This window comes from Polaribacter sp. 20A6, from assembly GCF_011378915.1.
Classification (GTDB): Bacteria; Bacteroidota; Bacteroidia; order Flavobacteriales; family Flavobacteriaceae; genus Polaribacter; species Polaribacter sejongensis.
In genome coordinates this window covers 288,356-346,026 of sequence record NZ_WTPZ01000003.1, presented here as the reverse complement: position 1 = coordinate 346,026, position 57,671 = coordinate 288,356, and the positions used below count along the sequence as shown (strand labels likewise).

Here is a 57,671-nt window from a genome sequence, read left to right as displayed (position 1 = left end):
GACCTTCTTCTTTTGCAGAACCCATAATTGCAGTTCCACTATTAGAAAGTACAGTTTTAGCATCATGTAAATCTATATTTTGTTTATAGTGATGCGTAATTACCTCTGCAATTCCACGAGAAGCTGTAGATAAAACCTCATCCGCTTTAGAGAAACCAGCTTTAAAACCAAGGTTTCCGTAAACTTCACGAAGTTTATTATTGTTTATCACAATTAGAGAATCAACATTTTGGCGCAATTGATCAATTCCTAACTGAGCTTGTTTAGCACGTCTTCTACCTTCAAAGGCAAAAGGCATTGTAACAATACCAACAGTAAGCACATCCATATCTTTTGCAATTTTTGCAATAATAGGAGCTGCTCCTGTACCAGTACCACCACCCATACCAGCAGTAATAAATACCATTTTGGTTTGGGTATTCAGCATTTGCTGAATTTCTTGCATACTTTCTTTAGCTGCTTGTGCTCCTACCTCTGGATTTGCACCTGCACCTAAACCAGAAGTTAAACTTACTCCTAATTGAATTTTATTAGGAACAGGACTGTTTTCTAAAGCCTGTGCATCTGTATTACAGATTACAAAGTCTACTCCTTTAATTTGTTGTGTAAACATGTGGTTTACTGCGTTGCTACCGCCTCCACCAACTCCAATTACCTTAATTGTGTTAGATTGTGTCTTAGGCATGTCAAATGAAATGTTATCGAATTCTGCGCTCATAATAACCGATATATTGTTTATTATTATTTTTTTGATTTTTGTTCTCTTTTCTTAATCTCAATCTTTATTCTGCGTTGTCCAAAAAATCTTTTAAACTTTCTGTAAACTTTTCAAAAAACGACTTCTTTTTAGGTTTTCGTTCTTTTTCTACTTCAACTACAGGTGGTCTTTCTTCTATAGGTTGTTCTTTATGTTCATCAACAACTGGTTCTATAACCTCCTCCTCAATTACTTCTTGCTCTTCTTCTACAACAGGTTTTTGTTTTTCTAAACCTTCCATCAATAGACCAACGGTTGTAGCAAAAGCCGGACTAGATAAAAGTTCATCAGATTCTCCTGCCAAATGTTCATTAGGATATCCAATTCTTGCATCCATACCTGTTATATACTCTACCAACTGGCGTAAGTGCTTTAATTGTGCACCACCACCAGTTAACACAATACCTCCAATTAGTTTCCCTTTTGCAGTTTCATGTCCGTAATTTTTTATCTCTAAATACACATGCTCAATAATTTCCTGAACTCTTGCATGTATAATTCTTGATAAATTCTTTAAAGTAATTTCTTTAGGTTCTCTACCTCTTAAACCAGGTATAGAAACTATTTCTGTTTCTTTATTTTCTCCAGGCCATGCAGAACCAAACTTTATTTTTAATAATTCTGCTTGCTTTTCTATAATAGAACAGCCTTCTTTAATATCTTCTGTAATTACATTTCCTCCAAAAGGAATTACTGCTGTATGTCTAATAATTCCATCTTTAAAAATAGCTAAATCCGTTGTTCCACCACCAATATCAATCAATGCAACTCCTGCTTCTTTTTCTTCTTGACTTAATACTGCATTTGCAGAAGCTAGAGGTTCTAAGGTAATTTCACTTAAACCTAAACCTGCACTTTTAACACAACGCCCAATATTTCTAATAGAAGAAACTTGTCCAACAACTACATGGAAATTCGCTTCTAAACGTCCTCCATACATACCAATTGGTTCTTTTATATCTGCTTGAGAATCTACTTTATATTCTTGTGGCAATACATGAATAATTTCTTCTCCTGGTAACATTACTAATTTATGAACCTGGTTTATTAAATCTTCAATATCGTTATCATCTATTACCTCATCAGCATTATTTCTTGTGATATAATCACTATGGTGTAAACTACGAATATGTTGCCCAGCAATTCCCACAACAACTTCGTGAATCTTTAAACCAGAAACACTTTCTGCCTCTTCTACTGCTTGCTGAATAGACTGAATGGTTTGCGTAATATTACTTACAACACCACGTTTTACGCCTAAACTTTTGGCTTTACCAATTCCTATAACTTCAATCTTGCCATATTCATTCTTGCGACCAATCATTGCTGCGATTTTGGTTGTACCAATATCTAAACCAATTGCTATTTTATTGTTCTCCATTTTGATTTATTTTGCGCACACAACTTGGTTGTGATATTTTAAATTAATCGTTTTATACTCTTCAATCGTTTTATCTTCAAATGTCTTGTTATAAAACGCTTTTAACTTCTTAAATTTCACATCAATTTCGGATAATTTTCCAAAATCAATTTTATAATTTCCACTTCTCACAGAAAATTGATACTCACCATCGGCAAATTTCTCTATTCCCACCACTTCTTTATGCAAAAAATCATCCTCTAAAATAAAGGATATTAATGGTAATAATTCTTTAACTTCTTCATCTTCTTTAACGCCAGAAACGAGCATTACTCTTGCTGTAAAATTATGAGACAAAGGTATTTTTACACCTTGTTTATCAACATAATAAGAATCTTTTTTATTTATAATTCTAGCAACAGGCGAACGTTGTTTTATGATCGTTTTTAGGGTCCCCGATATGGTTAAAAATACTGCTGCATTTTCAACATAAGGGTTTTCTGAAACCGTTTTTTCCAAACTGTATAAATTTATCACAGATTTCGCTTGGTTTTTCACAGTTGTATCATTTTGTATTAACAATTTATCAACCATAGAATGTGTCAAAAATTGATTGTCTCCAGCCTCAAATTCTATGACAACTTCCGATACTTTTTTATTCGAATTTCTTTTTTCAGAAAAACTAGACAAAAAGGCCAAACCTCCTATTAACAAAAGGAATGCTATGTATTTAAAAAACTTCTTAAACTTCATTTCCTATTGCTTTTAAAAGTTCATTACTTACCTCATCAACCATCATACCAATATCACCCGCACCTAACATTACAACTACTTTTGCTGATGAATTTTTAATATCTTTTTCTAAATTATTTTTTTTAGTTAATTTTTTATTCTTACAGACAACTTTATTTAATAACCATTCAGAATCTACTCCGGCAATTGGTTCTTCTCTTGCAGGATAAATATCTAGCAATAAAACTTCATCAAATTTTGATAATGCAACAGCAAAATCTTCAATAAAATCTTTAGTTCTAGAAAATAAATGTGGCTGAAAAACAACCAACACTTTATCATTAGGATACATTTCTCTAACAGAACTCTCTACTGCATTTATTGCTGTTGGATGATGTGCATAATCATCGATCAAAACAAAATCGTTTGTTTTAATTTTATACGAAAACCTTCGTTTTACTCCTTTAAAATTTGATAAACGTTCTTTTATTACTTCTAACGAAACTCCAAAAACATCTGCCATAGCTATTGCCGCCAATGCATTCATAACATTATGCTGACCTGGTAAATGGAATTCTATATTTTTTATTTCTGATGAAGGTGTTTTCACATCAAAAATATATTTACCGCTTTCTATTTTTAAGTTAAATGCAGCATAATCTGCTTCTTCATTAACTGCATACGTTACCCCCTCTAAAGGCAAACCTTTTGCTACAATTAAAGTGTTTTCTACTTTATTCGTAAACTCAATAAACGATTCGTTTAAAGCTTCAGAATCTCCATAAATATCTAAATGATCTGCATCCATAGAGGTTACACACGCAATATTAGGACTCAACTTTAAGAAAGATCTATCAAACTCATCTGCTTCTACAACACTAACTTTATCATCACCTAAAATTAGGTTAGAATTATAGTTTTCTGCAATACCACCTAAAAAAGAAGTTGCATTTACTGTATTCATAATATGACCTAAAATAGCAGAAGTCGTAGTTTTACCATGTGTCCCCGCAACCGCTAAACAGAAAGTTGTTTCCGTTATTTTTCCTAAAATTTCAGCTCTCTTTAAAACCGTAAAACCATTCTCTAAGAAATAACTTAGTTCAGCATGATTTTTAGAAATTGCTGGTGTGTAGACCACCAACGTTTTTTCAGTATCTAAAAATGAAATAGGGATATTTTTCACAGCATCTTCAAAGTGAATTTCAACACCCAAACCTTCTAAACCTAAAGTAATTTGAGTTGCAATTTTATCATAACCAGCCACAATTTTCCCATTAGACGCAAAGTAACGAGCAACTGCACTCATTCCTATGCCTCCAATTCCGACAAAATAGACGTTATGTATAGTATTTAAATTCACTTTTTTAATAATTTTTCTACTTCATTAACAATATCTGTAGTTGCTCCTGGAAGCGCTAATTCTTTTATATTTTCGGACAAATTACTTTGTTTTTCTTTATCTTTTAATAACGTTTCAAAAACAATTGGAAACGACTCTAATTCACTTTCTTTTAACAAAATTGCGCCATGCTTATCTGCAATTGACTTTGCGTTTTTTGTTTGATGATCTTCCGACACATTTGGTGAAGGAATAAACAATACTGGCTTACCCACAATACACAATTCTGAAACTGAACTTGCGCCTGCTCTAGAAATAATGATATCTGATGCAGCGTAGGCAAAATCCATTCTATTTACAAACTGATGTACTTGAATACCTTCTATTTCGTTGTATTTTTTATACTCTTCGAAATATAATTTACCACATTGCCAAATAACCTGAACCCCTTGTTTTTTAAAGAATTCTAGATTAGCTTCCACCAATTGATTTATTTTTCTTGCTCCTAAACTACCTCCTAAAACTAAAATAGTTTTTTGCTCTTTTTCTAATTTAAAGAATGCTTTTCCTTCATCTGTTTTAGAATGAATAGATAATAAATCTTGGCGAACAGGATTTCCTGTTTTAACAATTTTATCCGCAGGAAAAAAACGTTCTAAATGATCATATGCAACACATATTTTGTGCGCTTTTTTACTTAATAATTTATTTGTAATTCCTGGAAACGAATTCTGTTCTTGTATTAACGTAGGAATCCCCTTTCTATTTGCCATTATTAAAGTTGGCCCACTTGCAAAACCACCTGTACCAATTGCTACATCTGGTTTAAATTTTCTAATAATTTTAGAAGCATTCCATAAACTACTGATCAACTTAAAAGGAAAAGACAAATTGTCTACAGTTAACCTTCTTTGTATTCCAGAAATCCACAGTCCTTTTATTTCATATCCCGCTTGCGGAACTTTTTCCATTTCCATTTTATCCTTTGCACCTACAAACAAAAATTTGGCATTCGGATACCGCAACTTTAATTCGTTTGCAATAGCAATTGCAGGATAGATATGCCCTCCTGTACCTCCTCCAGAGATCAATATATTAATCGAGTGTTTCATGAAGTATGTTTAAAGGGTTATCATCTAAAATATCTTCTTCTGTTTCATCTGTCGATGCACTTACACTTAAAATCATTCCTAAAGCAAAACAAGTCATCCAAATAGAAGTACCACCACTACTAATTAGCGGTAAAGTTTGCCCTGTTACTGGAAATAAATTGGTTGCAACCGCCATATTTATGGACGCTTGAAAAATAATAGGAAGTCCAACTCCCACCACCAACAAAGTCCCAAAAATTGTGGTTGTTTTTCTAATGACTACAAAAATTCTAAACAAAAGAATAAAATAGATAGACACTATTAAAAAACCACCAACTAATCCATATTCTTCTACAATTATGGCAAAAATAAAATCTGATGTAGATTGAGGTAAAAAGTTTTTTTGCACACTTTTACCAGGACCAACACCAAAAGTTTCACCCATTGCAATTGCAATTTTCGCTTTCTCTACTTGATACTGTTCTTTCCCTTCATCATCAGAAAAACTAGCGATTCTGTTTTCCCAAGTTTGTACTCTATTTGGCATTAAATCTGGAAACGCTTTGGCTGCTAAAATAAAAATTAACAACAAACCAATTCCTGCTCCTATTATAAATCCTAAGTACTTAACTGGATATCCACCAATAAAAGTTACAATTAAAATCATCGTGAAAATAATTGCCGTTGTAGAAAAGTTTGCCGGTAAAATTAAGATTAAAACAACTGCAACTGGCAACCATAATTGCCACAAGCTATCTTTAAAACCAATTGTGTTATCTTTATTCCTAGACAAATACCTTGCTACATAAACCATTAACACTAAACCTGCCAAAGTAGAAGTCTGAAAACCAATTCCTCCAATACTAATCCATCTACTTGCATTTGCTCCTCCAATGGTTGTACCCTGAGACAGCGTATAAATCAATAAAAAGACAATTACAGGAAGCATTATAACGGAGCCACCAGAGAAAAATCGATAAGGCACTTTATGAACCCCATAAATAATGGCAAATCCCATTATTAACAGCACAATATGCTTTATCAAGTACCCAAAAGAAGAACCAGAACCAACAACATACTCCAAGTTTGTGCTTGCGCTATAAACTGGCATAAATGAGAATATTGCCAAAATAGCAACAATTGCCCAAATGGTTTTATCTCCTTTTATATATTGAAAAATGGTTTTCATTAAATAGTACTTAGATTTTTTAAATATTAAACTTTACTTTATAATACAACGTATAAACAGTTACACGATTACACAATTTTTATAAACTTCTTACTGCTTTCTTAAATTGACGACCTCTATCTTCATAGTTTTCAAACAAATCGAAACTTGCACATGCTGGCGACAATAAAACAGCTTCTCCACTTTCTGCTAATTTGTGAGATACTTTTACAGCTTCTTCTGCTCCTGCAGTTTCTACTATAATATCTACCACGTTTCCAAAAGTGTTTTTAATTTTATCATTATCAACACCTAAACAAACAATTGCTTTTACTTTTTCTCTTACCAAAGGCAACAAATCATTATAATCGTTCCCTTTATCTACACCACCAACAATCCAGATAGTAGTTTTGTCCATACATTCTAACGCATAATACGTTGCGTTTACATTAGTTGCCTTAGAATCATTTATATACTCTACACCTCTAACTTTTGCTACATTTTCTAAGCGATGCTCTGCTCCTTCAAAATCTTCTAAACTCTCAATAATAACTTGCTTTCTAGCTTTTAATAATTGAGCCGCCATAGTAGCTGCCATAGCATTTTTGGTATTGTGTTTTCCTTTTACTGATAAAGTTGATAACGGCATGTTAATTTTGTCTTTATTTATATTGATAATAATATTATTGTCTTTGATATACGCTCCATACTCTAATTCTTTTTCAAGCGAAAACGGAACTAATTTTGCGCTTGTTTTATGTTCTTTTAACCAATTATTGATGGCTTTATCATCTGCATCATAAATTAAATAATCGGTTGCTGTCTGATTCTTTGTGATCCTAAATTTTGAATCTATATATTTATTAAAATCGTATTCGTACCTATCTAAATGATCTGGTGTAATATTTGTTAAAATTGCAATATGACTATTAAAATTCTCTATTCCGTCTAACTGAAAACTACTTAACTCTAACACATAGTTTTCATAAGATTCTTCCGCAACTTGTTGCGCAAAACTGTCACCAATATTACCTGCAACACCTACATTTAATCCTGCTTTTTTTAAAATATGATGCAGTAATAATGTTGTGGTTGTTTTTCCATTAGAACCTGTAATCCCTACAATAGTCGCGGCTGTAAACTGTGCTGCAAATTCAATTTCTGAAACAACAGGAATTGAATTTTCTCTTAGTTGCTGAATTAAAGCAACCGTGTCTGGAATTCCAGGACTTTTCATCACTACATCAGCATTTAAAATTTTGCTTTCTGTATGTTGATTTTCCTCAAAATCGATCTCGTTATTTAAAAGAACTTCTTTATACTCTTTTGATATTTTATTTTTATCTGAAACAAAGACTTCGTATCCTTTTTGTTTTCCTAAAAGCGCTGTACCAACACCACTTTCTCCTCCACCAAGAATTACAAGCCTTTTCATTTATCTTAATTTTAAAGTAACAATTGTAAATACTGCTAACAAGATTCCAATAATCCAAAAACGGACTACAATTTTACTTTCGTGATAGTTTGATTTTTGATAATGGTGATGTAAAGGCGCCATTTTAAAAATTCTTCTTCCTTCTCCAAATTTCTTTTTGGTATACTTAAACCAAGAAACCTGCATAATTACCGAAAGGTTTTCTATCACAAATATTCCTGCTAAAATTGGCAACAATAACTCTTTACGAATAGCAATTGCAATAACCGCTATAATTCCACCAATAGTTAAACTCCCCGTATCTCCCATAAAAACCTGAGCAGGAAACGTATTGTACCACAGAAAACCAATTAATGCTCCTGCAAACGCCAATATAAAAACAGTCATTTCACCAGAATCTGGTATATACATTACATCTAAGTAATCTGCAAAAATGATATTCCCAGAAACCCAAGCAAACACCGCTAAGGTTAGCACTATTATGGCAGATGAACCGGTAGCTAAACCATCAATTCCATCTGTTAAATTTGCACCATTTGAAATTCCTGTTACAATAAAAACAGTTACAAAAATGAAAACAATCCACCCATATTTCTCGTATCCATCACCTAAAAAACTGAAGGCTTTTGAATATTCTAATTCGTTATCTTTAAAAAATGGCACTGTAGTTTTAGTAGATTTATGCGCTTCTCCAAAAACAATTTTTCGCCCATCCTTATTTACTATTTGCTGCTCTTTTGGTAATTGCTCTTTTATGGTAACTCCATCATTAAAATATAACATAGAACCTACAATAACACCTAAACCAACCTGACCTAAAACTTTAAACTTACCGCTTAAACCGCCTTTATCTTTTTTGAAAACTTTTATATAATCGTCTAAAAAGCCAATTAATCCCATCCAAACGGTAGTAATAATCAATAAGATTACATAGATATTATCTAATTTAGCTAATAACAAAACAGGAATTAAAGTTGCTAAAATGATAATAACACCTCCCATTGTTGGCGTACCCGTTTTTTGTTTCTGTCCGTCTAAACCTAAATCTCTTACCGTTTCACCTACTTGCTGGTTTCTTAAAAAATCTATAATTCTTCTACCATAAATGGTTGAAATTAATAATGATAAAATAAAAGCTCCCGCAGCTCTAAATGTGATAAACTGAAACAATCCAGCACCAGGGAAATCCATTATATTTTCTAAATATTCAAATAAATAATATAGCATTCTTAATTATTTTTTAATTGATTGAAACAGTTCTTTACTTCTTCTAAATCATCAAAATGAGCTCTCACTCCATTAATTTCTTGATAATTTTCATGTCCTTTACCTGCTATTAAAATAATATCTCCTGTTTCAGAGAATTTACAAGCAGTTTTAATTGCTTGTCTTCTGTCTAAAATTGACAATGTTTTTTTATAGTTCTCAGCTGCAACACCAAGTTCCATTTCATCTAAAATAGTCTGCGCGTTTTCTGTTCTAGGATTGTCTGACGTAAAAATCGACTGACTACTTAACTGAGAAGCAATATGTGCCATTTTTGGTCTTTTCGTAACATCTCTATCACCACCACAACCAACTACTGTTATCAGTTTTTCATTACCGTTTCTAATATCGTTAATGGTTTCTAACACGTTTTTTAAAGCATCTGGCGTATGTGCATAATCTACAATTGCCGTAACCCCATCACTTGAAATAACATACTCGAAACGACCACTTACATTCTCTAACTGACTAATTATGGTTAAAATTTCTAACTTCTCTAACCCTAACAATTCTGCTGTTGCAAAAATTGCTAATAAGTTAGAAGCGTTAAACTGACCGATTAACTTGGTCCAAACTTCTGTTTCATTTATTTTTAAAAGCGTACCAGAAAATTGCTTTTCTAAAATCTTAGCTCTATAATCTGCTAATGTTTTTAAAGCATAAGTTACTTTCTTAGCTTTCGTATTTTGCAACATAAAGTCGCCATTTTTATCATCGATATTAGTAAGTGCAAATGCTGACTTAGGTAATGAGTCAAAAAACACTTTCTTTACATCTCTGTATTCTGCAAACGTTTTATGATAATCTAAATGATCATGAGATAGGTTGGTAAAAATTCCACCAGCAAACGTTAATCCCTCTGTTCTTTTTTGATGAATTCCATGAGAACTCACTTCCATAAAACAATAATCTACACCTGCATCAATCATTTTATCTAAATAACTGTTGATGGTTACAGAATCTGGAGTTGTATGCGTTGCCTTAAACTCAACATCATCAACTAAAATTTTAACTGTTGAAAGTAAACCTACTTTATAACCTGCTTTTTTAAATAATTGATACAAAAGTGATGCTATCGTAGTTTTACCATTTGTACCTGTAACACCTACTAACGGCATCTTATTCGACGGGTTTTCATAAAAATTAGACGCCATTATCGCCAAAGCAACATTAGCATCTGCAACCTGAATATATGTAATTCCCGTTTTTTTATCCACAGGAAAATCTTCACAAATAATTGCAACTGCACCTAAACTAATTGCTTTCTCAATATATAAATGACCATCTACTGAAACTCCTTTTTGAGCAACAAAAACGTCATTCTTTTCAATTTTTCTAGAATCGAAAACAACAGCATTTACTTCAATATCTGTAATCCCAAATACTTGATCAATAGCAACCTGATATAATATGTCTTTTAAATTCTTCAGTTTATGAAAGTTTTAAAATAATAGTTCGTCCTTTTATTAATTTTTCTCCTTTTCTTAGTGATTGAGACTTCACTTTACCAACACCAGTAAACTGTACTTTTAATCCGATATTTTCTAACAAAGCCAAAGCATCCATACCAGACATTCCTCTAACATCCGGAATTTCTTGATACTCTACATTTGATTTTTTATCAAAATCTAAATACTGCTTATCAATAGCTGCAAATTCTATTTTATCATCTACAGATTGATTGTCTATAGGAGTTGTTGTATAAATCTTCTGTGCAATCTCCTTAAAAACAGGTCCAGCAACTGTTGCACCATAATATCCTTTCTTTTTCTTCGGATCATGAATAACTACAATACAAGAGTATTTTGGATTATCAGCAGGAAAAAAACCAGCAAAAGAAGCCACATAACGTTTACTTGAATAAAAACCGCCTTCCCATTCTCCTTTACTATTTTTAGTTCTAGGAATGTATTTTTTAGCAGTACCTGTTTTACCCGCCATAGAAAAATTAGGAGAATAAATACCTCTACCTGTACCTTTTTCTACTACGTTTTCCAACACTTTTTTCAACTTACTTAAAGTTTCATCAGAAGCTATTTTCGGATTTAAAACCTCAGTTTCAAAAACTTTTTCAACCTTATCTTCCTTTCTTAATTCTTTTACAAATCTTGGTTTCACCATTACACCATTGTTTGCAATAGCATTATAAAACATTAATGTTTGCATTGGCGTTATAGAAATACCATAGCCCCAAGACATCCATTCTAATGAAATTTTACTCCATTCTTTATCTTTTGGATTTGGTATGTAAGGTTTCCCTTCTCCTTTTATCTGAAAACCAATTGGCTCTGTAAAACCATATTCAGCTATTTTATCATAAAACCTTTGAGGGTTTTTATCATAATATTTCTGAATCACTTTTACCACACCAACATTAGAAGAAACCTCTAAAATTCGACCAACAGAAATCTTACCATAACCTCCGTGATGAGAATCTTCTACTTTTCTTCGATTTACAAAAATCCTACCTTTTTCTGTATCTATAACCGTAGATGTATCTACAACCTTATCATCTAAAGCAATCATCATACTTGCTAACTTAAAAGTAGAACCAGGTTCATGACTCTCCCAAACAGCATAATTCCTTTTCTCGTAATAAGTACCCCTAGAAGTTCTACCTAAATTAGAAATTGCTTTTATCTCACCTGTAGCAGTCTCCATAACCACTGCACAACCATGTTCCGCCTCAAAATACTCTAACTTATCTAACAAAGCATGATGCGTAATATCCTGAATATTAACATCTATTGTTGTTATAATATCATGCCCATCAACAGGCTCCTTTTCATTTACATCATTTATAGGCTTCCATTGATTTTTAGCGATTTTCTGTTTCCATCTTAATCCATTCTGTCCCTGCATATAATCTGCAAAAGCTCCTTCTATCCCTGCTTCACCTCTAAAATCATCATACCCAATTGTACGTTCTGCAATTTTACCAATAGGATGCGCTCTTACCGTTTTATGTTCCGCTATAAAACCTCCAGAATACACACCTTTGTTAAAAATTGGAAATTCTTTAACCTTCAAATAATCTGTATACCCTACATTTCTAGCGATTAACAAATACCTGTTTCTTCTCTTTTTTGCAGTTCTTAATTTATTTTGATAATAGTAAGGTGTTTTACCAAACATACCAGAAAGAGCCTTAGACAATGCTACAAAGTTTTTTTCAAAAACCTCACTATCCACAGCCACCACATCCATCCTAATTGTAAATTTAGACATAGAAGTAGCCAACAAATTACCATCTGCCGCATAGACATTTCCTTTATTCGCGTAAATAGTATCTTGTCTAATCGTTAATTCTGTAGACAATTTTCTATACTTATCTCCCTCCGTATGTTGAATGGAAAAAATACGAAACACAATAGCCAACAAAAACAGCGTCATAAAAGCAGCTACTATGTAGAATTTGGTAAGTATGCTTTTTTTGTGAGTTGCCAATTTTATTAATCTTTAATGGTTACTTTTATTTTTTTGGGAGGGGATTTTAAAGGCTCTAAACCTCTTGCTTTTGCTTTTTCTCTGATACTCGACTCCATTTTCATTCTCATTAAAATAGTACCAGTATCTACATACACTGCTCTTAACTCTCTTTTCTCTTTATTCAACTTTGATATCTGAATAACTTTTCGCTCCGCTTTGTGCGCACTCGTTATCATAATCAATAACAACACAACCACAAAAATGATGATTCGCCAATTTTTAAAAGCCGCTTCATCTGTAAGAAAACTTCCTCTCAGAAAATCGTAGACTCCTTTTTTAACTTTAGACATCCTATTTTCTTAAAGTTGCTATTCTTAGCTTAGCACTACGAGCCCTATTATTAAGCTTCACTTCTTCTACCGTTGGTACAATTAACTTACCAACTTTTTGCATTGGCTCATTACTTCTACCAAACACATCTTTCTCCAACTCACCTTTAAATAAACCAGTTCTTATAAACCTTTTTACCAATCTATCTTCTAAAGAATGATATGAAATTACACTTAAACGACCATCTTCTTTTAATAAATTAGGCATCTGTTCTAAAAACTCTTTTAAAACATCTAATTCCTCATTTACTTCTATTCGAATTGCCTGAAAAATCTGTGCAATTATTTTATGCTCTTTTGCTTTCGGCAAATACTTTTGCAACACTTGCCTTAACTGAAAACTTGTATCAATTTTCTCTTCTTGTCTTTTCTCTACAATTGTTTTTGCTATATTTCTAGAATTTCTCAACTCACCATATAAAAACAATATTTCCGCTAATTTCTCTTCAGAATACGTGTTCACAATTTCTTTAGCCGATGTTTTAGATTTTTGATTCATTCTCATATCTAAATCACCATCAAAACGAGTAGAAAAACCTCTTTCCGCTTCATCAAATTGATGAGAAGAAACGCCTAAATCTGCCAAAACGCCATCTACTTTTCGAACACCATTAAACCTTAAAAATCTTGAGATATATCTAAAATTCTCAGGTATTAAAGTAAAACGCTCATCATCAATCACATTCCCTAAAGCATCTGGATCTTGATCAAAACCAAACAATTTTCCATTAGCACCCAATCTTTTCAAAATTTCTCTTGAATGCCCTCCGCCACCAAACGTAACATCTACATAAACACCATCTTCTTTAATAGCTAACGCGTCTACACTCTCTTGCAATAAAACTGGATTATGATAATTCATCTAATTCTGTATTTCCCATTACCTCTTCAGCCAAATCAGCAAAATCATCTGCTGCATCATCAATGGCTTTTTCATACTTCTCTTTATCCCAAATTTCAATGATATTCACTGAAGAAGACATTACTACTTGCTTTTTAATACCCGCAAACTCAAACAAGTCTTTCGGAATTAAAATTCTACCAGTAGCATCTAATTCTACCATCTTTACTCCTGCTGTAAATCTTCTAATAAAATCATTATTCTTTTTATTAAACCTGTTAAGTTTGTTGATTTTTTCCATCATCAAGTTCCACTCTTTCATTGGATACAACTCTAAACACGGTTGAAAAACAGCTCTTTTCACCACAAAACCATCTTGTAACACAGAATCCAGTTGCTTTTTAAAGGCTGATGAAAACATCAATCTCCCCTTAGCATCTGATTTACACTCATATGTACCGATTAGGTTTATCACTCTTAAAACATATTAATTGAAGTCAAAAATATGTAAATTTTACCACTTTTTACCACATTTTACCACTTTATTAATAAATAACGCTTTTATTAACAATTCATTGCAGCTAGAATCTATTTTATTTTAAAAATAGTCGTTTCCGAAAACGATATTTATTTCGCAAAAAAGAATTACATTTGCTTCTAAGCCAATTAAAAATTAATGACTGATAAGTTAACAGAGGAAGGGAAATTTACATATGCAGAAGCTGGAGAAGGACCTGCGATCATTATTTTACACGGATTAATGGGAGCTTTAAGTAATTTCGACTCCACATTTGATCATTTTTCCAATAACGGATACAAGGTTTTAATACCTGAATTACCTTTATACTCATTACCCCTTATAAAAACGAATGTTAAAAACTTAGCGAAGTTTTTAAAAGAATTTTTAGAACATAAAAATATAGATCACGCCATTCTTTTAGGAAATTCTCTAGGAGGACACATAGCGTTGTATTTTACAAAACACTATCCAGAAAAGGTAAGTGCGCTTGTACTTACAGGAAGTTCTGGAATGTATGAAAAAGCGATGGGAGATAGTTTTCCTAAAAGAGGAAACTACGAATATATAGAACAAAAAGCTAGAGAGGTTTTTTACGACCCTGCAATTGCAACTAAAGAATTGGTAGATGATGTTTACAGTACTGTTAATGACAGAATGAAAGCATTAAAAACGTTATCTATTGCCAAAAGTGCCATAAGACATAATATGGCGAATGATTTACCCGACATGAAACATCCAACATGTTTAATTTGGGGAAAACAAGACGGTGTTACACCACCTGAAGCAGCCGAAGACTTTCATAAACTTTTATCGAACTCAGACTTATTCTGGATTGATAAATGTGGACATGCAGCAATGATGGAAAAACCAGAAGAATTTAATACAATTCTTCACACTTGGCTTACTTCTAGAAACATATAATTCTCGCAGAGAAATATTATAAAAATTAAAGAACCTTATACTATATAATGAAAATTAGATCTGCAGATTTTGTAATGAGCAACAGTAATGTTACGAAGGCTCCACAGGAAAGAATGCCAGAATATGCATTTATTGGACGTTCTAATGTTGGTAAATCTTCATTAATTAACATGTTGATGGAGCGTAAAGATTTAGCAAAAATCTCAGGAAAACCTGGTAAAACACAACTTATTAATCATTTTAAAATAAATGATGAGTGGTTTTTAGTAGATTTACCTGGTTACGGTTATGCTAAAGTATCTAAAAAGAAAAGAACCATTTTTCAGTTTTTTATAGAGAACTACTTCAAAGAAAGAGAGCAATTAGTATGTACTTTTGTTTTAATTGATTCTAGACACGATCCTCAAAAAATTGATTTAGAATTCATGCAGTTTTTAGGTGAAAACCAAATTCCGTTTTGTATCGCTTTTACCAAAGCAGACAAATTAGGAAGTTCTAAACTGAACAAACAAATTACTTCTTATAAAAAGAAATTATTAAACACTTGGGAAACGCTTCCTAAATCTTTTATTACATCTTCTTCAACCGGACTTGGTAGAGAAGAGTTTTTAGATTTTATTGATGGAGTGAATGAAGATGTTGCTAAAGATTTTAAATAATCCAAAATGCATTCTACTAAAGAAAATCTACAAATTTTATTTGAAGACAACCACATTATCATTGTAAATAAACGCGCAGGCGATATTACTCAAGGTGATAAAACAGGTGACAAACCTTTAAGTGATGTTGTAAAAGAATACATTAAAGACAAGTATAGCAAACCCGGAAACGTGTATTTAGGTGTTGTACACAGATTAGACAGACCCACTTCTGGTATTATTATTTTTGCAAAAACGTCTAAATCTCTAGAGCGTCTTAATAAGATGTTGCGAGAAAAAACGATTCATAAAACGTATTGGGCAGTAGTAAAAAATAGTCCGAAGAAAGAAAAGGACACTTTAATTAATTTCTTAAAAAAGAATCCTAAGAATAATAAGTCTACAGCATACGCTAAAGAAATTGACGGAAGTAAAAAAGCAATTCTTCATTATGCCGTTATTAAAAAACTAGATAATTACTCCTTAATAGAAGTGGATTTAGAAACCGGGAGACACCACCAAATTAGATCGCAATTATCTAATATTGGTTGCCCTATAAAAGGAGATTTAAAATACGGATTTGACAGAAGTAATAAAGATGGAAGTATTCATTTACACGCACGCAGAATTCAATTCATACATCCTGTAACAAAAGAACAAGTTACCGTTACAGCACCAACTCCAAAAGAAGTTATTTGGAACGCTTGCTTGTAATTTTACATTCTTAAAACACCTCCGAATATTATTTTCAACTCCAATTGTCATTTCAACGAAAGGAGAAATCACATAGCAGTGATAACACTTACCTACCTAATTTTATAGAATTTTCCACTAAGGATAGAAATGACAAACTGATTGCAAAACCGCATAACAATTGTCTTTTCGACGATAGGAGAAATCTCATAACAGTGATAACAAACACCTACCTAATTTTATATAATTTTCCACTAAGGATAGAAATGACAAACTGATTGCAAAACCGCATAACAATTGTCTTTTCGACGATAGGAGAAATCTCATAACAGTGATAACAAACACCTACCTAATTTTATATAATTTTCCACTAAGGATAGAAATGACAAACTGATTGCAAAACCGCATAACAATTGTCTTTTCGACGATAGGAGAAATCTCATAACAGTGATAACAAGGACCTACCTAACTTTATGGGATTTCTCCCAAAAGGTCGAAATTGTAGAAGTCAACTAATTCGAGGACAAAATTAATAATATTTAATTTTGTTTTTATGAGAGATAACAATCATGATTTAACATTAACACGTAATTACATTCAGAAGTATCAATTTTTGATATCTGAATATGAATTAGTTAAGAAAAAAGTTCATCCAAAATATAAATTAGTACAAGACTTTCATGTTGCAAATGGTACTGATAGAAGAAGTTTTCTCAAGTATTATAATAGATTCAAACAAAGCGGGAAACCTCAAGATCTACTACCTCAAAAACGTGGTCCAAAATGGAAAAGTAGACGTCCATTACCTTTTATTGAGCAGAAGGTAATTGACCTTAGAGAAAAAGGGAACAATAAATATGAAATAAGTTGTATTTTAAAACCAAAATTGAAGAAATTCACTCCATCTCCTTCAGGTGTTTACAATATCACTAAACGATATGGAATGAATAGATTAACACCTAAAATGCAGAAAAATAAAAGGCAAATAATCAAGAAAAAAGCAGGAGAATTAGCTCATTTAGACAACCATTATCTTCCAAAAGGTATTATCAGTAGTGAACCTAAAAAAAGATATTATCTATATGGTATAATAGATTCTTGTACTAGAGTCGTCTGGGTAGAGTTAATTGATGATATAACTGCTTTAACAACGATGTTTGCTGCACTTAAGAGTTTTAATATTCTTGCTTCTCACTATAATATTAAGTTCCAAGAAGCTTTAACCGATAATGGACCTGAATTTGGAAAGAAAATAAGCAAATCAAAAGACAAACACCCTTTTGAAAGAATGCTCTCAGAATTAGAAATAAAGCATAGGTATATTAGACCATATAGACCGCAAACTAATGGTAAAATAGAACGTTTTTGGAGAACCATAGAAGAAGATTTAATAAGGGAAACTTATTTTGAATCTAAAGAACACTTAAAAGAAGAAATTTTACAATATTTGTACTATTACAATGAGGAAAGACCACATCAAAGTTTAAATGGTCAACCTCCGAATAAGTTTAATCAAAACTGTCCTCGAATTAGCTAACCTTTACAGAAATGACAAAACTAAGTGTTTTATTTTTTCAGATGACCAAGAACAAAAAACTACTCCATCGGCTTAAAAATTACAACATTTTTACTTTGTTCAATTTCAGCTTGATTCAATTTCATTTTCACAAATTTCCCTTGTAAATACTTTTTAGTTTGATTTTTATAATACTTACTAAACACATTCCCAGATTGACCAGTTGGAATAATTGCTAAGCTATTTTCTATATCAGAAAAATCGATAACCCTTCTTGTAGATGGTCCTGCAGTTACCTTATAATACCCTGTACTATCTAATTTAAAAATCTGATTATTTATCACTTCATTTCCTCCAATAGTTTCATAAGGCCCTAAATTAAATAGTTTACGCAACAATCCACCGGCTTTACCTATTGCATGCTCATATTCTACAGAAAAAACTCTGTTCCAAGTCCAATTATCTACATTTTCACCTAACTGATTTTGCAAAAATAAAAAAGACTTTTTAAAAGACCTCAACCCAATATCGCTTCTTGTTTCAACTTTATCTTTCGTAGAAATATTATCCCACCAAACAGAATGCTCTCTATTTATTTGATTTGGCAATACTTCATCCTGCAATTGCGAATTGATAAACAACTCGAAACTATCACCCAATTCATCTTTATAAGTCGCACTTAAAAACTCATATAAAAATCGATTGTAAATTGTTGGTCCGACAGCTGTTTTTAAATAGTTTCCATCCCAATTTTCAAGTACAGAAAATGCTTTTCTTTCCGATGCAGACAAATCAGACTTATCTACACTTTTTAACAAATCACGAATAATATTAGGCACGGTAGACGACTTCACATCATAAGTCATATTCGCAACATCTTCTTTTGTAAAATCATTCTTATTATCTAATAATTCTACAATTCTTTTAGCTCTATCCTGCGGCTGATAATAACCAGGATACAATTTCCCTCTTACAGAATCTACTTGATTATTGGCCGAATACACATAGTTCCAACTTGGGTTTATAGCTTGCGGATTTTCTTCAAAAGGTAAAAACTCTAAAATCTCATCATTACCAGAAGCTCCATTTAAATAAGTCTTATAAGACAAACTATCTCTTAACTGATACAATCTTGCTGAAGAAAACCAAGCAATATTATCTTTTGCATCACCATACATTACATTCAATCCCGGTGCGTGAATTCTAGCAACTCCACTTTTAAAATCTGACATAGAGTTTGCATGAGACATTTTATAAGAAACATCTAACATTTCATTAGGTAATTGCGTGTACACCCAATTCATAGCAATAGGCCTATCATCTATAATATGTGTTATTAAATTATTCATTATAGGTCCATGTTTACTTACTTTAACCTGAAAAGTAGTATCCGCTTCATTCTTTATACGAATAGTTTTATCTCGAATCTCATATTTTTTATAACCATCTTTGGTTTTGTATTCTGCTGCATCCGCAGGATTATTTTCTTCTACATAAAAATTTAAATCATCATTTGCCAACATCGTTAAACCATAGGCATACTCTCTATTATGTCCCAATAAAGGAAATGGCATTAAAGCAATATTGAATCCATAAATTTCAAAATCTGGTGTTTTTATATGGTTTTGATACCAAACTGAAGGTTGCGAAAACCCAATGTGTGGATCGTTTTCAAAAATCACTTTTCCGTTCTTCGTTTTTTCTGGACCTAGAATCCAAGCATTACTACCAATAAAAGGAGAAACAGGTAAATCGTCCATAATTGCAGCTACTGATTTAGAAAATGTTGCTTCAACTTTAGTTGGAATACTTGTTCTGTTAATTGTTAAATACTCATTATTAATATTCAATAATTCATTCAAATAAGAATCTCCAAGTTTTTCTTTAATTTCAGTTAATAAAGGATCTGTTTTATGAGCAACGGCAAAACTAAAAGACATATAACCAAAAACATTATAAATATCTTTCATCGTATATTTTTCTTTCTCCACTCCTACCAACGTAAATTCTAAAGGTGTTTTTCCTTCTTCTATATATTGATTAATTCCATCTAAATAAGACTGCGTTAAAATATAAGATTGAGTCGTTTTATCTAAACCAGCAATTGTTACCTCTGCAGCTTCTTCAATTCCTAATCCTCCAAAAAACTGATCTACGCTCACCAAATCCTTTCCAAAAATCTCAGACAATCTTCCTGATGCAATTCTTCGCATTAATTCCATTTGCCACAATCTTTCTTGCGCATGCACATATCCTAAGGCAACATAAGCATCTTCTTGATTTTGAGCATTGATATGAGGCACTCCAATATCATCAAAATAAACGGTTACTTCTTCAGAAATATTTTTCAATTCTAACTCCCCAGAATATTTTGGATGATATGTTGTAGAGTACAACCAAACAGAAACCACTAGCAAGACTACAAGAATTAACAGAATTTTAAAAAAACGTCCTAAAAACTTCATAAAATTGATTTTTTTCAAAGATAACAGAATTATTATTTACGGATAACTACAAAGAAAATGAAAGTAAGTTCGTATTTTTGATGAGCAAAATTTTTTATATGAAAAAAATTCAAATGGTTGACCTACAAGGTCAATATCAACAAATAAAAGAAGCTGTAAATTCTTCTATAGAACAAGTTTTAGATACTTCAGCATACATCAATGGACCTTTAGTTCATGAATTTCAGGCAGATTTAGAGAAATACCTAGGTGTAAAGCACGTAATTCCTTGTGCCAACGGAACAGATGCATTGCAAATAGCAATGATGGGACTAGGTTTAGAACAAGGTGATGAAGTGATAACTGCCGATTTTACTTTTGCAGCAACTGTAGAAGTAATTGCATTGTTAAAACTAACTCCTGTTTTAGTAGATGTAGATGCAGAAACCTACAACATAGATATTGAAGCTTTAAAAAGAGCGATTACTCCAAAAACAAAGGCCATTGTACCTGTTCATTTATTCGGACAAGTAGCAAATATGGATGCTGTTATGGAAATTGCAAAAGAACACAATCTTTTTATAATTGAAGACAATGCACAAGCAATTGGAGCAGATTACACCTTTAAAGACGGAACAAAAAAGAAAGCAGGTACTATTGGAAACGTAGGAACAACTTCTTTTTTCCCATCTAAAAACTTAGGTTGTTATGGTGATGGTGGTGCAATTTTCACAAATGATGACGCATTAGCACATACAATTAGAGGAATTGTAAATCACGGAATGTACACGCGCTATTACCATGATGTAGTAGGTGTAAATTCTCGTTTAGATTCTATACAAGCCGGAGTTTTAAAAGCAAAATTACCACTTTTAGATACTTATTGTGAAGCAAGAAGAAATGCTGCTCGTTTTTACAACAAAGCATTATCCGTTTCAGAACACATTATTACACCTGTAACAAATTCGAACGCAACACAAAGTTGTGGAGAAATTTGCGATACTTGCGATTGCCATGTTTTTCATCAATATACATTGCAAATTACAAACGGAAAAAGAGATGCATTGCACAAACATTTGTTAGAAAGCGGAATTCCGAATGCGATATACTATCCTGTAGCTTTACATTCTCAAAAAGCGTATGCAGATACTCGTTACAACGAAAGTGATTTCCCAGTTACTAATGAGTTGATAAAAACAGTAATTTCTTTACCAATGCACACAGAGCTAGACAAAGAACAGTTAGAGTTTATTACAAAGACTATTTTAGATTTTGTAAACTAAAAAGGACAGCATTGTTATTTAGAGGAAAAACAACATTGCTATCTTATAATAACCAAACATATTACTGCATTACAATTCCTCTTAATGATGCATAAATAAAACAGAATGAAAAGAATATTAGTAACAGGAGGATTAGGATTTATTGGTTCTCACACCGTTGTAGAATTACAAAACGAAGGTTTTGAAGTAGTAATTATCGATGATTTATCGAACACATCTATCGGTGTACTAGATAACATTACATCTATAACAGGTATTAAGCCAGATTTTCATCAAATCGATTTAAGAATTAAAAGTGATGTAAAAAGCTTTTTCGAAAACAACAAAGTAGACGGTATTATTCACTTTGCTGCTTTTAAAGCTGTTGGAGAAAGCATGCACAAACCTTTAGATTACTACGAAAACAACTTAGGTTCTTTAGTATATTTATTACAAGAAATGAGAGACAGAAAGTTAGATAACTTTATTTTCTCTTCTTCTTGTACAGTTTACGGACAAGCAGATGAATTGCCTATTACAGAAAATGCACCTGTAAAAGCAGCAGAATCTACTTACGGAAACACCAAACAAATTGGCGAAGAAATTTTAAGTGATGCGAGTAGAGCACATGGTTTAAATATTATCGCATTAAGATATTTTAATCCAATTGGAGCACATCCATCTATTAAGATTGGAGAATTACCTTTAGGAGTTCCTCAAAACTTAATACCTTATATTACACAAACCGCTGCAGGTATGCGTGATGAATTGTCTGTTTTTGGTGATGATTATGATACCGTAGACGGAACAGCTGTTCGTGATTATATTCACGTAGTAGATTTAGCAAAAGCACACATTGCTGCATTACAACGTTTGATTAAAAAGAACAATAAAAAAGCTTTTGAGTACTTTAACGTGGGTACAGGAACCGGTAGTTCTGTTTTAGAAGTAATTAAAGCTTTTGAAAAAGCTTCTGGAAAATCTTTAAATTATAAAATTGTTCCTAGAAGAGAAGGTGATATTACTGCTGCTTTTGCAGACACAACTATTGCAAATAAAGAGTTGAACTGGAAAACAGAAAAAACGCTAGAAGAAGCATTAGCGTCTTCTTGGAAATGGCAATTAGCTCAAAAATAAAATTCTTAAAAACTCCAATCTTTACCGATTGGAGTTTTTTTTTCTTTAGAATGTTTCAGTTCTTTTTTAACAACGAGTTGAAAAACCTAAACCTATATAGGTTTTACCTAATGTAATTAACTTTAGAAATGTCAGTTCTAGTGATTCCGATTTTGGGAGAAATTTTATAGAGAACTCATATAAAAGCTAAATATTCAATAAATTAATGCTATAATTTATCAAACCTATTTTTCATGAAGATTTCAGGGAAGCGTTATTTAGATTACGCTTCGTTTATCAAATTAACCTTTGGAGAAAGGGTTCAAAAAATATCTTTAGACATTGGCTTTTCTTGTCCTAATAGAGATGGTTCTAAAGGTTACGGAGGTTGCACCTATTGCAACAACGATACCTTTAACCCAGATTATTGCGAACCCAACAAAAGTGTAAAACAACAATTAGAAGAAGGTATTTCTCGGTTTTCTACCAAATATAAAACGCAACAATATTTAGCCTATTTTCAAGCTTATACAAATACCTACTCAGATTTTGAAACCTTAAAGAAAATGTACGAGGAAGCGTTAAGTATTCCTAATGTTATTGGTTTGGTTATTGGAACAAGACCCGATTGTATTTCTGATGAAGTGATCGATTACTTATCCTTTTTATCAAAAACATATTTTATCTCTCTAGAATTCGGAGTGGAAAGCACCTCAAACAAAACGTTAGAAAAAGTAAACAGGTGTCATTCTTATGATGATAGTATTGCTACTTTTAATAAATGTAAAAACAGGGATTTTCATTTAGGCGCACATTTAATTATCGGTTTACCAGGAGAAACCAAAGAAGATTTGCTTAATCATGCCATTGAAATTTCGAAGCTACCTATAGACACTTTAAAACTGCACCATTTACAGATTGTAAAGCAATCTATCATGGCGTCTCAATACAAACGAAACCCAGAAGATTTTAATCTGTTTACACAAGAAAGCTATATTGCCTTTATAACCAAATTTGTTACTTTATTAAGACCAGATATTGTTATAGAGCGCTTTATTAGTCAAGCACCTATAGATTTGCTAATTGCTCCAAAATGGAACGGACTTAAAAACTTTGAAATGGTTGCTAAAATTGATAAACAACTTGAATTAGAAAATATTTGGCAAGGGAAGAATTATACATCTTATTTGAAAAATTAAGTATAAAAAACACTCTAATTTTCAACTTAAAAACAACCACAAAAGAGTTAATTTAGTTTGATTCTAAAATTAAAAAAAGCTAACTTAGTTAACTTCTGATATAAAACATTGAAACGATTTAATATTATTAGAGTTGTAGCACATAAAAAAAATTCTAAATGAAATCAAAGTACATATTAGTATTAAGTGTTTTATACTTACTGTATTCCTGTAAAGAAGAAAATAATAGCTTTGAGATTAGTTTAAATTCAAAGATTAAATTGGACACAATATATGTTTCCGAATTAATCACTAAAAAACCAATTACCAAAATTTATAAGGAGAACGAAATAAGAACTGTTCAAATAAATAGTCCTACTGTAGCCAACCTACACGATAAAAGATATAACAACCAATATCTGACTATATTAGCTCGAAATAAAGACTTGAATATATCGATTCTTTCAGATTCTACGATAATTACTAATAACAAGAGCGATTCTTTGGTCAACTATCTCTGGAAAAGTACTGTGCCATTTATATCTAAAAATAGTTCATTTATATTTAAAACTAAAAATACAGATTCTATTCTAATCTTATTTGAAAAATTTAGAACTAAAAGAGAAAATAAAATAAAGAAATTCAAAGAACAATTCAGTTCTGAAATAGCAGATATTTTATATTTCCAAAATGATGCAAGAATTTATTCATTTTTGTTTTTTTTAGGCAGAATATCTAAAGGGTTAAACCCAAATGATAGTTACTTTGATTTTATTAAAAATATTCCGGAAGTAAACGAAACATTAAAATCGCTTCCTGATATTTATCTCTATAAATATGAAATTGAGTATTTGAGAAAAAATAAATCGATAGAAAGTATTACTGATTTTTTAATGTTTATTGAAAAAAAGACAAATAATAAAGATTTAGCCGATTATTTAAAAGCAAACTACATTAAAGCATTGATTGAGAATCCATCATATTGGCAAAAACATGAAAAACTATTCAATACAGAAGTGTTATCTAAAGCTTTAAGTTCTGAAAAAAATAATACTTATCATTACATAATTGAACAACCTTCTTCTTCTTTTTATGCCTCTCAAAATGGAGAAATGGCATATTTATTTGATGCTCAAGATAAATTTGGAGAAAACTTTAATTTACAAAGCTTAAAAGGGAAGGTCCTTTTTATTGATGTTTGGGCTACATGGTGTGGACCTTGTATAAATCACAGACCAAGAGTAAAAGAATTTGCTGAAAAATTCAAAAACAATAATGATGTAGAAGTTTTATTTGTTTCAGTAGATTCATCAAAAGATAAATGGTTGTCTTTTATTGAAAAAGAAAATAATGAATTTGGGAAAAATCTATTTATAAGAAAAGGTATGCATACCGAATTTGGAAAAAATTATAATATTAAATCAATACCAAGATATATACTTATAGGTAAAGATGGAAAAATAATAAATTCAAATATTAATGAACCCTCAATTGCAGCTGAGAAAGAGATTGAAAAAGCATTAAAAGATAAATAACGTGCTAAACACCGTGTATAAAAAATTGCTTATTTTTAGCTTAGCCTAAGGCTGTTGCATTTTTACTCACTTCAATTTTCCTTCGGAAAATAGCCGTTCATAAAAATCGCAACTTTCCATAACACAACAACGTTAACGAAACCGAAAATCAATCACAAAAATAAAAACGAACTCTTGCTTGTTCGTTTTTACATTTTAAAGACTCATTAAACATTTCAATAACTCCCCATATCCAACTTCTATAAATTCGATTGTAACATTTTTAAATCTTACTATTTGCCCAAAATACAATGGATTTAAAAACTTTGAAATGGTTGCCCAAATTGACAAACAACTGGAGTCAGAAAATATTTGGTAAGGGAAGAATTATACATCTTATTTGAAAAATTAAGTATAAAAAACACTCTAATTTTCAGCTTAAAAACAACCACAAAAGAGTTAATTTAGTTTGATTCTAAAATTAAAAAAAGCTAACTTCGTTAGCTTCTGATATAAAACATTGCAATGATTTAATATCATAAGAGTTGCAAGTAATTGGCGAAATCACTCAACACAAAATAAAAAAGTATGAAAAATAAGATATTTGTAATTATACAAAGTTTAGGATTATTATTTTTTGGTTTAAATATTTTTTTTGAGTTTATAAAATTTGAAAACTCAAAAGTAAATCCAATTGGTATTGTAATAATTTGTGTTATTTCACTATTATTTACCTTAAAAAAGAAGAAAAGTACAGCATAAAAATTATGAACACTCTCTCGCTCGTCAACAAAATTAAATTTATGAATTGTGGGAATTGCAAAACGTGTGAATTTACTCAAACTCTGAAAATTAAATTGGCGGAATTATCACTCAAAATCGGAATTTAGAAAGTTTGCGGAATTGAAAAATATTATAAATTAGAAAAAATAACATTATGAATAAATCACAAATTAAGGGAATTGCAGTTTTGATTTTCGCAATTATAGCATATTTATTACTTGATAATAGTTTTATGAAGACAGCTTCAGGATTTTTATGTGCTGTAGGTTTAGGATTAATTTTAAAATGGATTCCATTCAAAAAACAAAACTCAACTGAATAATTAAAAATCGGAATAAAAACAACGAAATGCCAACAATGTATAAAAAGCATAGGGCTTTTGTCTTAATTCCAAAGTTCTGTGTTTATTTACAAAGTCCGCTAAATATAAAATTTGGCATTTAAATCCGAAAATATAAAATCAAAATATTTATATTTAGCTAAGTGTTAAACCCGAAACGATAGTGCTTATCTACTGCCCTACGTTTCTTATACCAATCCGTTAACGAAACCGAAAATCAATCACAAAAATAAAAACGAACTCTTTCTTGTTCGTTTTTTCATTTTAAAGACTCATTAAACATTTCAATAACTCCCCATATCCAACTTCTATAAATTCGATTGTAACATTTTTAAATCTTACTATTTGTCCAAAATACAACGGACTTAAAAACTTTGAAATGGTTGCCCAAATTGACAAACAACTGGAGTTAGAAAATATTTGGCAAGGGAAGGATTATACGGAGATTGAGAATATTAAACAAGTTGTAAATGTTAGTTTAAAAAAATAGCAGAAACATACTTGGTATGATTAATCGTTAAAATAAAAATCTAAAATAATTCTAGATCTATTTAGTTCGTTGTAATTTTGCGATTCCTAAATTTAACAACAATAAATCATGAATAAAATCTTAAATCAGACTTATCCTTTCCTTATACTCTCTTTAATTTTATTCAGTTGCAAAACTAGTCAAAAGAATAAATTTGAACTGCAACAAGGAGACTTACTATTTCAAAACACAGGAACAGGTGAAATAGACAATGCTATTAAAAACGTAACGGCAACTTCAGTTTCTAAAAACTATTCGCATGTTGGTATGGCAATGCAAAAAAATAAAGAATGGTTTGTAGTAGAAGCGATACCAAAAGAAGGTATTCGTCAGACTCCATTGCAAAAGTTTCTGAATAGAAATAAAAATAAACTCAATAAATCTCAAACCACAGTGGCTAGACTAGATAGTTATTACCAGCCTTATATTTCTAAAGCAATAGCCTATGGTATTGAAAGAATAAAAACACCTTATGATGAGATTTTTTTATGGGATGACAATTCTTATTATTGTTCCGAATTAGTTTATAAAATGTTTTCTTCTCAAGACTTACCTAAAGACTCTATTCCTTTTCTTACGCACCCAATGACATTTAACGACAGCACAGGAAACCCTATGCCTAGTTGGAAAAAATACTATGAAACACGCAACCAACCAATTCCTGAAGGAATTGAAGGAACGAACCCGAACTTAATGGCTAGCAGTCCTTTCATCACATTTGTACATGATTATGAAAATGAATAACGCGTAACTTCTTTTCTATAAACAATTGACGCCGTCAGCAATAATTAAAACTCGTTTTGCTGCTTAATTTATAAGTTTAGAATATTTAATAGGTACATCAATCTCCTATTTTATGAAGTATGATCATGAAAGCAAATAAAGGTAGAAAAAAATCTCTATCTAAATCCGATTGATTATTTGACAAATAATTTATAGCTAAGTTTTAGCACACTTACAGAAATAACTCAGAATTCATCCAAACAAGAAACAAAAAACATTAATTACAAGTAATTCTCAAGCTATTCAATCAGTTTTCTGCTTTTTAATGTTCTTATATGATAATTATATCACCCTTAGAATATCATATCCATAAAACCTTCTTGTAATGTTTTACATATTCATGTTTCTTCACCCTTTTATCGGATTTTAACAGTTATAAATAGACAGCCCTTTCAAATCACAATAAATTTGCAGCCGATTTATTAATGATACTAGAAAACATGAAACTGATTAAAATTAAAAGAAAAACACGCCTAGAAAAACGATTTACGCCCAAAATGGGAAAACTACACACCAATGTAACCTACATTCAAAAAAGATTATTTAATATCATACCTATAGAAACGGTACACAAATATAGAGAAACATATTACGGAGAAATTAAAGCTTGTGAAGACTGCGTTTTATCTAAATAATATTCAAAATCCTAAACTAAAGTTTAGGATTTTTTTTGCATTATATTTAACAATACAAAAAATATGACCATCAATAAATAATAGTATTTTTAAAAGCTTAAAAATCAACCTAAATGAAAAAAATATTACTTGTATTCTTAGCAACAACTTGCTTATTAAGTTGTAAAAAATCATCCGAAGAAAAAACACCAGAACTGAGTATCAATTATAAAAAAATTGAATTAGAAAATGGCTTAGACGTTGTTTTTCATGTAGATAAATCAGATCCTGTTGTAGCAGTAGAATTAATGGTTCATGTTGGTTCTGCAAGAGAAGTGGAAGGTAGAACTGGTTTTGCTCATTTATTTGAACATTTATTATTCTTAGAATCAGAAAATTTAGGAAAAGGTGGATTGGATAAAATGAGTGCAAGAATTGGTGGTTCTGGTGCTAATGGATCTACTTCTAGAGACAGAACAAACTACTTACAAACGGTACCAAAAGATGGTCTAGAAAAAATGATTTGGGCAGAAGCCGACAAATTAGGCTATTTTATAAACACCGTTACAGACCCCGTTTTAGCAAAAGAAAAACAAGTTGTTAAAAACGAAAAAAGACAAAGTATAGACAACAGGCCGTACGGACATAACCAATATGTAATTGGTAAAAACTTATACCCAAAAGACCATCCATATAACTGGCAAGTTATTGGCTCTTTAGAAGACTTACAAAATGCAACATTACAAGACGTAAAAGATTTTTATAAGAAATGGTATGTACCAAACAATGCTACTTTGGTATTATCTGGAGATATAGATATTGCACAAGCTACAGAATGGGTTCACAAATATTTTGATGAAATACCTAAAGGTGATGACATTCCTGCGCTAGAAAAAAGACCAGGAAAAGTAGATACAATTAAGTCTTTATATTATGAAGATAACTTTGCTAGAGTTCCGCAATTAACAATGGTTTGGCCAACAGTAGAACAATACAACCCAGACTCTTATGCGCTAGATGTATTGTCTCAATATTTAACAGATGGTAAATCTGCACCTCTTAATCAAGTTTTAGTTGATGATTTAAAATTGACATCTAGAACTGGTATGTACAGCAGAAATTCTGAATTGGCAGGAGAAATTCAGATTTCGATAAGAGCTTTTAATAATGTAAAATTAGACGATGTAAAAGCTGGAGTTGAAAAAGGATTGTCAAAGTTTGAAACTGAAGGAATTTCAGAAAAAGATTTAAACAGAATAAAAGCAGGTCAGGAAACTAATTTTTACGCAGGCCTTTCTAGCGTTTTAGGTAAAGGAACAAATTTAGCTTCTTACAATACCTATTTAGGCAACCCTGGCTTTGTTACAGAAGATATTAAGAGAACATTATCTGTTACCACAGCAGATGTAATGCGTGTTTATAATACATACATCAAAAATAAAAATTACATAGCAACAAGTTTTGTTCCTAAAAGTAATGCCGAATTAGCGCTGACAAATTCTGAATTAGCAGATGTTGTTGAAGAGAAAATTGTAACAGGTGCAGAAGAAAATTTTGATCCTAAAATTGCAGCAACGTACGAGAAAACACCTTCTACTTTTGATAGAAGCGTAGAACCAAATTATGGCGAAACTCCATCTTTAGCAGTTCCTAAAGTATATGAAAGTAGTTTAGAGAATGGTTTAAGAATCTTTGGAATTGAAAATGACGAAGTGCCTTTAGTACAGTTCAATATTACTATTGATGGTGGGCAATTATTAGAATCTATGGACAAATTAGGTGTTGCTAACTTAACTGCAGATTTATTAAATAAAGGAACCAAAAACAAAAGCGTAAAAGAATTAGAAGAAGCTATTCAAGAATTAGGCGCTTCTATTTATGTGTATTCAGATGTTGAAAACATAACTTTAAGCGGAACAACCTTAGCTAAAAACTATGATAAAACATTAGCTTTAGCCCAAGAAATTTTATTAGAACCAAGGTTCGATGAAAACGAATTCGATTTACTAAAAAAAGCAACCATTGCTAATTTACGTCAGCAAGAAGCGAGCCCTAATTCTGTAGCAAGAAATGCTTATAACGAGTTAATTTACGGAAAAGAAAACATCCGTTCTAAAAATATTTTAGGAACAACAACATCCGTAGAAACAATTTCTATAGAAGATTTAAAAACGTATTACAACAAGTACATTTCTCCTTCTGTAGCTAAAATGTTGGTTGTAGGTGATATTTCTAAAGAAAAAGTAATTGCTTCTTTAACAACACTAAACACTAATTGGAAAGCTAAAGAAGTTACCATTCCAACTTATAAGACACCAGATACACCAACAAAACCAGCTGTTTATTTTTATGACATTCCGAATGCAAAACAATCTGTTTTACAATTTGGTGCTCCAGCTTTGGCGGCAACGGATAAAGATTTTTACGCAGCTTCTGTGATGAATTATATTTTAGGTGGCGGTGGTTTTGCTTCTCGTTTAACACAAGAATTACGTGAAGGAAAAGGATATACGTACGGAGTTCGTTCTGGGTTTTCTGGAACAAAAGCAAAAGGTGCTTTTACCGTTTCTAGTAGTGTACGTTCTAATGTTACTTTAGAATCTGCTCAATTAGTAAAGCAAATTTTAGAAGAATACCCAACTACTTTTTCTGATAAAGATTTAGAAACCACAAAAAGTTTCTTAATTAAAAGTAACGCACGAGCTTTTGAAACTTCTAGAGCAAAACTAAATATGTTGTCTAATATTAGTAATTATGGTTGGAGTGCTGATTATGTAAAAGACCAAGAAAATACGGTTAACAACATGACCAAAGAACAAATTACAGCATTAGCTAACAAATATGTGAATCCTAATAAAATGATTTGGTTAGTTGTGGGTGATGCAGAAACTCAACTAGAAAGAATGAAAGAACTGGGTTATGGAGAACCAATTTTATTGAACAAAAGAGCTGAGAAAATCAAGAATTAGCTTTAAAAATATTTTTATAAAATCCCCAATTTCAAAATTGAAATTGGGGATTTTTTTGTTTTATAAATTACTCCACCAAAAAACTAAATTAACAATAAAGCACATAAAACAGTCTCAATCATTTTTACAAAAAATCGAAATTAAAAATAACCACAAAAGAACTAATTTAGTTTGTTTCTAAGTTTTTTTAAAGCTAACTTCGTTAACTTCTGATATAAAACATTGAAACGATTTCATATCATTAGAGTTGTGTGTAATTTGAGAAATGACAGAAACCATATCAAATAATGAGAAATCTTTTAACATTTTGAATAAATTAATTCTGAATGGATTTTATGATGGAAATATAAGTCCCAACAGAATTGAATTGAATAGGAAATACGGATTATTTAATTCTGGTGGAAACCATAGAATAATCGGAATTTTGAATAATGAAAATAAATTTGAATTAAATTTTGACTTTAAGTTCCCTATGAATATAGCTGTGAAAATTGCAATCGGAATTGGAATAGTTTTCTCAATTATTTCTTTAGCTTATGGAAATTGGTTTTTACCTATTCCATTTTTTATCACACCATTTCTGATTACGTTTTTTGACTTTAGATTAAAAAAGAAAAAGGAAATTAATCTTCTTACTTCAAAGTTTATGGAAATATATAAATCGGAATATGAAACGAAATAAAAACTACACACAACACCGTGTAAAAAAATTGCTAAATTAGTGCACTAAAAGCAGTTGCATTTTTGCAAACAACAATTTTCCTACGGAAAATAGCCGTTCACAAAAATCGCAACTTTCATTACACAACAACGTTAACGAAACCGAAAATTCGGCCACAAAAAAAACGAACTCTCACGAGTTCGTTTTTTTAATATATAAATATTTTGCTAAAATCTATTCCGCTAATGTAGCTCCAGAAGCAGCAACGGATCTATCAATCTTACGCATTAAACCTTGTAAAACTTTACCAGGCCCAACCTCAATAAATTCCGTTCCACCATCAGCAATCATAGCTTGCACACATTGCGTCCATTTTACAGGCGCCGTTAACTGAGCAATTAAGTTTTCTTTAATTTCATCCGGACTCGTAACTGCTTTGGCAACTACGTTTTGGTATACAGCACAAGTAGGCTTGCTAAATACAGTCTCTTCAATTGCAGCTGCTAATTCAGCTCTTGCAGGCTCCATCATTGGCGAGTGAAATGCACCACCAACAGGTAATAATATAGCTCTCTTTGCTCCTTTTTCAGTTAAAACAGCACACGCTTTTTCAACCGCAGCAATTTCACCAGAAATAACCAATTGCCCTGGACAATTGTAGTTTGCAGCCACCACTACTCCATCAATTTCTGCACACGTTTCTTCAACTACATTGTCTTCCAATCCTAAAACTGCCGCCATGGTACTTGGTGCCGCTTCACATGCTTTTTGCATTGCCAAAGCACGTTTAGAAACTAATTTTAAACCGTCTTCAAAAGTTAAAACGCCGTTAGCAACTAAGGCAGATAATTCTCCTAAAGAGTGTCCTGCAACCATTTCTGGCTGAAAAGAATCGCCTAAAACTTTCGCTAAAATTACCGAATGTAAAAAGATTGCCGGCTGCGTAACTTTCGTTTCTTTCAACTGTTCCGCCGTTCCTTCAAACATAATATCTGTTATCGAGAAGCCTAAAATCTTGTTTGCTTTTTCAAAGTATTCTTGCGCCAATGCAGACTTTTCGTATAAATCCAATCCCATTCCTGTAAATTGCGCTCCTTGACCCGGAAAAATATATGCTTTCATAAATTGTAATTTTGTGTCGTTGTTTGTTTGATTAATTGTCTGCAAAAATAATCATTTTTATTGGAAGCTAATCCCACTAGGAGTTTATCTTGAACCTCCTCGAAAGGCAATCGCTTTTTTTATTACGAAACAGCATAAAAAAGAGCTCAAACATTAGTTTATACAGAGCGTAGTCGAAGTACTGCAATCTGGGCTAAACTTGTTTGCCAACTATTTGTAATCATAAAACAGTAAATAGATTTATCTTTAATAAAATTTTAATGGTGATCATATTCAAGAACTTCATTCAATGAGCAGGTATCAAAAATTTAACCATTCTATATTGCAAAACCTCAAAGTTTTTTAAAACCTTTGAGGTTTATGAATTAGGTAGCTTTGTAGTTATCAACCTATACATATTTATATTTTTAATGTACTAAAAGAACTACTTTTAAAAATAATATCAAATAACTAAATTATCAACTATTATTTGTAATCAACTTAAAAAATTTTCGTCTATATAATTAGAAAACAAAAATCAATGAAAAAAATACTTTTAGTAATCGTCACTCTTTTTGCATTATCAAATGCAAATGCGCAAACAGCAATATTTCATAATTTGTTACAAAATAACGTAACCAAAGACGGAGTTGTAGATTACAAATCACTGAAACAAGATCCAACAGAATTAAATAGTTATATTTCTTATTTAGAAAAAACGACTCCAGATAATTCATGGTCAAAAAACAAACAAAAAGCCTTTTGGATAAACGCCTACAATGCCTATACTCTTAAACTTATTTTAGACAATTACCCTTTAAAAAGCATTACAGACATCAAAGAAAACGGACTTATTGCTTGGAAAATACCGTTTGCTAAAGTTGGTGGAAAAACCTACACTTTAGATCATATAGAACATACCATTTTAAGAAAACAATTCTCAGATCCAAAAATACATGTTGGTGTAAATTGTGCTTCTGGTTCTTGTCCTAAATTAGGAAACAAAGCATTTACAGAAAAAAATGTAGAAGCAGAATTAACGCATTTAATGAAAGTTTTTGTAAACGATACTTCAAGAAATAAAATTACAGAAAACAACATTCAAATATCTTCTATTTTCGATTGGTTTAAAGAAGATTTTATCAAAAATGGTACAATTATCGATTTTTTAAACAAATATTCGGAAACTAAAATTAGCCCAGAAGCAAAAATTAGTTATCTAAAATATGATTGGTCTTTAAACGGAAAATAGTATTTTTATTTTTCAAATAAATATCAAAAACGATTATGATGTTGCACATTAAATAGAATTTGTAAGAAGCATAAAACACAACAAAGAACTTGGAAACAGGTTCTTTGTCTATTCTAAAAAGGGTTTAACAATTGTATAAAACAAAAAAAACTATAACTTTATAAATTAGTACAGGCCAACTTCGCTTTTAAGAATACTCTAAAAAAAATCGTTGTAGAAGTTAGGTTCAAATAACATCTACCAAAGGAGCAAATAAATATATAATGAAGAAAATTTTAATTCTCTTTCTACTGATAACATCAACACTATCTGCACAAAAGAAGTTAGATAAATTGTTGAACAAATTCAACAAGAACAATGTTCCTTATATTTATGTAGATACATTAGCAACTACAAAAACTTTTCTTTTAGACGCTAGGGAGCAAAAAGAATACAATGTCAGTCATTTAGAAAATGCGATACTTGTTGGTTTTGATCATTTTAACATCAACGAAACAATAGATAAATTACCTAAAAATAGAGATGCAAAAATTGTAGTGTATTGCTCTGTTGGTGTTCGTTCAGAAATTATTGCACATCAAATTATAGAAAAAGGCTATACAAATGTTTATAATCTTTTCGGAGGAATTTTTGAATGGAAAAATAACGGTTTTCAAGTAATAGATACCTTGGGTACCCCAACAGAGAAAGTCCACACTTATAATAAAGAATGGAGCAAATGGCTTACAAAAGGAGAGAAAGTTTATTAAATAAGTTTGCAGTAGACAGTTGCTGTTTTCAGTGATTAATCTTGTACTTAAAATAAAAATATATTAAAAAATTCTTACCACATTAAAACATAGCCTATGTTCCTTATGCTTCTATGTGGTAAAAACTTGATACATTAATGGAAAATAAAATAAATAGTGAAAATTTATTATTAATCTTCACCAGAAATCCAGAGTTAGGCAAAGCAAAAACACGTTTAGCAAAAACGGTTGGTGATGAAAAAGCTTTAGAAATCTATAAATTTTTATTAGAAAAAACACGTAATATTTCCTCTGAAGTAACATCTGATAAAGCGGTTTATTATTCTGTAAAAATTAGAGAAAACGATATTTGGGATGCCAGTAGCTATCAAAAACACCAACAAGTTGGAGAAGATTTAGGCTTTAGAATGTTAAATGCTTTTAAAAATAGTTTTGATGTGGGATATGAAAAAGTAATGATTATTGGTAGCGATTTATATGATTTAACATCAGAAAACATAGAAAATGCATTCCAACAATTAGACTCAAATGATGTGGTTTTAGGACCTGCAGAAGACGGTGGTTATTATCTTTTAGGAATGAATGCTTTACAAGAAAACATCTTTAAAAATAAAGACTGGGGAACGGCTTCAGTTAGAAAAGATACCTTAGCAGATTTACAAGATAAAGCAGTATTTTTGTTAGAGGAATTAAATGATGTGGATGTTTTTGAAGATATCGAGCATCATCCTGCATTTGCACAATTTTTACAATAACAAAAGTACCCTCGACTGCGCTCGACCATACAACAGATACTGAACTAAATTCAGCATACATGAAAAAACAACAATTACAAGAAACCATCGATTTTTTAAAATCAAACGGAATTACAAACCCAGAAATCGGAATTGTTTTAGGAACAGGATTAGGAAAGATAGTTGACGAAATTTCAATAGAAAAAGAAATTTCGTATTCAGATATTCCAAATTTTCCAGTAGCAACGGTAGAGTTCCATTCTGGTAAATTAATTTACGGAGAATTGTCTGGAAAAAAGGTACTTGTAATGGCAGGACGTTTTCACTTATACGAAGGTTATAATCCATGGGAGGTAACATACGGAATTAGAACTATGCACGGTTTAGGCATTAAAAACCTACTAATCTCTAATGCTTCAGGAGCCATTAACTTATCATACAAAAAAGGAGATTTAATGCTCATTGAAGATCACATTAATTTACAAGGAAGTTCTCCTTTAGCTTTTCAAGGAGCCAATACTTTTGGAAATATCTTTGCAGATATGCTAGCACCATATTCCGAAGAAATAAACACCAAAATTATAGCGGTTGCCAAAGAGCAAGGTATATTATTACACAAAGGTGTTTACACAAGTGTTTTAGGTCCGCAATTAGAAACTAGAGCAGAATATAGAATGTTGCAAATTTTAGAAACTGATGCCGTTGGTATGAGTACCGTTCCGGAAGTTATCGTTGCAAAACAACTCAACTTGCCTTGTGCGGCCATTTCTGTATTAACGGATGAATGTGATCCTAAAAATTTACAACCTGTAGATATTACAGAAATTATTGCTATTGCCGGTGAAGCAGAACCTAAAATGATTACGCTGTTTAAAGAGGTGATAAAAGTAATATAGTTTGGTTTAAACAAAATTAAAGTACGTCACAGCCCTTTCTAACCAACATATAAATAGCTAAAGACACTAAATAAAAGATACACAAAGAGATAAAATTTAATTCAGAAATTTCTAACACATATATAACTGTTAATTATTTCTTCATGTGATTTAAGTAAGATCTAAAAAGGTTATAAATAGATTTCTTAAATTACAATCTAATTAAGACCCTTCAGGTTTTAAAAACCTGAAGGGTCTGTTTTAAGAAAACAATCATGTTACGTGAAAAAATTGAACCTGGAAATTACTACCATATTTACAATAGAGGTAATAATGGTCAGGATATCTTTTTTGAAAAAATGAACTACACCTATTTTTTAGATTTAATTAAAAAATATCTTTTACCGGTTTCTAAAATCTATTCATTTTGTCTTCTAAAAAACCATTTTCATCTATTGTTGAGAATCAATGATAATTGTGAAACATCTTCGAAACATTTTTCAAATTTATTTAACGCTTACACCAAGTCTATAAATAAGAAATACGGTAGAACAGGAAGTTTATTTGAAAAACCTTTTAAAAGAATTAAAATTGAGAATGAAATTTACTTAAAACACTTGATTTTATACATTCACCTTAACCCAGAACATCATCAAATCTCTAAAGATTTTAGTAAATTCAAGTACTCTTCTTATCAATCTATTCTATCTAACAAAGAAACAAATATTGAAAGAAATGATGTTGTAAATTATTTTGATGGAAACGAAAATTTTAAAGAAACTCATTTAGAAAGGAAAATTATAATTACAGAAAAAAACAAAAATATCTTTTTAGAATAACAATAATTTTAAGATTCTTCAGGTTTCAAAAAACTGAAGGATCTATATTACCGACACAATGAATAAATACATCGACATCATAAAAAGTTCCTATTCTGATTATTGGAATTACGTAAAACAATCTGTTTTAATGGATCTTAATTGGGAGAACTATTTCTACGGATTAATTATTATTTCTCTAGTTGTTTGGGGATTGGAAGCTATTTTTCCTTGGCGAAAAAACCAATCATTATTTAGAAAAGACTTTTGGTTAGATACATTTTATATGTTCTTCAATTTCTTTATACTGAATTTAATTGTCCTCATCGCTTTATCTAATTCGGCTGCAGAATTGTTTAATGATATTTTAGGAATTGTAGGTTTGTCAATTGCAAATTTTCAATTGCTAGAAATTAACAAACTACCATTTTTTGCACGTATTTTTATCTTTTTCATTGTCGTAGATTTTGTACAGTGGTGGACGCACAGACTATTACACACGTTCGAGTTTCTTTGGAATTTTCACAAAGTACATCACTCAGTAAAAGAAATGGGCTTTGCTGCACACTTGAGATATCATTGGATGGAACCCGTAGTTTACAGTTCTTTAAAATACATTCCATTAGCAATTATTGGTGGATTTTCTGCACAAGATGTTGCTATAGTTCACTTTTTTAACATTTTTATTGGGCATTTAAACCACGCAAACATTAATTGGGATTACGGTTGGTTAAAATACATTTTAAACAATCCGAAAATGCACATTTGGCATCACGTTAAAGTATTACCAGAAGACAGAAAAAATGGTGTAAACTTCGGAATTACATTAAGTATTTGGGATTATATTTTTAAAACAAACTACATTCCGTATTCTGGTAGAGATATCGAATTAGGTTTTGAAGGTGATGAAGAATTCCCTAAAAACTTCATCGAACAAGAACTATATCCTATAGTAAAAAAGTAACTCTTTTTGTATCTTTATCACTTTTTAAAAACAACTATATGAAATATATTAAAATTCTATTTTTATTCCTTTTTGTACAAGTTTCTGCACAACAAGGTGGTATGTGGATTCCGTCTCTTTTAGAAGGAATGAATGAACAAGAAATGACTTCTTTAGGAAGTAAATTAACTGCAAAAGACATTTACGACGTCAACAATTCTAGCTTAAAAGATGCTATTGGGCATTTTAATGGAGGCTGTACTAGTGAAATTATTTCTCCAAAAGGTTTAATTTTAACCAATCATCATTGTGGATTTGGTCAAATTCAATCTCATTCTACCTTAGAAAATGATTATTTAAAAGATGGTTTTTGGGCGATGAATTTAGAACAAGAATTACCAAATCCTGGTTTATATATCGAGTTTATTGTACGTATAGAAGATGTTACAGACAGCGTTCTTGCAGGTGTAAATGACACTTTATCTGAAAGAGAGAAACAATCTATCATTACAAAAAATGGGAATGCTTTACAAAAAACAATTACCAAAGAAGCTTGGCAACAAACTAAAATAAAATCCTTTTTTCAAGGAAATCAATTCTTTTTATTTGTGACAGAGCGTTTTGATGATATTCGTTTAGTAGGTGCGCCTCCAACAAGTATTGGTAAATTTGGTAGCGACACAGACAACTGGGTTTTCCCGAGACATACTGGAGATTTTTCTATGTTCAGAATTTATGCAGATGCAAATAATCGCCCTGCAAAATACAGTAAAGACAACGTACCTTATACACCAAAACACTTTTTACCAATTTCTTTAGACGGTGTAGAAGAAGGAGATTTTACCTTAGTTTTTGGTTTTCCAGGAACTACAAATGAATACTTACCTGCTACTGCAATTAAGCATATTACTGAAGAGTACAACCCAACAAATATTGCCATTAGAGAAGCTGCATTAGAGGTTATTGATGCAAAAATGAAAGAGAGTGATGAGGTTCGTATTAAATATGCTTCTAAACAAGCTGGAATTGCAAATTCTTGGAAGAAATGGATTGGAGAAAATTTAGGAATTCAGAAAAGTAACGCTGTAGAAAAAAGACAAGCTTTTGAAGCTACATTTACAAAAGCCTTGGCAGAAAAAAACTTAACGGAAAAATATGGAAATATCCTTCCTGAATTTGATCGTTTATATAAAGAGTTTGCTCCTATCAACATTAAAAGAAGAAACTTTATTGAAGTCTTTTTGGTAACTAATGAGCTTATGAGCATGACTTTTAGAGCATATCAGTTTGAGCAAGCTATTAATAAAGATCCAAAGTCTTTTGACAAAGCAAAAGCTGCTATAGAAAGCACTTTAAAAGGTATTCACAAAAATTATGATGTAGATGTAGATAAAGGAGTATTCGAAAATGTAATGCCTTTTTATAACGAGAACGTTGATGCTAGTATTTATGAAAAAACAGCTTTCACAAATTTAGATACCGCTTTACAATTGTTTGATGGAAAAGCTAAAAAAGTGCTTAAAAACTTGAATAATGATGCTGCATATCAATATGCAAAACCAATGATTGAAGCTTTTTACAAGGATCTGAATAGAGAGTATCAACTAAAAAATGAACCGATTGTAGCTTTACAAAAAACCTACATGAAAGCATTGATGGAAGCATTGCCAAATGCGCGTTATTTTCCGGATGCAAACAGTACTTTACGTGTAACTTACGGACAAGTTAGAGGCTATGCTCCAAGAGATGCCGTCTACTATAATCCTGTTAGTTATTTAGATGGAGTTATTGAAAAGTATGTTCCTGGAGATTATGAATTTGATGTTCCAGAAAAGTTGAGAGAACTTCACAAAACTAAAAATTACGGACAATATGCAGATAAAAATGGTAAAGTTCCTGTGTGCTTTTTAGGTACAAATCACACAACAGGTGGTAATTCTGGAAGTCCTGCAATAGATGCTGAAGGAAACTTAGTCGGTCTAAATTTTGATAGAGTTTGGGAAGGAACCATGAGTGATATGAACTACGATCCTGAAATTTGTAGAAATATTATGGTAGATATTAGATATGTATTATTTATTGTTGATAAATATGCCGGAGCGACTCATTTAATTGATGAAATGACCATCGTATATCCGAAGAAAGATAAATAATTAAACTATATATTAAGTATTAAAAAAGGTTTAAGAAACATGAAAATAAATGTTTCTTAAACCTTTTTTTTTGTTGAAAATTCAGTGTATTTCTGTCACTAAATAGTAATACCACATAGTAGGTTTCGAAGTTGTTCCTCTTTGAGATGACTTAATACATTAACACATTCTAAAAAAAAAGAACTGGAACTATGAGATTCCTCTTCGTTCCTCATTCGGAATGACAATTATAACTATTTAATTACTTATTTCTACCTGTTTCATTCGGGTACAAACTTGGTAAACTATCACTTTGTACAAACTCTTTGGTATCAATATTTAAACCAGTTACTTTCCCTCTAAAAGCTGCACCTGTATCTACATTCCAAACATTTGCAATGTTTATTGGGTTTGGTTCATTGTAGTTTGTTGTTGGCGTATGTCCAATATAAATTTCTTTATAGTGTTGTATTCTTTTTGGATAAAATAAAGAGTCTTTTTCGATTCTAGAATCTAAAGCTAAAAGCATCTCCCACAAAGATCTATCTAAATAAAAGAGCTCTTTAAATTGCTCTTTTTCTACACCATGTAAAGAAGTAAAACCAGCATGTAAAAACAATCTATTTTCTGTATCTATATGATATAATGGTAAGTTCTCGAAAAAAGTGAGGTGCTGTTTTTTTTCTTCAACAGAGAAACCTTCATAACTTTCCATGGTCTCTTTACCTCCGTGTAAAAACCAAATAGGATTTACATCATTTGCATCTTTTAACCAATTCTGACACCAAACATCATGATTTCCTTTGATAAAAACACAGTCGAATTTTTGAGACAACTCTAGTAAAAGTTCTACAACTTGTGCAGATTCACTCCAACCATCTACATAGTCTCCCATGAAAATAATTCTATCTCCATCTTTTAATTCTAGCTTATTTAAAACCTGAATTAATGCTTTTAATCCTCCATGAATATCTCCAATTGCAAAAGTTCTCATCTAAATTTATTTTTGACAAAACTAAGTATTTTTATAAGAGAACAAGAATTGTAAGATTAAATTTAGATTACCAAACATTATTAACGGATAAAAGACATAAGACCACTTCGTTTTTAGAATCAAGAACCAAGACTTAGTTTCTACTACTTTACAAACACCCCGAACTTAAGCTAAAATTAGTTTGCCTTTTCTCAATAAAATTATTTCAAAAAACCAGGGTGTCATTTATAAAATACGTAAAACCACTTATTAAAAAAAGGATTAATCGGAAACTAATGAATACCGAACAAAAGTATTAATGTTTATAAACATTTTCTAGAGAATCTACTCTGCAGTAAAAGTTTCTTGAATCATCAGGTTTACCCAAAAATCATCACTTAAACCCATTACAGTTATTTTATAATCTTCATTTAAAATTAAGGCTTCTGGTGTCTCTAAATTTATTTTTGAAGTAACGTTCGAAGTATCATAATATTGAAACATTTTATCCTCTGTAAAAGTACCTGATAAAAAATCACTATCAGCATCCGTAATTATCTGTAAATATTCAACATTCTCTACATAAGAACCATCCGTCCAAGTAAATATCGGCATTAATGATTCCGAAGCATCTATGGTAAGATCCGTAAACCATTCTGTAGGCCTTGTTTGATTTTTAATTTTTACTGGATTAGAAATATGCAATGTTTCATCAATAATGTAGGTAACAATACACCAACTTTCTGCATCATCTGTTCTATTGTACCTTCTAAGTTCACCTCCATAAACAGCTTCATCTGTCAGCATTTTTCTTCTATAATTAGAAAAATCATTTTCATCAACCAACGTATTGTCTGTTTCATAATATCTCATGGCAGAAGAACCTGTTAAGAAATCATAATAAATATAAGAAAGACTCTGAGAACCACTGCTACTTGCTGCAAAAGCTAGCGCACTTTCAATAGTTTTTGTTGAATTTAAAGCCACATACTCTTCCAAGTTTCTTGGAACAAATGATTCTAGAATTACAGTATTTACCCAATAATCATCACTAATTGCCATCATTGTAAAAAGATACTCTGTGTCTTCTACCAAATCATCTGGCGTTACAGAACCGTTTAAAGAACTCTCTACATTAGACGTGTCATAATATTGAAATGTTTTATCTAAAGTATATGTTCCGGAAACAAAAGTTTCATCGTCTACTTCAGAAATAGCTTCAAAATAAATTACATTATCACTCACTCCAAAATCTGACCAAGTGAATTTTGGGGTTAATGTTGTTGGATATTCTATAGTAACTTCATCCGTCCAACTTGTTGGGTTTGTTGCATTTTTTAAACGAATTGGGTTCGATTTATGTAATTCGCCATCTAACATATATGTAACAATGCACCAATTTTCTTCGGAACCAGACCTAGAAAAACGCTTCAATTCTCCTTCATAAACATTTGTTGCAGTTAGATTCTGTCTTCTGTAATTAGAAAAATCTAATTGATCTACACTTAAGCTATCTGCTTCGTAATATCTAATATCTGTAGCTCCTTCTTCTGGTGCTGTATATATGTACGTTGTACTAGTGTCTCCACTTGCACTTGCTGCATATGCAAAAACGTCTCCTAAATCTGTGTTTGATGAAGTATCTATATATTCCTGTAAATTTCTTGGAACAGTAATATCGTTATCTTCGGTACAAGAAAATAAAAAAAAGCAAACAAAAACTGTTCTCAAAAAATTTTTAATAGTCATATCTTTTTAAATTTTAATCGTAATAATTGGCAAGGTAGAATGATTTGCAATATCCTCGGCAATACTTCCTGCAAAAATATGAGATAATCCTTTTCTACCATGCGTAATTACAGAAATTAAATCTGCTCCTAATGCATTCGAAAAATTTAGGATCCCTTTTTCTATAGTTCTATCGCAAACATAGTTTACATTAATCATTCTATGAACATCTCCTTCTGCTTTCAATAAAAAATTATTTGCCATTTTTTCCATTTCAGAAGTTGTTTTAAATTCTTCATTTGGTAAATTCACATATAAAATATGTTTTTGAGCATTTAAAAAGTCTAATGTTTTTAACATTCTTTGAAATCCAGGTATACTTTCTTCAGAAAAATCTGTGGCTACCACAATGTCTGAAAAATCGGCATTTACCATTTCATTTTTTATAACTAAAACCGGCAAGTTTGCAAATCGTACTACTTTTTCTGTATTAGAACCTACAAAAAATTCTTTTAGACCACTTGCTCCTTCAGATCCCATAATTATTAAATCTGCATTTAATTCTTTTGCAATATCATTTATCTCACTAAAAACTTTGAATTGTTTTATAACAGGAATAAGTTTTACACCTTCTAAAAAATCTTTTACCAGAAAATCTTTAAACTTTTTTTCTGCTAATTTTAAGAAAAAAATTGCTTTTTCATGCTGATTATCTTCGCTCTCCGTTAAAGAAATTTCTTGTAAATCTAACATGTGCAACGCGTAAACAGTTGCTTTGTATTTTTTGGCTAACAAAGCTGCCGTTTTTAAGGCATGCTCAGAATGTACAGAAAAGTCTATGGGTACAATTATTTTTTTCATGGTAGTAGTAGTTTTTAGTTAATATGCTAATTTAAGCGCTAATGACCTAAATACATAGGACATTCGTCATATTTTAGAATGCTAATTTTCTTGATATAATTTTCTAATTGTTGCTTCTGCTGGTTTATTTTGTGGTGTAAATCTATTATCGTTGCTTCCACCAACTTTATCGTGTTTATGAAACCACTTCCAGATAAAACCACCTGCAAACCATTCTTCTTTCCAAAACTGATTATGGATTGCCTGTAAACCATTTACCTGAGCTTGCAAATTTACACTACCTTCTACCCTATTTGCATCCCAAGGTTCTTTCCCGGTATAATCTACACTTCGGTAACCGAACTCTGTAAATAAAATTGGTTTCTTAAATTTCTCTTGAACTTGTAAAATTTCTTTTTTGTGAGGCTGCCAACTTAATTCTAACTCTTCTACAGAAGGTGTTTTTTTATCACTTAAAGGAAAGTAAGCATCTACACCAATAAAATCTAATTCATTCCAAAACATAACACGTTTATATTCATCCCAATTTGCAGCGTAAGTTAATTTTCCTTTGTAAACTTTTTTGATTTCTTTAATTAATTGATGCCAATATTCTGGTCTGTTCATTACAAACTTTTCTAATTCTGTACCAACACAAAATATGTCTGCATTAATTTCTTGTGCTGCTTTTGCATAAGTTAAGATAAAATCTGAATAAGAAACTTCTAATGCTTTCCAGTTTTCTTCAGAATCCATTTTTATATCACCTGTAAAAAAACCATGACCAACCCAAATTTGAGGTTTCACCATAATTTTTACATTCTTTTTCTGAAATTCTTCTGCATACTGCAATAAACCTCCTCTAGTTTCTCCAAACCATTGTCTGCTAGAATTAAAACCAACTTCAGGAAAAGAAAGGTCTCTAATAAATCCAAATGGCATTAATGCAACATAATTACTTTTCGCTTCTAAGACCGAATTTATATGTGTTTTATTTATTGTATCTCTTGAAGCAACAAAGCTTAATCCGTTTATTTTTTTCTGTTGACTATTGCATGATAACTGAATGAATATCAACAATAAAAAAAGGAGTTTATAGGTTTTCATATCGCCCGAAAATAGCTTTTTAATAAAACAATGCTCTTAAACCAATGTTAAAACTTTGTACCAATAGCATAAATATTCCGCATACTGATTTACTTTCTAATTTTTGTTTAATAATTGGCATATGTGGAGGATCTTAAATATTTCTTTAGAAAACAATCAAAATCATTAATTCATATTATTTTACCAACTACAAAACTTCTTCTTTTTTAAGTTCAGAAAGTATAAGATACGTACACGGACTACCATATTTAATAAGCTCGTCTATAAACTCTTGCAAATGTAATTGATCTCGAAGCGCTACACGCATATGAATATTATAAGGCCCCGTTATTCTAAAAACCTCTTGTACTTCTGGGTACGTAGTAATTTCTGATAAAATATAATTAAGCTTACCATCAAATATTTTTAACATTACAAATACCTCTAAGCCACTACCTAACATAGCGTGGTTTAATTTTATATTATATGCTTTTATAACTCCTAAATCTTCTAATTTCTGAACCCTTTCTCTTACAGAGGATGGTGAAAGTGCAATTTTTCTTCCTATTTCTGCAAATGAAGCCCTCGCATTCTTTTTTAATATTTCGATTATTTCCTTATCTATCTCACTAACCATTGATTCAAGTTTAATTCACTCAAAAATACATTTTTAAACTACATATATGGCGTTTAAACAAATTAATCCATTTTAGTTTTGAACCTCAATTAAATAATTTTACAGTAAATAAATAACTATTTCCTGATGAATATAACCGTCCTATTAATCTTAACAATTGGAATTTTTGTAGGATTTTACGTACAAACAGTAATTGGTTTTGCTGGATCTTTAATGGCATTACCTATTTTATTATTTGCGATAAAATTGCCAGATGCCATTGCGTATATCTCCATCTTCTATCTATTTTCTAGCATATTTTTAATTAGAAAAGAATATAAAAATATTGATAAAAAAATAATTTTAAAACTTGCAACCGCATCAATCATAGGAATTCTAACAGGTATTTTAGTACTCACTTTCTCCAACCCAATTGTACTAAAAAAAGCACTTGGAATTTTCATCTTATTTTATGTAGGATATGTATTATTTAGTAAAAAAAAGGTCATTTTAAACAACGGCGGCATTATTAGCTTTGGTGTTATGGCTGGATTTTTTTCCGGTGTTTTTTCTTCTGGAGGTCCGTTGCATGCTATTTGCATCGAAAATTCCGCAAAAAACATGAAAGTATTTAGAGCAACCATGATAGGAATTTCTGGTATTGTTTCTTTAACACGTGTTCCTGCTTTGGCAGTAAGTGGAATTTTAAATTTCAGCCATTTAAAGATGGCAGTATTAGTATTTCCTTTTTTTCTTTTTGCACAATTTTTAGGTAAACGAACTTTTACAAAAATTAATGAAAACGTGTTTAAAAAATCATTATTAGTTCTTTTATCCATTTCAGGAATTATGCTAATCTTTTAGTTAAGTATCTAAAAACAAGTAATACTAACCACAATTAATAAATACTTTCATCCATAAGATAACTATTTAAAAACTAAAATATTCTCCTTAATAACTTTCATATTGCATTCAACAAATACCGATTCCTTTATTTAAATCCATTCTAAATTAATCTATACAATTAAGTTCTTAACTTTAGCTTCGACTTAACCCTCAAGAATCAATCGCCCTATGAAACATATTGTAATAATCGGTAACGGAATTTCTGGAGTTACCACTGCGAGACATATCAGAAAAAATTCTGATCATAAAATAACAATCGTTTCCGCAGAAACTAAATATTTCTTTTCTAGAACCGCCCTTATGTATGTTTACATGGGACACATGAAGTTTGAACACACCCAACCTTATGAAAATTGGTTTTGGAAAAAAAATAGAATCGAGTTAAAAGAAGGATTAGTAAGTAAAGTACATACAGACAAAAAAGAATTGGAGTTTAGCGATGCTTCTACTCTTTCTTTTGACCAACTGATTATTGCAACAGGATCTAAACCCAATAAATTTGGATGGCCGGGTCAAGATCTAGAAGGTACATTGGGTATGTATCATAAACAAGATCTAGAAAAATTAGAAAAATATGCTCCCGATAATAAAGCTTGTAACAGAGCAGTAATTGTTGGTGGTGGATTGATTGGTATTGAATTAGCAGAAATGCTAAGAAGTAGAAAAATTCCAGTTACTTTTTTAGTAAGAGAAGATAGTTTCTGGAACGGAGTTTTACCTGCTCAAGAATCTGAAATGATCAACAATCATATAAAAGATCATCATATAGACTTACGTTTAAGTACCAACTTAAAAGAAATTAAATCTGATGAAAACGGACGTGTAAAATCAATTATTATTCAAGAAACAGGAGAAGAAATTCCTTGTAATGTAGTTGGTTTAACAGCTGGTGTTACACCAAATATAGATTTCTTAAAAGAATCTGGAATAGAGTTAGGTAGAGGTGTAAAAGTAAACCGATTTTTAGAAACCAACATAAAAGATATTTTTGCAATTGGTGATTGTGCAGAACAACACGAAGCAATTGGCCAACGTAGAAATATTGAAGCTGTTTGGTACACAGGTAGAATGATGGGAGAAGCTTTGGCGCAAACCATTTGCGGTAACAAAACAGCTTATAAACCTGGTCATTGGTTTAATTCTGCTAAATTTTTAGACATTGAATACCAAACGTATGGTTGGGTTTTTAGTGAAAGAAGTAGACAAGAAAATGAAACTTATTTTCAATGGCAACATCCAACAGACCATAAATGTATTACCATTTCTTTTGATAAAAACACCAATACCTTTTTAGGGATAAATACTTTTGGAATAAGAATGCGCCATGAAATTTTTGACAAATGGTTAACCGAAAACCAATCTATAGAACATGTATTAGAATATTTAGCCGATGCTAATTTTGATCCAGAATTCTTTAAATTACATGAAGCTGAAATTTTAGCAAAATTCAATACAGAAAACAACACCAATATTCAACCAAAAAAGAAAAGTTGGAAACGTATTTTTTCTCTTAATTAAAGAAAGACGTTTAAAGAAATCCAATTTTAACTCATAATACCCCATAATTATTTTGAAACTCATAAAACAATCAGGTTTAATAATTTTCTTAGCAGGATTAACCTTCTTTATAGCTACAGTTTTCACAGGTTCTTTTAACTTAAAACAAGCCGAATTAGATACTTTTATAAAAGAAAAAGGCTATAAAAGTGAAATTATAAAAGAAGAATTATCAAAGGCAATTGTAACACAAGAAAACTTAAATATTTTTCAATTCTCTAGCCGTGTAATTAATGCTTACGAAACCTCTAATAATCATTACGATGCATTAATTGCTAAATATGATTCAGAGAAAAATTGGGACGCAAAAGGAAAACAATTTCAATATAAAATCTCAGGAAAACCACATAGTGTCAGTTTTGAACTGGCAAAAAAATCTGGTAAAGGTTTTGCTGCAGACAATACAGGATGGGCATGGTTTTTAACCTTTGGTTTAGGTATTATTGGTGCACTTATGTTTATAATACCAGATGTAATTCTACTAGGTAAACCAGGAATTAAAAACGATGGAATTTTCTTAAGCGCAGTAACCAACCGTGGTTGGATTGGTTGGTTTACTTTTGTATTTTTAGTAACTTTTTATATTCTGCTTTATTTTTATCCAGATTTTATTGTAAACTGGGTGTATTTAGTCGATCCAATTAGTAAATCTCTTAGCGGTAACCCTGCTGGACAATGGTTTTTGTATGGATATTTATACTGTGTTGTTATGACAGTTATGGCAGTGAGAATGTATATAAAATACCGTCATAATAAATATCAAATATTAAGAACTACTTCTGTTTTATTCTTTCAAATTGTATTTGCATTTTTAATTCCAGAAATTTTAGTTCGTTTCGAAAAACCTTGGTACGATTTTAAAAACGCGTTCCCTTTAGATTACGACTTTTTCTTTAGATGGAATCTAGAAGAACTACTTGCTAGCGGTGGTTTTGGTTTATTCATATTAGTTTGGGGAGTTGTTTTAACTATTGTAGTTGTACCTGTAATGGTTTATTTCTTCGGAAAAAGATGGTACTGTTCTTGGGTTTGTGGTTGCGGTGGTTTAGCTGAAACTTTAGGAGATCCTTACAGACAAAACTCTAGTAAAACCTTACTTTCTTGGAGAGTAGAACGTATTGTAATTCATACTGTATTAATTTTTGTTTTAGTAATGACCGGTTTTGCTTTGTACACTTTCTTTACGCAAGAAAGTCAAGTTTTAGGTATTAAAACACAAACCATTCAAGATATTTATGGCTTTTTAATAGGTGCTATTTTTGCGGGAGTTATCGGTACAGGTTTCTACCCTATTTTTGGGAATAGAGTTTGGTGTCGTTTTGGTTGTCCGTTGGCTGCGTATTTAGGTTTTGTACAACGTTTTAAATCAAGATTTAGAATTACCACAAATGGTGGACAATGTATTTCTTGTGGAAACTGTTCTACGTATTGTGAGCAAGGAATTGATGTAAGAGCTTATGCACAAAAAGGAGAAAACATTGTACGTTCTAGTTGTGTTGGTTGTGGTATCTGTTCTGCAGTTTGCCCAAGAGGAGTTTTAAAATTAGAAAACGGACCAGAAGAAGGTAGAATTAATCCTACAGAAATTTTATTAGGAAATGATGTTGACTTAATGGATTTGATGAATAAAAAATAATAGTAAACTTTACGACTTATTTTAAAGCTATTTAAAGATATCCTGAAAAGCATTTCTTTAAGTTCGTAAGAAAACGAAACACATATTACTGAATGTAAAAATTCATTTTTTTATAATAAAAATAAAGCCACAAAATAATTTTTGTGGCTTTATAAATTAAACGAACCAAACACTCAATTTTATTATAGACTTGGTCATAAAACTCTATCTATCACCTAAACGATACCATTGATACTTGCCACAAATGGACGACAATATATTTCTTATAAAAACTGTTCTACGCATTGTAAGCTAGGAATTGATGCAAAAGCTTATCCACAACAAAAAGGAGTAAACATTATACATTATAGCTGTATTAGTTGTGGTTTGTGTTCTGCAATTTATCTAAGAGGAGTTTTAACACCATAAAAAGAACCCGAAGAAGGTCCAATTAATCCTATAGAAATTGTATAAGGAAACAATCTTAACGTAATGGATTTGATAGACAATACAAATAAATATCAAAATGATTGATGATAAATTCGTTTGGAATAAGAAGTAAAAGTAAACTTTACGACTTATTTTAAAGACGTTAAAAACATTTCTTTATGTTAGCAAGCAAACTAAACATAAATCCCTAAGTATAAAAATTCAATTTTTTGTAAAAAAATAAAGCCACAAAATAAATTTGTGGCTTTAAAAATCAAACTAAACTAACACTCTATTTTATTATAGATTTGGTAATAATACTCTATCTATTACGTGAACGATACCATTTGTAGTCTGTACATCTGGTATTACCATATTTGCAACTTCACCACCGTTACCTAAACCAGTAACCGTAAGTGTACCATTCGTAAAAGCACCTAAAGTTAAATCATCTCCTCCTAATGGAGATACTGCTCCTTCACTTAACTCTGAAGTAAATTTACCATCGTTTGCTATTACATGGTTTAAAAGTACTGATCTTACTACCTCTACAGGTAATTGACGAATATCTTCTGGTTTTGTAAAAGTTAATCCTAATGCAGTTCCTAAATCAACAAATGCTTGATCTGTAGGAGCAAATACTGTAAACGAAGGGCTACCTTCCGAAGCAGAAAGTGCTCCAGCTAAATCTGCATAAAGAACAGCTTCCACTAAATAAGTTAATTCTGGTGATGTAAAAACCTGAGCCGTTTGAAGTGCTATTGCAGTTTGTACAATATCAGCTCCAGAAGCAATCATAACTTTATCAATTACGTGTACAGTACCATTACTTGCCATAACATCGGTTGCTAATATTTTAGAACCATTGATATAAGTACCCCCATCACGAGTTACAAAACGTCTGTCAATTCCAAGAGCAGATGTTGAAGAAACATCAGCAGAAATTGCTGAATTAAGTAAGTTTCCATTAGAAACATGATATAATAATGTATTCGTCAAAAATGATTTTTGAAGTGCTCCTAAAGTATTTTCATTTAATCCTAATCTTGCAAAAGCATCATTAGTTGGTGCAAAAACGGTATAATCTCCAGAAACATCTCCTGGATTAGGGTTACTTAAAACAACAGCAACACCACCAGCTACAGCTGCAGCTTCTAACGTACTAAAATCTTGGTTTGTAACAGCAATATTAGCTACAGAAGGTAATTCTTCTTCGTAATTTGATGTTGTTTCACATGAACTTAATGTACTAATAGCCATCGCTGACATTAATATATATTTTGATATAGATAAATTTTTCATAATTGTATATATTTTTTTATTTATTGATTAAAATGAGTAAACAACACCACCGTAAACCCCTGTAGATTTCCCAACGTTTCTACCACTTACATAACTACTAACTCCCGCTGTTATACCCACAGATTCATCTAATGGCACAAAACCATTAACACCTATTCTTGTATAATTTACACGTGTTGCAGGAAAAAAGCCTTCAAAACCTTCGCCTAAAATATCAACACCATCTTTATCTGATAATTGGTTGGCAACAAACGCATCTACGTAAAATTTAGAGGATGCATACCCTAACTTTAATTCTGTGATAAAAGCATTTGGAACATCGTTACCTCTTAAACTGTAACCAGCCTGACCTGTTGCAAACATTCCTGAATCGTTTTTAAAAGTAGCAATACCAAAAGCACTAAATTTAGTCGATTCATTTCCAATAGCAATAATAGATTGTAAACCTTCATCTGCGTTGTAACTACCTAAAGGTGTTTCTAAACCAGCAGCTCCAATTAGAGATAAAGAGTTTTTATCAAAATCAAAAGTGTGAATTTTATACTTCGCATAAATTTTTAAATCTTGTAATCCTTTTCTTTCATTCTCAAAGCCATTATTAGCTAAAACTTCACTACTTGCATTTCCTTCAGATTTAATATAAGGTACATTTAATACAATATTAAAATTATCAGTAACACCAATTTCTCCGTATAAAGAAATACTTGTTGTAGTTACATCATTAAATACAGGTACTCCGTCTACCTCATTAGGCACTAAAAACACCTTACTATAAGATTCTTGAGAATAGGATAAAACCAAAGCGCCTTCTCCTGTTTTTTTCATAAATCCACTTACTGGGCTCTGAGCCATACAAATAGTGGTAAACATCATGCATAATCCTGCAAGAGTTCCAATATTATTCATTTTTTTAATTGTCATAATTGTTTTGTTTTAAATGTTAGTGACACCATACTTACGTAATAAAACAAGTGGCGGTTTTAAAATTTTTTAAAAAAACCTTAAATAAAAAAAATTACGTATGTATTATATACAAGAAATAAGCGACTACATAAAAGGTTAATGAGTTTATGAATTTTATTAATTAACCTATAAATAGCAACTAATTAATTTTAACACACTAAAGAACAAGAAACTATAAACAAAAAAATATGATTCTTAAATATGCATTATGCCTCTTTTTTATTTCAACCTATGCTCAAAAGGAAAAAGAATTTATTCAAAATTTTAATACACAAGGAAATTTACAATCTAAAGGATGGGTTCAAAATAATGAAAAGGTAGATTTTTGGACTTTTTATCATTCAAATGGGAACATTTCAAAAAAAGGTCATTTTAATCACGATAAAAAAAATGGATATTGGTACTTTTACACCGAAAATAAAATATTATTAAAAGAAGGTACTTATACGAATGATTCTGCTAATAATTGGTGGACCTTCTATACTAATAAAGAGAAGAAAAAAATTCAGTTTAAAAACGGTGTTAAAGATGGTTATGCATTAGTTTATAAAAATAATCGTCTAGAAAAAGCAGAGCATTATAGCGCAAACGAAAAAACTGGAGAGTGGACATCTTATTTTGTATTTAAGAAGGATAATCCAAATGTAAAATTTTAATGGATCAACTAATAAAAGTAATTATACCTGCTTATAACGAGCAAGATTCTATAGCAAATGTTATTAACGACATTCCTAAAATAGTAAATGAAGTTATTGTAATTAGCAACAACTCTACAGACAATACAGAAGTTAATGCAAAAAATGCAGGTGCAACTGTTTTAACAGAAACTAGAAAAGGATATGGTTTTGCTTGCTTAAAAGGAATGGAATACATTAGTCAGCAAGAAATAAAACCAACTATTATTGTGTTTTTAGATGGAGATTATTCTGATTACCCAGAACAGTTAACAGAAATAATTCACCCAATCTTACATGATAATATCGATTTTGTAATTGGTTCTCGTGTAAAAGATACGAGAGAAAGTGGTTCTATGACACCGCAACAGGTGTTTGGCAATTGGCTAGCTACTTTTTTAATGACGTTATTTTTTGGCGCAAAATATACAGATTTAGGTCCTTTTAGAGCTATAAAATATGATAAATTACTAGCTCTAAACATGGTAGACAAGACTTATGGTTGGACGGTAGAAATGCAATTAAAAGCATTAAAACAAAAATTAAGTTACGTAGAAATTCCTGTAAAATATAGAAATAGAATAGGCGTTTCTAAAGTATCAGGTACTGTAAAAGGAAGTATCTTTGCAGGAGTTAAAATATTAGGTTGGATTTTTAAATACAGTTTTAAATAGTGGTTATAGAATACATTATTATAATTATTTACTCGTTATCGTTATTGCTCATTTTTATGTATGCATTAGCGCAATTAAATTTGCTTTTAAATTATTTAAAAGCAAGAAAGAAAGTAGATAACTCAGAAAAATATAATTTCTCAAATACAAATGAGATTCCATTTATTACCATACAGTTACCCGTTTATAACGAGTTGTATGTAATGGAGCGCTTGTTAAAAAACATTGCGTTATTAGAATACCCAAGAGAAAAGTTAGAAATTCAGGTTTTAGACGATTCTACCGACGAATCTGTAGAAATTACCGCTAAACTTATCAAAGAAATTCAAGCACTTGGCATAGATATTCAGCATACTAGAAGAAGCAATAGACAAGGCTTTAAAGCAGGTGCGTTAAAAGAAGGTTTAAAAACAGCTAAAGGAGAATTCATTGCTATTTTTGATGCAGATTTTTTACCAGAACCAGATTGGTTATACAAAACTGTTCCCTATTTTAAGGATCCAGAAATTGGTGTTGTTCAAACACGCTGGGGACATATAAACAGAGATTATTCTACGCTTACCAAAATTCAGGCTTTTGCCTTAGACGCACACTTTACGTTAGAACAAGTGGGTAGAAATAGTCAGGGACATTTTATTAACTTTAATGGTACTGCTGGTCTTTGGAGGAAAGAATGTATTTATGATGCTGGTAACTGGGAAGGAGATACGCTTACAGAAGATTTAGATTTAAGTTATAGAGCACAATTAAAAAATTGGAAATTTAAATACCTAGAAGAAGTAGTTACACCTGCAGAATTACCTGTGGTAATTAGTGCTGCAAGATCTCAACAGTTTAGATGGAATAAAGGTGGCGCAGAGAATTTTCAGAAAATGATGAAACGTGTTATTAAAAGTAAAAACGTTCCTTTTAAAACTAAAATTCATAGTTTATTACACTTATTAAACAGTTCGATGTTTACGTGTATTTTCTTGGTAGCAGTTTTAAGTGTGCCTATGTTGTACATTAAAAATGAATATGCGCATCTAAAAATATACTTTTATGTCATGAGCTTTTTTGTAATAAGTTCACTTATCTTTTTTATTTGTTATTGGTTTATGTTTAAAGCAATTTACGGTGGCGGATTTGTAAAATTTATAAAATATATTGGCTCTTTTTTCACCTTTTTCTCCATTGCAATGGGTTTTTCTTTACACAATACAATTGCTGTTTTAGAAGGTCATTTAGGTAAAAAAAGTGAATTTATAAGAACTCCAAAATTTAATATTAATGGATTAAAAGGAGAATGGAAAAGCAATAAATACATTAAGAAAAAGCCCTCTTTTCATGTTATTTTAGAAGGTTTATTGGCGCTATATTTCGTTTTTGGTATGTACAGTGCATTTATTGTTGGGAACCAAGGTGGAGATTTCGGTTTATTTCCTTTTCACTTTATGCTTTTTATTGGGTATAGTTATGTATTCGTTAAATCAATATTTTCTAAAGCTTAATGTTGTCTTTTAATAAATACAAAGACCTATTCCTAATTTTAATTAGCACACTTTTATATATAACTTTTGCCTATTATTTAGAAAGAACAGAATTCTATAAACTTTTATTTTTATGGTTTTCACTTTTTACTTGTTTCTTTTTTTTGATCAAAAGCAAATCCATAAACACGTCAACTTTAATTGGATTAGTTATTCTTTTTAGGTTGATTTTCCTCTTTGCTATCCCAAATTTATCTCAAGATTTCTACAGATTTATTTGGGATGGACGTATGATTCTTGAAGGGTTGAATCCGTATTTATCGTTACCAAAAACCTACATTCAACAAGGTCTTCACCCAATAGCAGAAACATCTAATTTGTATGTTGGTATGGGCGAGATGAATGGAAGCCATTTTACTAATTACCCACCTATTAACCAGCTTTGTTTTTTAATAGCTGCGTTGTTTGCTAGTAAAAGTATATTTGGTTCTATTGTAGTTTTAAGGCTAATTATTATTCTTGCAGATATTGGAATCCTGTATTTCGGAAAGAAACTACTAGAAAGATTAAACTTGCCTGTAAAAAACATTTTTTTGTATGCATTAAATCCATTTATAATTATAGAAATGACGGGGAACTTGCATTTTGAGCCGGTTATGTTATTTTTCTTAATTTGGAGTTTTTACAAATTACATCAACAAAAATGGGTATGGGCCGCAGTACTTTTAGCTTGTTCTGTTTCCGTAAAGTTAATTCCGCTATTGTTTTTACCCTTGTTTTTTCAATGGTTTGTTCAAAAATCTTCTAATAAAGAAGAACTTACTTCTTCGAACACTCCCCTTAATACTTTTGGTGTAAAATGGATTCCTGCCTTCTCAGGAATAAAAAAACTAATAGGGTTTTATGCAATAACATTAACAACAATCATTATTTTATTTCTTCCTTTTTATTCATCAGAATTCATTAATAATTATGCTAATTCTGTTGGTTTATGGTTTAGAAACTTTGAATTTAATGCAAGTTTCTATTATATTTTTAGAGAAATTGGTTACCAATTTAGAGGCTATAATGAAATTGCAATTATTGGAAAAATCACTCCTATTTTAACTATTTTATTTCTTGTTATAATCACTTTTTTCAGAAAAAACAACACTATAATTCCATTAATTACAGCAATGTTATTTGGATTGTGTTTTTACTATTTTACAGCAACAACTGTACATCCTTGGTATCTAGCAACACCTTTAATTTTTTCTGTATTTACGAAGTATCGTTTTCCTGTAATTTGGACAATTGTAATTATTTTTAGCTATCAAGCCTATGCAAATATTCCTTGGAAAGAAAACCTTTGGTTTGTTGGTATAGAATACGTTATCCTCTATGGATTTCTACTTTTTGAGCTTCTAAAGAATCCTCAATATTATAAAATTGTAAAATAATCAATTTTAGCTATTATATTCCGAGAATTTTGTATTTTAGTCTTTAATTTTTGAATCAAATATGAAAAGACTTACCATAAAAGACATTGCTAAAGAATTTAATGTTTCTATTTCTACTGTTTCTAAAGCACTTAATGACAGTTATGAAATTAGCGTAAGTACAAAAGATAAAATTCAAAAATACGCTAAAGAGAAAAACTACAAACCTAACTTTAATGCACTAAGTTTAAAGAATAGACAGACCAAAACTATCGGAATTATCATTCCGAATATGTTAAACTATTTTTTTGCTCAGGTATTTAATGGTATCGAAAAAGTTGCCAACGACAGAGGGTATAAAATAATTTCATGTATTTCTAATGAATCTTTTAAGAAAGAAGTAGAAACTATTGAAATGCTTTCTAACGGAAGTATAGATGGTTTTATATTATCGCTTGCAGAAGAAACGGTTTCTAAAGGAGATTATAAACACTTTCAAGAAGTTTTAGACAATGACACTCCAATT

At 30.9% G+C, this 57,671-nt stretch carries 52 protein-coding genes (2 of these 52 running past the window's edge); 30 read left to right on the top strand and 22 right to left on the bottom strand.

Annotated elements, in window-relative coordinates; genetic code table 11:
- The 13 genes from ftsZ to mraZ form a co-directional block, all read right to left on the bottom strand.
- On the bottom strand, positions 1-718 hold the 5' portion of the coding sequence (gene ftsZ / locus GQS57_RS08860) for a cell division protein FtsZ (RefSeq protein WP_165732502.1). It extends 1,136 nt beyond the left edge of the window; 718 of the gene's 1,854 nt are visible here — the first part of the coding sequence; it begins with the start codon at positions 716-718; its stop codon lies off the left edge, out of view.
- A gap of 64 nt (positions 719-782) precedes the next feature.
- Complete coding sequence (gene ftsA, locus GQS57_RS08855; protein ID WP_165732501.1) at positions 783-2,138, bottom strand: cell division protein FtsA; 1,356 nt, start codon at positions 2,136-2,138, stop codon at positions 783-785.
- 6 nt (positions 2,139-2,144) lie between these two features.
- Positions 2,145-2,870 (bottom strand): cell division protein FtsQ/DivIB, encoded by a 726-nt coding sequence (locus tag GQS57_RS08850; protein WP_165732500.1) that lies wholly within the window; start codon positions 2,868-2,870, stop codon positions 2,145-2,147.
- Entirely contained in the window at positions 2,860-4,212 is a 1,353-nt protein-coding gene (gene murC, locus GQS57_RS08845) for a UDP-N-acetylmuramate--L-alanine ligase (RefSeq protein ID WP_165732499.1), read from the bottom strand. Before murC ends, GQS57_RS08850 begins: the two co-directional genes overlap by 11 nt.
- Positions 4,209-5,303, bottom strand: a complete 1,095-nt coding sequence (gene murG / locus GQS57_RS08840) for an undecaprenyldiphospho-muramoylpentapeptide beta-N-acetylglucosaminyltransferase (RefSeq protein ID WP_165732498.1) — start codon at positions 5,301-5,303, stop codon at positions 4,209-4,211. The genes murC and murG overlap by 4 nt, the downstream gene beginning before the upstream one ends.
- Complete coding sequence (locus GQS57_RS08835; RefSeq protein WP_165732497.1) at positions 5,287-6,471, bottom strand: FtsW/RodA/SpoVE family cell cycle protein; 1,185 nt, start codon at positions 6,469-6,471, stop codon at positions 5,287-5,289. The genes murG and GQS57_RS08835 overlap by 17 nt, the downstream gene beginning before the upstream one ends.
- A gap of 79 nt (positions 6,472-6,550) precedes the next feature.
- Positions 6,551-7,885 (bottom strand): UDP-N-acetylmuramoyl-L-alanine--D-glutamate ligase, encoded by a 1,335-nt coding sequence (gene murD, locus GQS57_RS08830; RefSeq protein ID WP_165732496.1) that lies wholly within the window; start codon positions 7,883-7,885, stop codon positions 6,551-6,553.
- On the bottom strand, positions 7,886-9,112 hold the full coding sequence (mraY, locus tag GQS57_RS08825; protein ID WP_165732495.1) for a phospho-N-acetylmuramoyl-pentapeptide-transferase: 1,227 nt from the start codon (positions 9,110-9,112) through the stop codon (positions 7,886-7,888). It lies immediately after the preceding gene.
- Positions 9,113-9,114: 2 nt separating this feature from the next.
- A complete protein-coding gene (locus GQS57_RS08820) occupies positions 9,115-10,581 on the bottom strand; it encodes a UDP-N-acetylmuramoyl-L-alanyl-D-glutamate--2,6-diaminopimelate ligase (protein WP_165732725.1) in 1,467 nt (488 codons plus the stop codon).
- A 1-nt stretch (position 10,582) separates the two neighbouring features.
- Positions 10,583-12,544, bottom strand: coding sequence for a penicillin-binding protein (locus GQS57_RS08815; protein ID WP_165732724.1), 1,962 nt, complete (start codon positions 12,542-12,544; stop codon positions 10,583-10,585).
- Positions 12,545-12,603: 59 nt separating this feature from the next.
- Entirely contained in the window at positions 12,604-12,930 is a 327-nt protein-coding gene (locus tag GQS57_RS08810) for an FtsL-like putative cell division protein (RefSeq protein WP_165732494.1), read from the bottom strand.
- Between the two features lies 1 nt (position 12,931).
- Positions 12,932-13,831: a 16S rRNA (cytosine(1402)-N(4))-methyltransferase RsmH gene (gene rsmH / locus GQS57_RS08805; RefSeq protein WP_165732493.1), complete on the bottom strand. Its 900-nt coding sequence runs from the start codon at positions 13,829-13,831 to the stop codon at positions 12,932-12,934.
- A complete protein-coding gene (gene mraZ, locus GQS57_RS08800) occupies positions 13,818-14,285 on the bottom strand; it encodes a division/cell wall cluster transcriptional repressor MraZ (RefSeq protein WP_165732492.1) in 468 nt (155 codons plus the stop codon). Before mraZ ends, rsmH begins: the two co-directional genes overlap by 14 nt.
- A gap of 201 nt (positions 14,286-14,486) precedes the next feature.
- Here mraZ and GQS57_RS08795 point away from each other — a divergent pair, with 201 nt between their 5' ends.
- From GQS57_RS08795 to GQS57_RS08780, 4 genes are all read left to right on the top strand, one after another.
- The gene (locus GQS57_RS08795) at positions 14,487-15,251 is read left to right on the top strand and encodes an alpha/beta fold hydrolase (protein WP_165732491.1); all 765 of its coding nucleotides are present in this window, start codon (positions 14,487-14,489) and stop codon (positions 15,249-15,251) included.
- 47 nt (positions 15,252-15,298) lie between these two features.
- Positions 15,299-15,910, top strand: a complete 612-nt coding sequence (gene yihA, locus GQS57_RS08790; protein ID WP_165732490.1) for a ribosome biogenesis GTP-binding protein YihA/YsxC — start codon at positions 15,299-15,301, stop codon at positions 15,908-15,910.
- 6 nt (positions 15,911-15,916) lie between these two features.
- The gene (locus GQS57_RS08785) at positions 15,917-16,603 is read left to right on the top strand and encodes an RluA family pseudouridine synthase (protein ID WP_165732489.1); all 687 of its coding nucleotides are present in this window, start codon (positions 15,917-15,919) and stop codon (positions 16,601-16,603) included.
- Between the two features lie 532 nt (positions 16,604-17,135).
- Positions 17,136-18,119, top strand: coding sequence for an integrase core domain-containing protein (locus GQS57_RS08780; protein WP_165732488.1), 984 nt, complete (start codon positions 17,136-17,138; stop codon positions 18,117-18,119).
- Between the two features lie 59 nt (positions 18,120-18,178).
- Here GQS57_RS08780 and GQS57_RS08775 read toward each other — a convergent pair whose 3' ends face one another.
- Entirely contained in the window at positions 18,179-20,563 is a 2,385-nt protein-coding gene (locus tag GQS57_RS08775) for a penicillin acylase family protein (RefSeq protein ID WP_165732487.1), read from the bottom strand.
- A gap of 98 nt (positions 20,564-20,661) precedes the next feature.
- On the opposite strand from GQS57_RS08775, the gene GQS57_RS08770 reads away from it, so the two are divergent.
- The 10 genes from GQS57_RS08770 to GQS57_RS08725 all read left to right on the top strand — a co-directional run bounded on the left by GQS57_RS08770 (position 20,662) and on the right by GQS57_RS08725 (position 32,312).
- Complete coding sequence (locus GQS57_RS08770; RefSeq protein ID WP_165732486.1) at positions 20,662-21,825, top strand: DegT/DnrJ/EryC1/StrS aminotransferase family protein; 1,164 nt, start codon at positions 20,662-20,664, stop codon at positions 21,823-21,825.
- A 105-nt stretch (positions 21,826-21,930) separates the two neighbouring features.
- Positions 21,931-22,941 (top strand): UDP-glucose 4-epimerase GalE, encoded by a 1,011-nt coding sequence (galE, locus tag GQS57_RS08765; protein ID WP_165732485.1) that lies wholly within the window; start codon positions 21,931-21,933, stop codon positions 22,939-22,941.
- Positions 22,942-23,174: 233 nt separating this feature from the next.
- Positions 23,175-24,119 (top strand): TIGR01212 family radical SAM protein, encoded by a 945-nt coding sequence (locus GQS57_RS08760; protein WP_165732484.1) that lies wholly within the window; start codon positions 23,175-23,177, stop codon positions 24,117-24,119.
- A 158-nt stretch (positions 24,120-24,277) separates the two neighbouring features.
- Positions 24,278-25,633 carry a TlpA disulfide reductase family protein gene (locus GQS57_RS08755; protein ID WP_165732483.1) on the top strand — a complete coding sequence of 452 codons (1,356 nt, stop codon included), beginning with the start codon at positions 24,278-24,280 and terminating at the stop codon, positions 25,631-25,633.
- A 567-nt stretch (positions 25,634-26,200) separates the two neighbouring features.
- A complete protein-coding gene (locus tag GQS57_RS08750; RefSeq protein ID WP_165732482.1) occupies positions 26,201-26,374 on the top strand; it encodes a hypothetical protein in 174 nt (57 codons plus the stop codon).
- A 175-nt stretch (positions 26,375-26,549) separates the two neighbouring features.
- A complete protein-coding gene (locus GQS57_RS08745) occupies positions 26,550-26,717 on the top strand; it encodes a hypothetical protein (RefSeq protein WP_165732481.1) in 168 nt (55 codons plus the stop codon).
- A 616-nt stretch (positions 26,718-27,333) separates the two neighbouring features.
- Entirely contained in the window at positions 27,334-28,008 is a 675-nt protein-coding gene (locus GQS57_RS08740) for a YiiX/YebB-like N1pC/P60 family cysteine hydrolase (protein ID WP_205860243.1), read from the top strand.
- A gap of 479 nt (positions 28,009-28,487) precedes the next feature.
- Positions 28,488-28,682: a hypothetical protein gene (locus GQS57_RS08735; protein WP_165732480.1), complete on the top strand. Its 195-nt coding sequence runs from the start codon at positions 28,488-28,490 to the stop codon at positions 28,680-28,682.
- A 113-nt stretch (positions 28,683-28,795) separates the two neighbouring features.
- Positions 28,796-31,630: a pitrilysin family protein gene (locus GQS57_RS08730; RefSeq protein ID WP_165732479.1), complete on the top strand. Its 2,835-nt coding sequence runs from the start codon at positions 28,796-28,798 to the stop codon at positions 31,628-31,630.
- Between the two features lie 265 nt (positions 31,631-31,895).
- Positions 31,896-32,312: a hypothetical protein gene (locus tag GQS57_RS08725; protein ID WP_165732478.1), complete on the top strand. Its 417-nt coding sequence runs from the start codon at positions 31,896-31,898 to the stop codon at positions 32,310-32,312.
- A gap of 213 nt (positions 32,313-32,525) precedes the next feature.
- Here GQS57_RS08725 and fabD read toward each other — a convergent pair whose 3' ends face one another.
- Complete coding sequence (gene fabD / locus GQS57_RS08720; protein WP_165732477.1) at positions 32,526-33,413, bottom strand: ACP S-malonyltransferase; 888 nt, start codon at positions 33,411-33,413, stop codon at positions 32,526-32,528.
- Between the two features lie 520 nt (positions 33,414-33,933).
- On the opposite strand from fabD, the gene GQS57_RS08715 reads away from it, so the two are divergent.
- From GQS57_RS08715 to GQS57_RS08685, 7 genes are all read left to right on the top strand, one after another.
- A complete protein-coding gene (locus GQS57_RS08715) occupies positions 33,934-34,644 on the top strand; it encodes a DUF547 domain-containing protein (protein ID WP_165732476.1) in 711 nt (236 codons plus the stop codon).
- A gap of 263 nt (positions 34,645-34,907) precedes the next feature.
- Positions 34,908-35,393, top strand: a complete 486-nt coding sequence (locus tag GQS57_RS08710; RefSeq protein WP_165732475.1) for a rhodanese-like domain-containing protein — start codon at positions 34,908-34,910, stop codon at positions 35,391-35,393.
- Between the two features lie 137 nt (positions 35,394-35,530).
- Positions 35,531-36,148 (top strand): TIGR04282 family arsenosugar biosynthesis glycosyltransferase, encoded by a 618-nt coding sequence (locus GQS57_RS08705; RefSeq protein ID WP_165732474.1) that lies wholly within the window; start codon positions 35,531-35,533, stop codon positions 36,146-36,148.
- A gap of 59 nt (positions 36,149-36,207) precedes the next feature.
- Positions 36,208-37,023: a purine-nucleoside phosphorylase gene (locus GQS57_RS08700; RefSeq protein ID WP_165732473.1), complete on the top strand. Its 816-nt coding sequence runs from the start codon at positions 36,208-36,210 to the stop codon at positions 37,021-37,023.
- Between the two features lie 254 nt (positions 37,024-37,277).
- Positions 37,278-37,841, top strand: coding sequence for a transposase (locus GQS57_RS08695; protein ID WP_165732472.1), 564 nt, complete (start codon positions 37,278-37,280; stop codon positions 37,839-37,841).
- A 58-nt stretch (positions 37,842-37,899) separates the two neighbouring features.
- Positions 37,900-38,784, top strand: coding sequence for a sterol desaturase family protein (locus tag GQS57_RS08690; RefSeq protein ID WP_165732471.1), 885 nt, complete (start codon positions 37,900-37,902; stop codon positions 38,782-38,784).
- Positions 38,785-38,822: 38 nt separating this feature from the next.
- A complete protein-coding gene (locus GQS57_RS08685) occupies positions 38,823-40,916 on the top strand; it encodes a S46 family peptidase (RefSeq protein ID WP_165732470.1) in 2,094 nt (697 codons plus the stop codon).
- A 241-nt stretch (positions 40,917-41,157) separates the two neighbouring features.
- Here the strand turns inward: GQS57_RS08685 and GQS57_RS08680 are convergent, their stop codons facing one another.
- The 5 genes from GQS57_RS08680 to GQS57_RS08660 all read right to left on the bottom strand — a co-directional run bounded on the left by GQS57_RS08680 (position 41,158) and on the right by GQS57_RS08660 (position 46,159).
- A complete protein-coding gene (locus tag GQS57_RS08680) occupies positions 41,158-41,889 on the bottom strand; it encodes a metallophosphoesterase family protein (RefSeq protein WP_165732469.1) in 732 nt (243 codons plus the stop codon).
- A 324-nt stretch (positions 41,890-42,213) separates the two neighbouring features.
- Positions 42,214-43,617 carry a hypothetical protein gene (locus GQS57_RS08675; RefSeq protein WP_165732468.1) on the bottom strand — a complete coding sequence of 468 codons (1,404 nt, stop codon included), beginning with the start codon at positions 43,615-43,617 and terminating at the stop codon, positions 42,214-42,216.
- A gap of 6 nt (positions 43,618-43,623) precedes the next feature.
- On the bottom strand, positions 43,624-44,457 hold the full coding sequence (locus GQS57_RS08670; RefSeq protein WP_165732467.1) for a universal stress protein: 834 nt from the start codon (positions 44,455-44,457) through the stop codon (positions 43,624-43,626).
- An 81-nt stretch (positions 44,458-44,538) separates the two neighbouring features.
- Positions 44,539-45,543 carry a glycoside hydrolase gene (locus tag GQS57_RS08665; RefSeq protein WP_165732466.1) on the bottom strand — a complete coding sequence of 335 codons (1,005 nt, stop codon included), beginning with the start codon at positions 45,541-45,543 and terminating at the stop codon, positions 44,539-44,541.
- 187 nt (positions 45,544-45,730) lie between these two features.
- Positions 45,731-46,159 (bottom strand): Lrp/AsnC family transcriptional regulator, encoded by a 429-nt coding sequence (locus tag GQS57_RS08660; RefSeq protein ID WP_165732465.1) that lies wholly within the window; start codon positions 46,157-46,159, stop codon positions 45,731-45,733.
- Positions 46,160-46,285: 126 nt separating this feature from the next.
- Here GQS57_RS08660 and GQS57_RS08655 point away from each other — a divergent pair, with 126 nt between their 5' ends.
- The 4 genes from GQS57_RS08655 (at position 46,286) to GQS57_RS08640 (ending at position 50,645) form a co-directional block, all read left to right on the top strand.
- Entirely contained in the window at positions 46,286-47,002 is a 717-nt protein-coding gene (locus GQS57_RS08655) for a sulfite exporter TauE/SafE family protein (protein ID WP_165732463.1), read from the top strand.
- 210 nt (positions 47,003-47,212) lie between these two features.
- A complete protein-coding gene (locus GQS57_RS08650) occupies positions 47,213-48,562 on the top strand; it encodes an NAD(P)/FAD-dependent oxidoreductase (protein ID WP_165732461.1) in 1,350 nt (449 codons plus the stop codon).
- Between the two features lie 52 nt (positions 48,563-48,614).
- Positions 48,615-50,237: a 4Fe-4S binding protein gene (locus GQS57_RS08645; RefSeq protein WP_165732460.1), complete on the top strand. Its 1,623-nt coding sequence runs from the start codon at positions 48,615-48,617 to the stop codon at positions 50,235-50,237.
- A 228-nt stretch (positions 50,238-50,465) separates the two neighbouring features.
- Positions 50,466-50,645 carry a hypothetical protein gene (locus GQS57_RS08640; RefSeq protein ID WP_165732458.1) on the top strand — a complete coding sequence of 60 codons (180 nt, stop codon included), beginning with the start codon at positions 50,466-50,468 and terminating at the stop codon, positions 50,643-50,645.
- A 300-nt stretch (positions 50,646-50,945) separates the two neighbouring features.
- Here the strand turns inward: GQS57_RS08640 and GQS57_RS08635 are convergent, their stop codons facing one another.
- Entirely contained in the window at positions 50,946-51,947 is a 1,002-nt protein-coding gene (locus tag GQS57_RS08635) for a fasciclin domain-containing protein (RefSeq protein WP_165732456.1), read from the bottom strand.
- A 27-nt stretch (positions 51,948-51,974) separates the two neighbouring features.
- Positions 51,975-52,868 carry a hypothetical protein gene (locus GQS57_RS08630; protein ID WP_240915455.1) on the bottom strand — a complete coding sequence of 298 codons (894 nt, stop codon included), beginning with the start codon at positions 52,866-52,868 and terminating at the stop codon, positions 51,975-51,977.
- Positions 52,869-53,098: 230 nt separating this feature from the next.
- On the opposite strand from GQS57_RS08630, the gene GQS57_RS08625 reads away from it, so the two are divergent.
- The 5 genes from GQS57_RS08625 to GQS57_RS08605 form a co-directional block, all read left to right on the top strand.
- Positions 53,099-53,566, top strand: coding sequence for a toxin-antitoxin system YwqK family antitoxin (locus GQS57_RS08625; protein WP_165732454.1), 468 nt, complete (start codon positions 53,099-53,101; stop codon positions 53,564-53,566).
- Entirely contained in the window at positions 53,566-54,258 is a 693-nt protein-coding gene (locus tag GQS57_RS08620) for a glycosyltransferase family 2 protein (RefSeq protein ID WP_165732452.1), read from the top strand. The genes GQS57_RS08625 and GQS57_RS08620 overlap by 1 nt, the downstream gene beginning before the upstream one ends.
- On the top strand, positions 54,258-55,748 hold the full coding sequence (locus tag GQS57_RS08615; RefSeq protein ID WP_165732450.1) for a cellulose synthase family protein: 1,491 nt from the start codon (positions 54,258-54,260) through the stop codon (positions 55,746-55,748). Before GQS57_RS08620 ends, GQS57_RS08615 begins: the two co-directional genes overlap by 1 nt.
- Positions 55,748-57,166, top strand: a complete 1,419-nt coding sequence (locus GQS57_RS08610; RefSeq protein ID WP_165732448.1) for a mannosyltransferase — start codon at positions 55,748-55,750, stop codon at positions 57,164-57,166. The genes GQS57_RS08615 and GQS57_RS08610 overlap by 1 nt, the downstream gene beginning before the upstream one ends.
- A 61-nt stretch (positions 57,167-57,227) precedes the next feature.
- Positions 57,228-57,671, top strand: the start of a protein-coding gene (locus GQS57_RS08605) for a LacI family DNA-binding transcriptional regulator (RefSeq protein WP_165732446.1). It continues 585 nt past the right edge of the window; the window shows 444 of its 1,029 coding nt (coding positions 1-444); the start codon lies at positions 57,228-57,230; its stop codon lies off the right edge, out of view.

Coding starts and splice junctions, on each gene's coding strand:
- ftsA (WP_165732501.1), bottom strand. CDS start 2,138: ATGGAGAACAATAAAATAGCAATTGGTTTAGATATTGGTACAACCAAA.
- GQS57_RS08850 (WP_165732500.1), bottom strand. CDS start 2,870: ATGAAGTTTAAGAAGTTTTTTAAATACATAGCATTCCTTTTGTTAATA.
- murG (WP_165732498.1), bottom strand. CDS start 5,303: ATGAAACACTCGATTAATATATTGATCTCTGGAGGAGGTACAGGAGGG.
- GQS57_RS08835 (WP_165732497.1), bottom strand. CDS start 6,471: ATGAAAACCATTTTTCAATATATAAAAGGAGATAAAACCATTTGGGCA.
- murD (WP_165732496.1), bottom strand. CDS start 7,885: ATGAAAAGGCTTGTAATTCTTGGTGGAGGAGAAAGTGGTGTTGGTACA.
- mraY (WP_165732495.1), bottom strand. CDS start 9,112: ATGCTATATTATTTATTTGAATATTTAGAAAATATAATGGATTTCCCT.
- GQS57_RS08815 (WP_165732724.1), bottom strand. CDS start 12,544: ATGACGCTGTTTTTGTTGGCTATTGTGTTTCGTATTTTTTCCATTCAA.
- GQS57_RS08810 (WP_165732494.1), bottom strand. CDS start 12,930: ATGTCTAAAGTTAAAAAAGGAGTCTACGATTTTCTGAGAGGAAGTTTT.
- rsmH (WP_165732493.1), bottom strand. CDS start 13,831: ATGAATTATCATAATCCAGTTTTATTGCAAGAGAGTGTAGACGCGTTA.
- GQS57_RS08795 (WP_165732491.1), top strand. CDS start 14,487: ATGACTGATAAGTTAACAGAGGAAGGGAAATTTACATATGCAGAAGCT.
- yihA (WP_165732490.1), top strand. CDS start 15,299: ATGAAAATTAGATCTGCAGATTTTGTAATGAGCAACAGTAATGTTACG.
- GQS57_RS08785 (WP_165732489.1), top strand. CDS start 15,917: ATGCATTCTACTAAAGAAAATCTACAAATTTTATTTGAAGACAACCAC.
- GQS57_RS08780 (WP_165732488.1), top strand. CDS start 17,136: ATGAGAGATAACAATCATGATTTAACATTAACACGTAATTACATTCAG.
- GQS57_RS08775 (WP_165732487.1), bottom strand. CDS start 20,563: ATGAAGTTTTTAGGACGTTTTTTTAAAATTCTGTTAATTCTTGTAGTC.
- GQS57_RS08770 (WP_165732486.1), top strand. CDS start 20,662: ATGAAAAAAATTCAAATGGTTGACCTACAAGGTCAATATCAACAAATA.
- galE (WP_165732485.1), top strand. CDS start 21,931: ATGAAAAGAATATTAGTAACAGGAGGATTAGGATTTATTGGTTCTCAC.
- GQS57_RS08760 (WP_165732484.1), top strand. CDS start 23,175: ATGAAGATTTCAGGGAAGCGTTATTTAGATTACGCTTCGTTTATCAAA.
- GQS57_RS08755 (WP_165732483.1), top strand. CDS start 24,278: ATGAAATCAAAGTACATATTAGTATTAAGTGTTTTATACTTACTGTAT.
- GQS57_RS08750 (WP_165732482.1), top strand. CDS start 26,201: ATGAAAAATAAGATATTTGTAATTATACAAAGTTTAGGATTATTATTT.
- GQS57_RS08745 (WP_165732481.1), top strand. CDS start 26,550: ATGAATAAATCACAAATTAAGGGAATTGCAGTTTTGATTTTCGCAATT.
- GQS57_RS08740 (WP_205860243.1), top strand. CDS start 27,334: ATGAATAAAATCTTAAATCAGACTTATCCTTTCCTTATACTCTCTTTA.
- GQS57_RS08735 (WP_165732480.1), top strand. CDS start 28,488: ATGAAACTGATTAAAATTAAAAGAAAAACACGCCTAGAAAAACGATTT.
- GQS57_RS08730 (WP_165732479.1), top strand. CDS start 28,796: ATGAAAAAAATATTACTTGTATTCTTAGCAACAACTTGCTTATTAAGT.
- GQS57_RS08725 (WP_165732478.1), top strand. CDS start 31,896: ATGACAGAAACCATATCAAATAATGAGAAATCTTTTAACATTTTGAAT.
- fabD (WP_165732477.1), bottom strand. CDS start 33,413: ATGAAAGCATATATTTTTCCGGGTCAAGGAGCGCAATTTACAGGAATG.
- GQS57_RS08715 (WP_165732476.1), top strand. CDS start 33,934: ATGAAAAAAATACTTTTAGTAATCGTCACTCTTTTTGCATTATCAAAT.
- GQS57_RS08710 (WP_165732475.1), top strand. CDS start 34,908: ATGAAGAAAATTTTAATTCTCTTTCTACTGATAACATCAACACTATCT.
- GQS57_RS08705 (WP_165732474.1), top strand. CDS start 35,531: ATGGAAAATAAAATAAATAGTGAAAATTTATTATTAATCTTCACCAGA.
- GQS57_RS08700 (WP_165732473.1), top strand. CDS start 36,208: ATGAAAAAACAACAATTACAAGAAACCATCGATTTTTTAAAATCAAAC.
- GQS57_RS08695 (WP_165732472.1), top strand. CDS start 37,278: ATGTTACGTGAAAAAATTGAACCTGGAAATTACTACCATATTTACAAT.
- GQS57_RS08690 (WP_165732471.1), top strand. CDS start 37,900: ATGAATAAATACATCGACATCATAAAAAGTTCCTATTCTGATTATTGG.
- GQS57_RS08685 (WP_165732470.1), top strand. CDS start 38,823: ATGAAATATATTAAAATTCTATTTTTATTCCTTTTTGTACAAGTTTCT.
- GQS57_RS08680 (WP_165732469.1), bottom strand. CDS start 41,889: ATGAGAACTTTTGCAATTGGAGATATTCATGGAGGATTAAAAGCATTA.
- GQS57_RS08675 (WP_165732468.1), bottom strand. CDS start 43,617: ATGACTATTAAAAATTTTTTGAGAACAGTTTTTGTTTGCTTTTTTTTA.
- GQS57_RS08670 (WP_165732467.1), bottom strand. CDS start 44,457: ATGAAAAAAATAATTGTACCCATAGACTTTTCTGTACATTCTGAGCAT.
- GQS57_RS08665 (WP_165732466.1), bottom strand. CDS start 45,543: ATGAAAACCTATAAACTCCTTTTTTTATTGTTGATATTCATTCAGTTA.
- GQS57_RS08660 (WP_165732465.1), bottom strand. CDS start 46,159: ATGGTTAGTGAGATAGATAAGGAAATAATCGAAATATTAAAAAAGAAT.
- GQS57_RS08655 (WP_165732463.1), top strand. CDS start 46,286: ATGAATATAACCGTCCTATTAATCTTAACAATTGGAATTTTTGTAGGA.
- GQS57_RS08650 (WP_165732461.1), top strand. CDS start 47,213: ATGAAACATATTGTAATAATCGGTAACGGAATTTCTGGAGTTACCACT.
- GQS57_RS08635 (WP_165732456.1), bottom strand. CDS start 51,947: ATGAAAAATTTATCTATATCAAAATATATATTAATGTCAGCGATGGCT.
- GQS57_RS08630 (WP_240915455.1), bottom strand. CDS start 52,868: ATGACAATTAAAAAAATGAATAATATTGGAACTCTTGCAGGATTATGC.
- GQS57_RS08625 (WP_165732454.1), top strand. CDS start 53,099: ATGATTCTTAAATATGCATTATGCCTCTTTTTTATTTCAACCTATGCT.
- GQS57_RS08620 (WP_165732452.1), top strand. CDS start 53,566: ATGGATCAACTAATAAAAGTAATTATACCTGCTTATAACGAGCAAGAT.
- GQS57_RS08610 (WP_165732448.1), top strand. CDS start 55,748: ATGTTGTCTTTTAATAAATACAAAGACCTATTCCTAATTTTAATTAGC.